The organism is Rhodobacteraceae bacterium LMO-JJ12, from assembly GCA_021555075.1.
Taxonomy (GTDB): Bacteria; Pseudomonadota; Alphaproteobacteria; order Rhodobacterales; family Rhodobacteraceae; genus JAKGBX01.
In genome coordinates this window covers 340,324-397,994 of sequence record JAKGBX010000003.1, presented here as the reverse complement: position 1 = coordinate 397,994, position 57,671 = coordinate 340,324, and the positions used below count along the sequence as shown (strand labels likewise).

Here is a 57,671-nt window from a genome sequence, read left to right as displayed (position 1 = left end):
CTCATTTTGTGCGCTTTTCGCGCTCTGATACGAAGGATATAGCGCGCCCGTCAGGGCACACTTGCAGTCAAGAATGGTCATCAGCGAGAACAGGTCACGCCTCCAACCTAATCTTACCCTCTTAGAAAATGGCCGCCGGCAACCACGTCGCAAGCACCGGGAAAACCCAGATCAACAACACCCCGATCGCCTGCAAACCAATGAACGGAACCACGCCTGCATAGATGTGACCAGTGGTCACTTCCTTGGGCGCCGCCCCGCGCAGATAGAAAAGCGAGAAGCCGAACGGCGGCGTCAGGAAACTGGTTTGCAGGTTGATCGCGATAAGAATGCCAAGCCAGATCGGATCATGCCCCATCAAGATCAACGTCGGCGTGACCAAAGGCAAGACGATCACCGAGATTTCCACAAAATCGAGAAAGAACCCGAGAAAGAAGATGAAAATCATGCAAAACAGCAGCGCGCCATTGGCCCCGCCCGGCATGTTTGACAGCAACGTCGCCACCCGCTCTTCGCCCCCCAAGCCGATGAAAACCAGCGAGAATATACCCGCCGCCAGGATCGTGGCAAAGATCATCGAGGTCATGGTCAGCGTCGAACTCACCGCTTCATGTACGACCTTCTCGCGAAACGCCGCACGCAGGGCCAGCATAATGGCAATCGCCCCCACCAGAACCATGATGGCGTAAGCGGCCCCGCCCAGATACGAGGCAAGCCCCAGATCATCACGTTGCAAACGAACCGGAAAAAGACCCGCCAGAATGCCAACTGACACCAGCGCCCCCGTCCCGATCAGGATCAGCTTGGGGTTTATGCCAAGGCGCACGCCCGTCATCAAAAGCGCGCCCACGGCACCAACAGACGCAGCCTCGGTCGGGGTGGCAATACCACCCAGAATAGCGCCCAGAACCGCAAAGATGAGCAGAACCGGCGGCACAATCGCCCGGATCACCTCGCCGCGATCCGGCTTGGCCATATCCGCAGGGGCCGGTGGCATATCGTCGGGGCGCAAGACCCCGCGAAGCAAAACATAAATCAGATAAAGCGCAACCAGAAGCAATCCCGGCACCAACGCAGCAGCAAAGAACTGCCCTACCGACAGCGCCTCAACCGAAAACTTGCCCTGTTCGTATTGCGCCTGTTGATAAGCATTCGACATCACATCGGCCAGGATAATCAAAAGCGTCGAAGGCGGTATGATCTGCCCCAGCGTCCCGGCCGTGCAAACGATGCCCGACGCTACACGCGGGTTATACCCGGCGCGCAACATGGTCGGCAGCGCGATCATGCCCATCGCAACCACCGTTGCCCCGACAATCCCGGTCGAAGCCGCCAAAAGCGCGCCCACCAGAATAACCGATATTCCCAGCCCGCCACGCAATTGGCCAAACAAGCGCCCCATCGTGTCGAGCAATTCTTCCGCGATGCGGCTTTTCTCCAGAACCGCCCCCATCAGCACAAAGAGCGGAATAGCGATCAGCACCTGATTGCTGATCAACCCAAACACCCGCTGACTCATGGCGCCCAAAAGCGTGATATCCATCACGCCCAGCATCCACCCCAGATAGGCAAAGAAAATGCCGATCCCGGCGATGCTGAACGACACGGGAAACCCTAGCAGGATTGCCGCCATCAACGCGCCAAACATGATCAGATCAAGATATTCGCTCATTGCGCGGCCCTCCGGGACAAAAGCCCGATCAACTGAGAGAGCGATTGCAGAATGACAAGAATGCAGAAGGCCGGAATAAGCGTTTTCAGCAAGAATACCGCCTCAATCCCGCCAACTGACAACGGCCCTTCAAGAATTTTCCACGAGTTTCGAACCGACGGCCATGACCAGTAGAGCAGCGCCGCCATCGACGGCAGCAGAAAGAAAACATGCCCGAAAATGTCGATGCGCCGCTGTGCTGCGGCGCTGACCTTGGCGTAAAACACATCCACCCGGACGTGCTTATCCACCAACAGCGTATAGCCCGCCCCAAGCATGAAAAGTGTGGCGTGCAGATAAAGAACACTTTCCTGCGCCGCGATAGAATTGACCCCGAAAACATAGCGACCGACCACGATGAAGAACTGGATCAGAACCATCAGCAACGCCAGCCAGCGCACCAGATTCGCCGTGGTTGTGTTGACCCCGTCGATCACTCTCGCAATTCGGTCCATCTATCTCTCCCCGATTGATCAGTAACAGACGCGCGAGGTCCCCCGCGCGTCTGATTGTCTTTAGTACCCCATAACGCTCGCGCGGGCATTCATCTGCCCGTTGTCGGCATAGGTCATGTAACCGCCAACGCTATCGCGGTACGCGATAAAGCTCTCGGTGATTTGCTTCACCAATGGGTCGTCGTTCTGGCGCAACTCGTCAATCACTTCGCCAGCGGCCTTGCCCATTGCGGTGATGACATCCTCGGGGAACATCTTGACCATAACGCCATGCTCTTCGACCATCGTCTTGAGCGAAAGCGCATGTTTGGTCGTGTATTCCGTCCAAACCGGGTTGTAGAGACTTTCGCAGGCATAGCTGACCGCTTGCTTGAGATCATCCGGCAACTCGTTATAGACATCACCGTTGACGCCGCATTCTTCTGCCGACGACGGCTCGCCCACGCCGGGCCAATAGTAGTTCTTGGCAACCTGATAATAACCAAGCGCGCTATCCGTCCACGGGCCAATAAATTCACCCGCATCCAGCGCCCCGGTCTGCAATGCCTGGAACATCGCCGGGCCACTCATGGCTTCCGCCGCCATGCCCAGCTTGCTGGCCATTTCCGAGGCAAGCCCGGTGGTGCGGAACTTCATACCCTTCAGGTCTTCTGCCGAGTTGATCTCGTTGCGGAACCACCCACCCCACTGCGGGCCAGAGTTGCCACACAGGAACGGCTTGATACCAAACCGGCCATACATCTCGTCATAAAGCGCCTGACCACCACCGTGATAAAGCCAGCCAAACTGCTCGTCCGCGCGCAGACCAAAAGGCTGCGACCCAAAGAGCAGGATACCCTTGGATTTGCTGCCCCAATAGGCCGGAACCGCATGATAAAGCTCGGCAGTGCCTTCGCTCACGGCATCAAACGCGCCCGGTCCGGGAACCAACTCGCCCGAAGCATAGAGTTTGACCTCGATACGCCCGCCCGAAAGCGTGGTGATCCGGTCTGCAAGGTTCTGCGCCGCAACACCCGGCCCAGGCAAGTTCTTGGGCCATGCAGTAACCATTTTCCACTGGCGCTTGTCTTGCGCAATAGCCGGGCTGGCCAGAGCTGTCGCCGCCGCGCCCAGCGCGCCCGCCTTCAAAAATTTACGTCTCTCCATTGGTCTCTCCTTTTTATGAACCTTGTTATCCAAGTATTGCGGGCAGGTTCAGCCCGTTCTCTCGCGCACAATCGCGCGCAATTTCATAACCAGCATCGGCATGACGCCAGACACCGGACGCAGGGTCGTTCCACAACACCCGCTCAAGCCGCTTGGCCGCCTCGGGCGTGCCGTCAGCACAGATCACGACACCGGCATGCTGGCTGAATCCCATGCCAACGCCGCCCCCATGGTGGATACTGACCCAAGTGGCCCCCGACGCGGTATTGACCAGCGCATTCAGCAACGGCCAATCCGACACGGCGTCCGAACCATCGCGCATCGATTCCGTTTCACGGTTTGGCGACGCAACCGAGCCGCTATCAAGATGATCGCGTCCAATCACGATCGGCGCTTTCAATTCACCACTGGCAACCATCTCGTTAAACGCCAACCCCGCGCGATGGCGATCCCCAAGCCCGATCCACGCAATACGTGCAGGCAGACCCTGAAACGCGATGCGATCACGCGCCATATCAAGCCAGTTGTGCAGATGCGTGTTCTCGGGGAACAATTCTTTCATCTTCTGGTCGGTCTTGTAGATATCTTCCGGGTCACCGCTCAGCGCGACCCAGCGAAACGGCCCAATCCCACGACAAAACAGCGGCCGAATATAAGCCGGCACAAAGCCGGGGAAGGCAAACGCATCCTCCAACCCTTCTTCAAGCGCCATCTGACGGATATTGTTGCCATAATCGACCGTCGGCACACCGGCATTATGGAAATCGACCATCGCGGCCACTTGTACTTTCATGCTGGCGCGGGCCGCCTTTTCAACCGCTTTCGGGTCGCTCTCGCGTTTGGCTTTCCACTCGGCCATGGTCCAACCCTGCGGCAGATAGCCATTGATCGGGTCATGCGCGCTGGTCTGATCGGTCACGATATCGGGGCGCACACCGCGCTTGTAGAGTTCGGGAAACACATCCGCGGCATTGCCCAGTAGCGCGACAGATTTCGCCTCACCCGCCGCCGTCCAGCGCTCGATCATCTCCAGCGCTTCATCAAGGCTGTCGGTCTTCTCATCGACATAACGCGTGCGCAGCCGGAAATCGATGCTGTCGGGGTTACACTCCACCGCCAAACAGCAGGCCCCGGCCATCACCGCCGCCAAAGGCTGCGCGCCGCCCATGCCACCAAGCCCACCGGTCAAGATCCACTTGCCCTTAAGGTCGCCATCGTAATGCTGACGCCCGGCCTCGGCAAAGGTTTCATAAGTACCCTGCACGATCCCTTGCGAGCCGATATAAATCCACGATCCGGCGGTCATCTGGCCATACATCGCCAGACCTTTCTTATCGAGCTCGTTGAAGTGATCCCAATTGGCCCAATGCGGCACCAGGTTCGAGTTGGCAATCAACACGCGCGGCGCATCCGTGTGGGTTTTGACCACGGCAACCGGCTTGCCCGATTGCACGACCAGCGTCTCATCCGCCTCCAGCCGTTTGAGCGTATCAACAATCAGATCGAAATCTTTCCACGTCCGCGCGGCGCGGCCAATGCCACCATAAACCACCAATTCATGCGGGTTCTCGGCCACATCCGGATGCAGGTTGTTCATCAACATCCTAAGCGGCGCTTCGGTCATCCAGCTTTTCGCGTTCAATTCGGGGCCGGTGGGGGGATAAATATCTCGGGTGTTCTTGCGCGGATCGCTCATTGGGGCCTCCAGTGTGTAATAATTGCGGGGGATGACAGCACAATCAGGCATCGCACTGCGCGGCGAACCCGCACAAACCAATCCGATGCATCTGCCATCGGGGCAACCTTAGCGTCGTGAAATGTATAGGTATCTGACATGGGTTGCCCTACGTAAAGATCGTGCTTATCATTAATATGTAGCTACTTAAAAAGTCAATGGAATCGTCCCCATGAAAATTATCAATGCCAGACAGACGCTTACCGCCAACGGATGGCAAGAAGATTTGCAGATTTGCATCGATAAAAACGGCCGAATCGTAAAAATTGGGCAACCCACGTCTACCCCGACAGCATCCGTCGACATGCTTTTGCCCGCACCCACCAACCTGCACAGTCATGCGTTCCAACGCGCCATGTCTGGCCTGACCGAAGCGCGCGGCCCCGATCCAAGCGACAGTTTCTGGACTTGGCGGCAGTTGATGTATCGCTATCTTGACCGGCTCACACCCGACCATGTTCAGGCCATTGCCGAGATGGTCTTCATGGAAATGCTCGAAGCGGGCTATGCCAGCGTCGCCGAATTCCACTACCTGCATCACGATATCGCGGGCGCGCAATACGCCAACCCTGCCGAGATGTCCGCGCGCATCATGGCCGCCGCGCAAAACACCGGCATCGGCCTCACTCTGCTTCCCGTGCTTTACCAATTTGGCGGCTGCGATCAACGCCCACTGGTGGGTGGCCAACAACGCTTTGGCTGCACCCCGGATCAGTTTCTGCGCCTTCACAGCGACGCCGCCGCAATCGTCGCCCAAGGCCCGTCTGACTATCGCACCGGCGTTGCCCCCCATTCCCTTCGCGCCGTCGACAAAGTTGGGCTCGACGCGGCCCTGACACTCGCCAACGGCAACCCGATCCATATGCATCTGGCCGAACAGGTTGCCGAAGTGGAAGAACTCATCGCTCACACTGGCGCACGCCCCACCGAATGGCTGCTCGACAACTATAAGGTCGATGAAAACTGGTGCCTGATCCACTGCACCCAGATGACCGAGGACGAAACCACCCGCCTCGCCCGCTCCGGCGCTGTGGCGGGCCTTTGCCCGATAACCGAATCCAGCCTTGGGGATGGCATATTCAACGGCACGCAATATCTGACGGAAGGCGGCGCAATCGGCATGGGCTCTGATTCAAACGTCCACATCGCCTTGTTCGAAGAACTGCGCACTCTGGAATATTCTCAACGTCTGCGTGACCGCTCGCGCGCGGCCTTGGCGACGGCGCAAAAATCCACTGGCCGGGTGCTATTCGAAGAAGCCACCAAAGGCAGCGCGCAGGCCGCTGGGCGCGACGCAGGTCAGATTGCCCAAGGTGCTTGGGGCGATCTCATCGGCATAAACACCGACAACCCATGGATTTGCAACCGTCACGGCGACGTCGCATTGGATAGCCTGATCTTTGGCGGCCACGGCCACGCCTGCGTCACAGATGTTTGGAGCGCAGGCCGCCACGTGATAACCGACGGTCGCCATTCCGCTCGTGAAGGTATAATGGAGGCCTTCCAATCCACTGTTCAACAATTGGGGCAAGACATTTGACGCAAGAGCTGCGCCATTCCTGGACCGACATCCGAGACCGCATTCATGCGCGTATTCTCGACCGCACCTATCGCCCCGGCGACAAGCTGCCACGCGACGAAGACATCGCACAAGAACTCGGCTGCGCGCGCAGCACGGTGCAACGCGCCATGCGCGATCTCTCAGACGCCGGAATTGTCGAACGCAAACGCAAGGGCGGAACCCAGGTTCGCGCCGACCCGGTCACCCGCGCGACGCTCGACATTCCCATAACCCGCAAGGAAGTCGAAAACCGCGGCGGCGTCTATGGCTATCAACTCTTACACGTGGCAACCGAAGAAACCCCGCCATCGGTCGTCGCAACATTCACGCTCCGTCAGCCACGCAAAATGCTGCACGTCGAGGCGCTACACCTCGCCGATCAACGCCCCTACATTCTCGAAGATCGCTGGATCTGCCTCGAAACATCGCCGGAAATCCTCAACGTGGATCTCGGCGTGCAAAGCGCAAACGAATGGCTGGTGCGCAACAAACCCTACAACCGCTGTGACATGCGTTTTTATGCGATCGAAGCAGACAGCAAAGTTGCCCGCCAAATTGACGCGCCAAAGGGTGCTGCCCTGTTTGTGGTCGAACGAACAACCTGGATCGAAAATGCCCCAATCACCACGGTGCGCTCGGTAACCCGCCCCGGCTATCAACTTCTGGCACGATCCGAATAAACTACCGGAACCGACCTGCCAAACGGCATCACCAAACTACTCTCAGGCAAGCAACCCGCGCGCAATGATTGTGCGTTGAATTTCCGATGACCCCTCGTAAATTCGAAATATCCGCAAATCGCGCAGATAGCGTTCCAACGGGAAATCGCGGGTGTATCCATAGCCCCCGTGAATCTGCAATGCCCTGTCCGCAATCCGCCAGGCCGCCTCGGTGGCATAGAGTTTGGCAAAGGCGGATTCGCTTGAATACCGCTCACCTGTGCCGCGTTTGACCGCCGCCTGCATCGACAATGCCCGCGCCGCCGCCAGTTCGGTGGCGCAATCAGCCAGCATGAATTGCAGCCCCTGAAATTCGGCAATCGGATGCCCGCCAACCTTGCGCTCCTTGGCGTAGGAAATTGCCGCTTTCAATGCCGCATCCGCAATGCCCGTGGCCTGCGCCGCAACCTCGATCCGTCCGTTATCGAGCACCTTCATCGCCGTGCGAAAGCCGCTGCCCTCTGCGCCAAGCCGGTTTGCCTCCGGCACCCAGCAATCAAAGCTGACGCCAAACACATGCCCGCCCTTCAGACCCATGGTGCGCTCATTCGGCGCAATATCAACGCCTTCGGTGGTTTTGGGTTCAACCACAAAGGCACTAACGCCGCGTGCCCCGCCCTCGCGATCGGTCTTGGCGTAAACCACAATGAAATCCGCCGCCCCGGCATTCGAGATAAAGCACTTCGCGCCCCTAATGCGATAGCCATCGCCTTCGCGCACAGCATAGCTCGCCATATCCGCCGGGTTCGAACCCGCCTGTGGCTCGGTCAACGCAAACGCGCCCAGCGTTTTGCCCGCCGCCGCATCCGGCAAAAACCGCGCTTTCAACTGATCATCTGCGCCCAGCAAGATCGAATCCGTCGCCAAAAAATGCGCCGTCAACATCGACGCAGTTGATCCGCACGCCCCGGCAATCGCCTCAACCGCCGCGTAAAGCGCAGGACCGGACAAGCCGACACCCCCCATATCCTCGGGCAGGTTCATGCCCAGCAATCCCATCTCGGCCATCGCGGGCAAGTGCAGGGTGGCAAATATCGCCTCCTCATCAAGCCGTGCCGCCTCAGGCGCCAACACCTCGGCAGAAAACCGTTCGATCTGGTCAGTTACCGCGCGTTCGTCTTCACCTATGGGATAGCTCATCGGGTCTCTCCTTTGGCCAATCCGGCCAGAATTACTTCCGCATCTGCATTCAATCCCGGCGCGGCCTTGCGACCACCGCGCCGCGCGCCGCTGAAATGCACCGGCTGTTCCGGCACGTTCAAACGCCCCAAATCAGGATGCACCACCTCTGACGACAAGCCGCGCTCAACCGCTTGCGCTGACCCCCAGGCCTGCGCCACCGATTGAATCTCCGACGCCGGAATTCCGGCCTCCGACAGCCGCGCAACAACCTCCGCCACACACCGCTCGCCCGCCCAAACCTCAATCCGTTCGGCAAGTGCGGGTTCATTTTCACGCCGCAACGGGTCTGTGGCAAACCTCGGATCACCCACCAAGTCGGGCTGTCCAATCACCTCGCAGAACGTAGCAAACAACCGGTCATTTAAAACCGCCACCGCGAAATGCCCATCCATCGCCGGATAAGTGCCAAACGGTGCCGAAAGCGAATGGCGGTTGCCAGTGCGCGTCGGGGTATCACCGCCCATCAACGTGCGACACGCCAACACCGGCATCATTGAGGTCAACGCATCAAACAGCGCCACATCCACATGCCGCCCCTTGCCGGTCCGCTCTCGATCAAACAACGCCACCATCGTGCCCCAGGCCGCAAATAATCCACCCGCTACATCGCCCAGCGCTTCACCGATCATGGTCGGCGATCCGCCGGGCTCTCCGGTCGCATCCATCAGACCACTCATTGCCTGAATGATAATGTCATACGCGGGTTTGGCCGCGTTGCTCCCGGTCTGCCCGAAACCCGAAACCGACACATAGACCAGACCCGGAAACTCGTCGCACAGCGCATTGACCCCGAGGCCCAGCTTGTCCATCACTCCGGGCCGAAAATTCTCAACCAACACATCTGTATCGCGCAGCAACGCCTTGATGGTGGCAATATCGCGCTCAGACTTCAGGTTCAAAACGATTGAGCGCTTGCCCCGGTTCATCGCCTGAAACAATAGGCTCTCGCCCTGCTCGAAAGGGCCAATATGGCGATAATCATCGCCATGGGCGGCTTCCACCTTGATCACATCCGCCCCAAGATCAGCCATCAATGCGGTGCAATAGGGCCCAGCCAGAACCCGCGTGAAATCCAGAACGCGCACGCCTTCAAGCGGTTTGGCTGTCGTGGCCGTTGACGAATGTTGCATTGAACCTCCAGTTTGATTGGCTGGAGTTTAACGGGATCTATGCTATAATCCGAAACATCGATTTATCATATAGCCATAAATGAAACCTATACCCATAACCCTTCGCCAGATTGACTACGTCATTGCCACCGCCGATGGTGGCAGCACAGCCGCCGCCGCGCGGGCCTTGAACGTCTCGCAACCATCGGTGTCGCTGGCGATTGCAAAGGTCGAGGATCATCTCGGCCAACCTCTGTTTGCCCGCACCGTCGGCCAAGGCTTGATTCCAACCGCCTTCGGGCGCCAGAAGCTGGGTGAGTTCCGCGCCCTTCGCACCCAGGCCCGGCAGGTTCTCAATACCACGACCGACGAACCGACAATCCTGAATCTCGGTGTCTTTTCAACGCTTGGCCCGCTCTACGCGCCCTCTCTGGTGCGCCGGTTTCAAGACGACCATCCAAACACCGGCATTCACCTCTTCGAAGCAAATCTTGAAACCTTGTCGGACTGGCTCGAAACCGGGCAAATTGATGTGGCACTAACCTATGAGTTTGGCTTGCCATCAAATCTCGACATCACACCGCTCGCCGATGTGCGCCCCTATGGCCTTCTTCCCGGCGGCCATCCTCTGGCCGGTCGCAAAGCCGTCAGCATGGCAGAATTGCTGCGTGACCCGCTGATCCTGATGAACCTGCCGCACAGTCGCGCGTATTTCCTGACACTGGCACAAATGCACGGGATCAACCCAAAGATCGCCTATGAAACAGGCTCGGTCGAAATGCTCCGCTCGATGGTCGCCAACGGCTTGGGCGTCGGACTCTTGGCGACCGACATTCCTCACGACACCGCCTATGATGGCCAACCCGTCATCCGCATGCCGCTCGAGGGGAATCTTGCACCGCACCGCATCGCCCTGGTCAGATCAGGACGATTGCGAACAACCGCCCTGCAAGAGTTGTTCTGCCACTATGCCGTTCAGTTCTTTGCGTCCTGACCCGCCCTGAAATCCATCCTCCCGTTCTTGTCCAAACCGACCCGGTGAACAAAACAATACCCCGCCAAGTCTAAATACTTCGTAAATTTCGCCCACCCGGCTTGAAAGACCACGCCTCAGATGATCCCCTGCGCTCACGGAGGTCTCGCGAAAGGCAAAATGATGACCGGGCCGCACCAACCAACAGACCCTTCTCCCCGCCAACGCACAAATGCGCGCATCATCGCGCCGGTGGCCACCCAATTGCGCATCGCGGGCGCGCTGTCGGTCCTCTCCGGGCTGATCTGGCCGTTGCAGGCGGCGGCATTGGCCTGGGCCGTTTCGGGCTGGGTTTCGGGGGACATGGGGCGCACCGCCCCCGCCGCACTCCTCTTCGTCCTGGGCGGGCTCTTGCGCGCGCTTCTCATCCACCGCTCCGGGCGCTATCTTTTTGATGCCGCAGACCTGACAATCGCGCGCGAACGCAGCGTATTGATCGCCCGCGAAGCCCGCGCACGCACCAGCCTCGGCTCAGCGGAAATCGCGGCACTTCTGGTTCAAAAACTGCCGCTGCTTCAGCCATGGATCACCCGCTACCATGTGGCGATGCTCCGGGTCGCAATCCTGCCACTTGTCCTGCTCGCCCTAACGTTCTGGTTTTCTTGGGCCGCTGGGCTGGTTTTGCTGGTTGCCGGGCCGCTGATCCCGGTTTTCATGGCCCTGGTCGGCATGGCAGCAGAGGAAGCCTCGCGCCGTCAGATGGTCGAAATCGGGGCGATGAATGCCATGCTGATGGACCGCTTGTCAGCCATGCTCGACATCCGGCTTCTCGGCGCCTCCGACCGTGCAACAGCCGATTTTGACGCCCGCGCCGAGGGGTTGCGCCTGCGAACTATGGCCGTGCTGCGCGTGGCCTTTCTATCTTCGACCGTGCTGGAACTCTTTAGCGCCATCGGCGTGGCGATGGTCGCGGTATTTGTCGGCTTCACGCTTCTGGGGGAAATTCAGTTTGGAAGCTGGGGCACCCCCCTCGGCCTTGGCCAGGGGCTTTTCTTGTTGCTGATCGCGCCGGACTATTTCCAACCCTTCCGCGATTTGGCCGCCGCATGGCACGATCGCGCGGCCGGTTTATCGGTCGTCGAAGAACTCGACGCGCTCGACGCCGCCGACCGCCTGCCCTTCCTCGGACTGGCCGCTTCGAGTCCCCCCTTGCAAGGCCCCCTGACGCTTGTACTGGCAAGTGCCACAGTCAAGCTTTCCACCCAGAACCTGCCGCTCCCGGATCTGCAATTTCACGCTGGTCAATCCCTCGCCCTGACCGGTCCAAGCGGCGTGGGCAAAAGCACCGCCCTTGCCGCCATTGCCGGTCTGCTCCCGCTCGCTCAGGGGCGCATTTCGGTCTGTGGCATCACGCTTAACGACGCTACCGCCGATGCCTGGCGCGCCCGCGTCACCCTGATCCCGCAGGCCCCGCATTTCCCCGATCAGACCCTGCGCCATTGGCTCGATCCCCAAAACACCGGCACCGATCCCTTGCCCGCCCTGAAACTGGCCGAGGCCGAGCAGATCGTGAAACGCTTGCCCGACGGGCTTGATGCCCGCCTTGGCGAGACCGGTGGCGGCGTATCCGGGGGCGAGGCCCGCCGCCTTCTTATCGCACGCGCAATTCTCAGCGGGCGCGAGCTGATCCTTGCCGATGAGCCAACGGCAGACCTCGACCCCGACACCGCCGCTCTCGTCATCCGCTCGCTGACCCGGCTGAAACAACAGGGCCACAGCCTCATCGTTGCAACCCATGATCCCGCGCTTGCCGCCGCGATGGAACGAACCGTCGAGATGCAGCCATGAAGGTGCTTTTGCCTATCCTCCGCCTGCTCATAACAGCAGCCCCCTGGGCAATGGCACGCGGCGCCGCGCTTTCCGTCATCGTTTTGCTGATGGGCGCGGCACTGCTTGGGCTGTCGGGTTGGTTCATCACCGCAACGGGCATGGCGGGCCTCGCCGGTATCGGCATCGCATTTGATGTCTTTCGCCCTTCCGCTGGGGTGCGGTTTCTGGCACTCGGGCGCACCGCCGCGCGGTATGGCGAACGCTTGTTGACCCATGATGCGACGCTGCGCGCCCTCGCGGCGCTCCGCGTCACCCTGCTATCCCGTCAGGTCAAACTGGGCGCGCGCGACCTTGCACGCCTGCGCAGCGAGGCCACCCTGACGCGGATCGTTTCGGATGTGGATGCGCTTGACGGGGTGGTTCTGCGCCTCCTGCTGCCCGGCCTTGCGGCGCTCCTCACCCATGCAATCGTATTCCTGTCGCTTGGCTGGCTCACGGATTGGCCTATCGCATGGGCTGTGCTGGCCGGATATGTGCCGCTGGCGGCGCTTGTTCTCTGGCGCTTGGCGCGCCGCACCGTCCTGCCCTCCGACAAGGCCGAGACCCAGGCCCAGAGCTTGCGGCGCGGCATGATCGACATGATCCGCAACCGACAGGCGCTGATCCTGCAAGCGGGCCTCGGTTCGCGCGAGGCGGATCTTTCCGACATCGACACAGCCGCACGCCAATCGGCGCGCACCCTCGATCAAGCCGAGCGTACCGCCACCGCCGCGCTCTCGATTCTGGTCGCGCTGACGACCGGGCTTGCGCTCTTCATCGGCGGGGCGCTGGTCGCACACGGCGCGCTCTCCCCGGCGCTTGGCGCGATCGGCATCTTCGTCGCGCTGGCGCTTGCCGAAACCCTGCCACCGCTTGCCCGTGGACTGGCCGAATACGGCAAGATGACCGGCGCGGCCCGCCGAATTGGCGCCGATTCAGAACCCCAGTCAGGCACAAATCCCAGACATGACACCGGCCTGCCCGGCGCACCGGTGCTCACCATCCGCCAACCCGGCCTCACCCTCGATCTTTCACCCGGCAAAGCCGTTGCCCTGACCGGCCCAAGCGGCAGCGGCAAGACCAGCCTTTTGATGCAGATCGCCGGATTGGCCGCAAGCGATGGCATAGCGATCTTCGGGCGCCCTCCCGGCGACTGGACAGAAGCTGCGCTGCGCGAAATCGTCACCATGGTTCCGCAACGCAGCGCCTTGATTACAGGCACAATTCGCGAAAACCTCGCACTGGCCAGCGATGCCAGCGATGCCGCGATGTGGCACGCGCTCGATGCCATCTCCCTCAGCGACGAAATCCGCGAACGCGGCGGTCTCGATGCTCAACTGGGCGAAGCGGGCGCAGGTCTTTCGGGCGGACAGGCCCGCCGCCTGACACTGGCGCGCGCCATCCTGAAACAACCGCGCCTTTTGCTGCTGGACGAACCGACCGAGGGGTTGGATGCGCCCACCGCAGACCGCGTTCTGACGGGCCTTCGCGACGCCTTGCCAAATGCGGCGCTACTTGCGACTCTCCACCGCAGTGCGGATCACGCCATATTTGATGTATCTCAAAGTCAGAATATATAATCGCTCTAAAGTATCAGGCAGGCGTCTGAAAAAACCACGACACACCGCCTACCCGCAATAAGGAGACACCAGAAATGGAGTTAGACGTCGTCGAGCTGTCACGCCTGCAATTTGCGATGACGGCCATGTTTCATTTCCTCTTCGTCCCCCTGACGCTGGGCCTATCGGTCCTCGTGGCGATCATGGAAACCGTCTATGTCATGACAAGCCGACCAATCTGGCGACAGATGACCAAATTCTGGGGCATGCTCTTTGGCATCAACTTTGCTATTGGCGTCGCCACCGGCATCACCATGGAATTTCAGTTCGGCATGAACTGGTCCTATTTCAGCCACTACGTCGGTGACATCTTCGGCGCACCGCTCGCACTCGAAGGGCTGATGGCCTTCTTTCTTGAAGCGACGTTCGTCGGCCTGTTCTTCTTTGGCTGGGACAAACTCAGCAAAGTGGGTCACCTGACCGTGACTTGGCTTGTTGCCATCGGATCAAATTTCTCGGCCCTGTGGATTCTGATCGCCAATGGCTGGATGCAAAACCCGGTCGGTGCCGCATTCAACCCCGACACGATGCGCATGGAAATGACCAGCTTTTTCGAGGTCATGTTCAACGAGGTCGCACAGGCGAAATTCGTCCACACCGTCTCGGCGGGCTATGTCACCGCCTCGATCTTCGTGCTCGGGGTCTCGGCCTGGTATCTGCTCAAGGGGCGCCACGTCGAATTGGCGCGCCGCTCAATCACCGTGGCCGCCTCCTTCGGGCTGGCCTCGGCCCTTTCGGTCGTGGTTCTGGGGGATGAATCAGGCTATTCCGCCACCCACAGCCAACGCATGAAGCTCGCCGCGATGGAGGGCATGTGGGAAACCCACCCCGCCCCCGCCTCCTTCACCCTGGTCGGCATACCCGATCAAGAAGCGCGCGAGACGAAATATGCCCTGCATATCCCCTATGTCATGGGCATCATCGGCACCCGTTCACTAACTACTGACATCATCGGTATTGACGATCTGATCGCCGAATCCGAAAAGCGCATCCGCTCGGGCATTCTCGCATACGACGCACTCATGACCATCCGCGCCGAGCGCGACACCGCAAGCCAGCAAGTGCGCGAAATGTTCGAGGCGCGCGGCGGCGATCTGGGTTATGCCTTCCTGCTCAAACGCTATGTCGATGACCCGCGCGACGCCACCGAAGAACAAATCCTTCAGGCCGCCAATGACACCCTGCCAAAGGTTTGGCCGCTGTTCTGGGCCTTCCGCCTGATGGTCGCCCTCGGCTTCAGCTTCATTGCCGTGATGGCCTATTTCTTCTGGCGTTCCAGCTTTCGGGGTCAAGACTATCCACGCTGGGCACTCTGGGGCGCCGTCGCGATCATCCCCACGCCATGGATCGCCGCAGAACTCGGCTGGTTCGTCGCCGAATACGGTCGCCAGCCCTGGACGGTCGATGGCGTGCTCCCCACGGCTCTCTCGGTCAGCCACCTGTCGGTTGCCGATCTCTTGCTGACACTGGCGGGCTTTTTCATCTTCTACACCGTGCTCTTCATCGTCGAGATGGGGTTGATGCTTAAATACATCCGCAAAGGCCCCTTCGAGGATGTCGAAGAAACCGAAATCTGGACCGCTCGCCACGAACACCGCCTGCGCACCCATGACGGCGATGTTCCCTTTGCCAAAACACCAGCGGAGTAAAAGCCATGATCCTGCATGAATTCATCAGCTACGATATCCTGCGCGTGATCTGGTGGGGACTTATGGGCGTGCTTCTGATCGGTTTCGCGCTCACTGACGGGTTTGATATGGGTGTCGGCGCACTGCTGCCCTTCGTTGCCAAAACCGACACGGAACGCCGGGTTGCCATAAATACCATCGGCCCGGTCTGGGAAGGTAATCAGGTTTGGTTCATCCTCGGCGGCGGTGCGATCTTCGCCGCCTGGCCACCGCTCTATGCGGTCAGCTTCTCGGGCTTTTATCTTGCGATGTTCGTCATCCTCGCGGCGCTCATCGTGCGTCCCGTGGCATTTAAATACCGCTCCAAACGCGACGACAAGCGCTGGCGCACGACATGGGATTGGGCGCTGTTTGCGGGCGGCGCGGTACCCGCGCTGATCTTCGGCGTGGCGGTCGGCAACGTGCTGCAAGGCGTGCCATTTGAACTCACCCCCGACCTATTCGCGCGCTATGAGGGCGCGTTCTACGCCAAATTTGCAGGCCTGCTGAACCCCTTCGCCCTACTTGCCGGACTGGTCTCTCTGGCCATGCTCGTCACCCACGGCGCGGCGTGGCTATCCTTCAAGGCCGAAGGCAACGTGGCGGCGCGGGCGCGCACCATCGGCACGGTTTCCGGCCTTGTGACCATCGCGGGCTACATCGCGGCGGGTCTCTGGCTCGCCTTCGGCATCCAGGGCTATGCACTAATCTCCGAAGTCGTGGCCAACGGCCCGTCCAACCCGCTCTATTCCGAAGTGGCACGCACCGACAGTTGGTTTGCTGCATATGGCGCACGCCCGTGGATCGCGCTAGCGCCGGTCCTTGGCCTTCTGGGCATGGTCATGGCGGTGCTCGGCCTGCGCGCCGGGCGCGAAGGCACCACCCTCTTGTGGTCCAAACTCGGCATCTTCGGCGCAATCTCATCGGTGGGGCTGACAATGTTCCCGTTCATCCTGCCCTCGTCGATTGATCCGCGCTCTTCGCTGACAGTCTGGGACAGTTCATCGTCGCATCTGACCCTCTTCGTCATGCTGGTTGCAACCGTGATCTTCATGCCGATCATTCTGGCCTACACCGCTTGGGTTTACAAAGTGCTCTGGGGCAAAGTCACCGAAGACGATGTGACCGACTCAAGCTCGGCCTATTAAGACGCCCAAAAAGAAAGGAAAACGATATGTGGTATTTTGCTTGGCTTCTCGGCCTGCCTCTCGCAGCAATGTTCGCCGTCGTAAACGCAATGTGGCTTGAGATGCAGCGCGACCGCGCCCTCTCCGAACAAGACGAGTCCTAAGCGGGGCCGGTCGGTCAGACCTCTCCCCACTCACCGGCGACCCGACGCCCCTTCAGGCTCAGGAAGCCTCAAGGCACAGCCTGCCCGTCGCCCTCCGTCGCCTTCAAAGTGACACGCCGCGCGGGCGGCACGCCGCGCACCAGTTCGATGCGCTTATGCGGCGCAACGACTCCCGCCCGCCGCAGCGCCTCATCCACAAGACTGTAAACCTCATCGCGGCAATCAATGTCGCGATCAAACCGCGACAGCCAATAGCGCAGCGCATAGGTGATACCGCGCTCCTCATAAGCCTGAACGCGCACATCCGGCGCCGGGTCTTGCTGGATCAGTTTGGCACTCAGCATCGCGTCCAGCATCACCTTGCGGGCCTGGTTTATTGCCATGGTGTGATCGAGCGTGATTTCGACCTGCGCACGGTATTGCGGCCTGGGCGCGGAATAGTTGGTGATCCGCTGCCGCGCGATCTGGCTGTTAGGCAGGATCATATAGGTGGATGCGGGGGCCAAAATCCGCGTGGTACGCCAGCCGATCTCGATCACCTTGCCGCGCGCCAGCCCGTCAATATCGATCCAGTCGCCAATGCGAAACGGCCCCTCGACCCCAAGCGCTATCCCCGACAGCGTGTCGGCCACGACGTTACGAATGGCAAACCCCAGCATGGCAAGGATCAGCCCCGACCCGGCCAGCGCCCCCACCGCGCCCTGCCCCATGAACAGAGCGACCGACGCCGCGAACGCAAGCAGAAACAGCAGCCCCGCAATCAGGTCGTTCAACAATCTCGGATAAGGCCGACGTCGCCCCGCAGTCTGATCCAGCACCAGCGCCAGAACCCGGCTGACAAGCCACGCCGCCGCAAAATAGGTCAGCGACGTAATCACAAGAAACAGCATTTCGCCATCTCCGACATAAGCGGCAAGCTCGGCCTGAGAAAGCAGCAGCCCAAGACTGAGCCCCATCAGAAGGACCGGCCACAATACGCGCGTTGCATGTTGTCTTGCAGTCATAGCGATGCTCCACGGAGATTGCGCAGCAACCGCGTCTTGCGCGGACGCGCGCCATTGCACGAGGGGCAAGCGCCAACATGCCCCTTCGGAATTGTCCGGTCGCAGCGGCGGCAGATTATGTCGATAAGGTGTTTCGCGCGCTCGATCGGCTCATGGCACAGCGGGCAGCGCAGATAGGCGGCGCGCGGCAATAGCTCGCGGCAACGCACACAGGTGGCGCGTATGGCGTTTCGAAACATCGGTTCACTCCCGGGAGAAATGATTGGCGGAATCTCAGGGTTGCACTTGCACAAGAGAGAGAGCCCGCCCCGATGTTTTTCACATCATAAGCGCGCGCTCTCTCTTACAGCGGTCTCGGTGGGCGGGGTCAGCCTGCCTCGGCGGACTGACCCTCATGCATCGTCATCCGAGTCAGATGCCTGCTCTACCCGGATCACGCACAGCGTCCGACGCTGGTTGTCGCGCGTATCCCAATAGAAACTGGCCCCCTCGGTCAGCCCCAGAAGCGCCACGCCAATCGGCGTCATCAACGAAATGCGCTGCTTTGCAATGTCGGCATCCTCAGGAAAGACCAGCGTCACCGATTTTTCCAGCCCCGTCGTTTCATCGCGATAGGTCACAGTGCTGCCGATCGTCACCACATCCTTGGGCATCTTCGCAGGCGCAACGACCCGCGCCCGGCTGATTTCATCCATCAGTCGGTCGGCCAGAACGGGATTGCGCTGCATGGCGCCTTCGGCAAGCCCTTCGATATGCGCAAGATCATCGGCATTGATGACGATTTTCGGCGCGCGCTTGCGGCGTGGTTTGGCAGATTGGGTCATAGGTGTCTCCATTGGACAAACTCCTTGAATATTTGGTTAAGAAAAGGCGCAACAGGGTGGCCGTGGCCCGGATCACCCTACGCCCTGAAACGGCCGTCTCAGACCGAGCGCACAACCCCGAGAACCATCAGCGATACAATCGCCCCGTCCTCGCATAAGAGCGGTGCGCGCTGCCCCACTCGCATCCCGATCAGCGTGGCCCCCAGAAGCGATGCCACCGGGATGATCCCGCCAGCAGCCTCCAACCGCGCCCGATGCACCAACAGGCCACACTGCTGTGGCCCGCCCGCAATCGAATAGGTCACCTGGCTGCCGCCACGCACCACATCGTCGTCCGGCTCGCCTCCCGATGATGCCGACGCGCGGATCTTTCGCTCCAGAACGCGCGACAAGAACGGCGGTCTGACCGCTTCACAATTGCGCAAATGCCCTTCGAGTTGGCGTCGATCCGCATCGCTTACAATCGCAAGCACGCTCGCCCGCGCCTTGGCGCCGACAAAACGGGTTTCAGATTTAGATGGATCGCAATGTTGCAAGCTGGTCACGAATTCCCCTCCGACGACGGATCGTCACAAATTCAATTCAAGGTGATGAGGAGACCCCGGGAAGTATGACAGGCGCGCCTGCGCCTAAACCGCCCGGGGAAAGGGGCGGTTCAGCAGTATAAATCGGAAATGATCTGCATGTACCATCATGCTTCAAGACTTAGGGACGCGCCCGGCAATAGTCAATTGCCCGGTGTCAGCAAGCGCGCAACCACCCGCCAACGTGGCACCATACGTGGCACAAATGGCCCATATTGGGCGCTTTCGTGCCGAAAGGTCGCAGGCCCTCGCAAACCGATTGAAAGCCCACTGACCAAGACCCATATGCGGCGTATGATGATGATCAGCTTCCATAAGAGGTTCCTGCTTACGGCAGGAAAACTACTGAACCGCCGCTAGCCCCGGGCGGGGCAGGCACCTGTGCCGGTTCGCGTCCCCGGGGGCCCTCCTGATCTCTCATCAGATCATCGTTTACCGACATCGAAACACGCGGCTTTCAGGCCGGGGCTAGGTGCGCAATCGTGCCGCGCAACACCCCCGACGTCGCAACATCGACAACCCCAAACCTGGAGGATGACATGAATCCTTTGCTGACACACCGAAACAACCTCTCCTATTTCGCCCGCCAAAGCTCCCCCCGCGACAGCGCCAGAAATCCCCAAGGCGGCGTCATCCGCAACGGGATGCGCGCACTCATCCGTAACTGGAAACGGCGCAAGATGATTGCGGCACTCCAGGCGCTGGACGACAGGCTGCTGCGCGACATCGGCATCACCCGCTCTGAGATCAACGACGTGGTCGACAGCTTCGATGATCGCGAACTTGCGATGGCACCGATGGTTCCCGCCGCACAAACATCGGCCCCGGCCCATCAGCACAGCTATCAGAAAGCAGCATGAAACTAGGTCGCGCCACCTGACTTTGGTGGCGCGACCCCAGCCAACACCATTCGGGATAGGTCTCACTCAGAGGTTCACCCCGAAATGCTTCAGCGGATAAATCCGCTGACCCATTGCACGTTGAGGAGCCAGCCAGATGATGATTTGTGACGCCGATTTCGACGACCTGTTTCCCCCGAAAACCCGGCCTGCCCCGCGCCGCGCCGCGACACCCTCACCAACGGCGCATGACCGGACCGAACGCGCGCAGCTGCAAACCAGTGGCGAAAAAACACTCCGCACCACAGAGCAAGCCAGAGCAGCCAAGGCCCACCCATCGCCCCACGGCCCAAGATTGCCCAACCCGGCGCACGCGGGTATCATGGCCGCGATGATGCCCGCCATGGCCGCCTATGGTGCAATCTTCAACGCTTATGAAAGTGCCAGTAAAAAGACAAAAAACGGCTGACCCCGGCAGGCGGCATCCCGCTTCAAACGGTCACGCAACGGCGCCGCGGTAATCGCGCCCGGTTGAGGAAGGAGTGGCAATGGCCATCAAGAGCGTTCTAGCGGCAATCGGCCATTTCCCACAGGACGAAGCAGTGCTCGCACGCGCCCTTGAAATCGCGGCTCTGCATCGCGCGGGCCTCGTTATCGTGCATGTCATTGACCTGCCCGAACCCTATCGCGCCCCGGGCGATCACGACACGCTTCACGGTCAGGCCGCCTTTGCCGCCCACGACAGGATTGAAGCCGCCCTCGCTGGGCATGAGTCGGATACCCCCGATATCGTCATTCGCATCGTATCGGGCACACCCGCGCTGGAACTGATCGAAATTTGCGATGTCCTGCGCCCCGATCTGATTGTCATGCGCGCCCATCAGAAAACCGGCTTCACCGACAGGTTTCTCGGCTCCACGACCGACCGGGTAATTGCCTCTGGCATCACGCCGGTGCTGGTGGTCAAACAGCCGCGCGCACGCGACTATGGCAATGTTCTCGTGGCAACCGATGGCTCTGATGATGCTCCCGGAACGCTTGCATACGTTGCCGAATTGCTGCCCGGCGCCGCCTTGCATCTGACCCAGGCGGTCGAAATCACTCTCCAGCTTGAAGAAGCCATGCTGCGTATCGGATTGGGTCAGACGGGGCTGAATGCGCGTCGCAAGGAACTGGCCAACAAGGCCGAAGCGCATATGCGCGTTCTTGCCAACACCCTAACGCCCCCTCCCTCAATCCGGGTGCTGCGCGGTAATCCCTCGACCGAGATCGCCCGCGCCACCCGCGAACCCGATATCGACCTGCTCGCTCTCGGGCCGGGGCGCACCGGCCTGATCCGGCGCGCCTTCATCGGCAGCGTCACGCGGCGCTTGCTGCGCGACGCCCATTGCGACGTGCTGATCCACCACCCGCAACAGACCGCGCACCAAAGCGTATCAAAATAAAAGTCGCTCACCCGTTCACCCCGAAACACTACCATTGATGTATTGCGCTGCGTGTGTGCCTAACCCCGTCGCAGGGACAAGCGATAACGCCTTGCGGGACATGCCTCACCGCCTCCACCATACCCGACCGTATGTTCAAAAACGATTGCGACGGCAACGATTTCCCACATGTCGCCCCGCGCAATATGCGCATACTCACTCATGGCCCGAATCAACCTCGAACAGCTTCAAACCTTCATGGCCGTCGTGCGCCTCGGCGGGGTGCGCCGCGCCGCGCATGGGCTGAACCTCACCCAGCCCGCTGTCACCGCGCGTATCAAGAACCTCGAACAATCGCTGTCCTGCGCGTTGTTCGAGCGCACCCCCAACGGCATGAAGCTGACCAAACGCGGCGAGCTTCTGATGGCCCACACCGAAAAATTCGAACACCTTTCCGAACTGATCGAAAAAGACGTGGTCGATCCTGCGGGCATTGATGGCCGCCTGCGTCTCGGCGTCTCTGAAACCATCGCCCAATGCTGGCTGCCCGAACTGGTCTCGCAACTGCATGCGCTCTACCCAAAGCTTGAAATCGGCTTCAACGTCGATATCTCCAGCAACCTGCGCGCAGGTCTCTTCAACCGCGAGATTGATCTGGCGATCCTGCTCGGCCCGATCTCTGACTATTCGGTGAATAATATCGAATTGCCGGGTTTCGATCTGGCTTGGTATGCCGCCGCCAAAAGCGCCTCGGGTCTGCCGCCAAGCGACGATCTCACCCGCCCCGTGATGACCTATGCCCGCAACACCCGCCCCTACCGCGAATTGCGCGAAATGCTGCTCGAACGCGTCGGCCCGGACGTATCGCTCTTTCCGTCCTCCTCGCTCTCGGCCAGCTTCCGGCTGGTCGAGGCCGATCTCGGTGTCGCGGTCCTGCCCCGCGCGCTGGGACAGGAATTGGTCGATCAAGAAAAGATTCGCGAGTTCGACCCCGGCTGGGTGCCCGGCCCACTTTTGTTTTCTGCCTCATATCTGGGCAAACCCAAGAGCCATATGGTCGAAACAGCAGCACGCACCGCCTATGACGTCGCTGTGGCCTACTCAAGCGATAAAAAGATTTGATCGGTTAAGAGAAAAAATTTCAATTTGATTCTATAGCGACTCCCAGCGATCCTACCCCCCTGCGGAGGGAACGAATTGCGCGATCTTTACGACAACCTAAAAAACAGCGATCCACGAACCGTTCGCGCGGCAATCCGCGCGGGCCAGTATGGTTCGCACACCGCCGGCCTTGGCCGGGGCTATCTTCAGGCCAATCTGGCCATCATGCCCGAAGAATTCGCGCTCGACTTCATGCGCTTTTGTCAGCGCAACCCCAAGCCATGCCCGCTTACCGGCGTATCCGACACCGGCAATCCGGCGATGTTCACCATGGGGCGTGATATCGACATTCGCACCGATGTTCCCAACTATAACATCTACCGCGATGGCAAACTGGATACGGTGGTTTCAGATATCACCGACATATGGCGCGATGATTTCGTGGTCTTCGCTCTAGGCTGCTCATTCACCTTCGAGCACGCGCTGCAACAGGCCGGTATCGCGATCTGGCACATCGACCACAACACCACCGTGCCGATGTTTCGCTCCAACATCGACACCGTCCCGGCGGGTCCGTTCTCGGGCAAGACCGTAGTGTCGATGCGTGCAATTCCAGAAAACCGCGTCGAAGAAGTCGCCGCAATCTCGCGTCGCTTCCCGCTGGCCCATGGTGCGCCTCTCTATTGGGGCGACCCCGCAGCCATCGGCATCAAGGATATCGCGCGCCCAGATTGGGGCGATCCCGCGCCGGTCGGTCCGGGCGAAGTACCGGTGTTCTGGGCCTGCGGGGTGACGCCCCAAGTGGCCATCGAGGCCGCAAGCCTGCCCCTCTGCATCACGCACAAACCCGGTCACATGCTGATCACCGATATTCCTGAAAACGCGGAAAACCCGGTGATGCGCTTTGACCAAACCCAAACCACAAACAATATCCAACAAGGAGAAACCCGATGAAAACCACTCTCAGCATTCTTGCGGCATCCGTCGCCCTCGCGACACCCGCCATCGCCCAGGACCTTTCGGTCGTGGGGAGCTGGTCCGGCCTGCCGCTGCACAAGGAATACGAAGCTCCCTTCTGGGGCGAAACGCTTCCCGCCGCCTCAGATGGCAAGATCACCGTCAACCTGACCACTCACAATCAGATGAACCTCGGTGTCGGCGACGTGTTCCGTCTGCTCGGCGATGGCGTCTATGATGTGGGCATGACCGTGTCCGACTATGCCGTGGCCGACGCGCCCGAGCTTGAGGGCCTCGACGTACCGCTCATCGCGATTACCGCAGATGAAGCGCGCAAAATGGTCGATGCCGCCCGCCCAATGGTGGCCGATATCTTCCGCGACCGGTTCAACAGCCACGTGCTCGCCATCGCGCCCTACCCGCCTCAAATCGTGTTCTGCAACGCCGAAGTGGCCACGCTTGACGACCTCAAAGGCAAGAAGGTGCGCGCTTCGGGCCGCATGACCGCCAAGTTCCTCGAAGCCCTCGGCGCCGAAGGGGTCAACGTCGCCTTTTCCGAAGTCCCCGGTGCCTTGCAAAAAGGTGTGGTTGATTGCGCCGTCACAGGGGCCGGTTCGGGCTATTCCGCCGGCTGGTGGGAGGTGTCGACCCATCTTCTGCCAATCCCGCTGGGGGGCTGGGATCCGGTCGTGACCGCCGTAAACCTCGACAAGTGGAACAGCCTTGACGCTGACACCCAGGCCCTCATCACCAGCCAGGTTGCCGAGAACTTTGAAACCCCCGCATGGGCCACCGCACAAGGCGCGCTGGTCAATGACATCGCCTGCCTGACCGGCAATGGCGAATGCACCTCTGGCGAAACGCATTCGATGACCCTCGTCGAAGTCTCCGACGCCGATTTCGCCCACGCCCGTGACGTGCTGGTCAATCAGGTTCTGCCCGAATGGGCCGAGCGCGCCGGAACCGATTGGGCCAAACGCTGGAACGACTCGGTCGGTACCGCCGTCGGTGTGACCATCGCGCTGGACTAAAGCGTTTCAGAACTTCGTTGAAACACAAGGATCGAGATACGCGCACAAGCGACACGCAAAAGAGCGCGTATCTCGATCCCCCTTCAACCTGAAACGCCCCCACGCGCCCAAACATTGCGCGCGCCAAGAATATTTCGCGCAAACCACAATCACAAATTTTGCGCGAAACCCCGACATCAGGCTATCATCGCCCTGCGCCCCGCATCATCCCTGAGAGGATTTCGATGGAACAGACCATGTTGACCACGCTGAGACGGCTCAATCACTGGGCCGCAATCGCCATCGGGATCATGCTGCTCATCTGCGCCGCCGTCGTTCTGACCGATATCATCCTGCGCCAACTGGGAACCTCCCTGGGCGGCACCGATGAAATCAGCGGTTATGTCATGGCCATCGCCACCTCCTGGGGCATGGCATACACCCTGCTCGAACTGGGTCATGTGCGCATTGACCTGATGCGCGGGCGTGTCGGGCGCAAGGGGCGCGCCGCCTTTGATCTCTTTTCCATGCTGGTACTGTCAGGCACCATCACCCTGATCGCCGTCAAATCCTGGCCCGTTCTGGCCCGCTCCCTTGCCAATTCCTCACGCGCCAACACGCCGCTTGAAACCCCGCTGGCACTGGTGCAAGCGCCTTGGTTCGCCGGTTGGATCTGGTTTGCCATCGTCGCATGGCTCACCTTCATCGCCGCGCTGATGCTGGTGCTCAAGGGCGAGTTCAATCAATCAGAAGCCGCCATCGGCGCCTTTGGCGAAGAGGAGAGCCTGCGATGATCGCCTTTGTCTCCATTGGCCTTCTCGGCCTTCTCGCCTTGTCGATCCCGGTGGGCATCGTGCTCTTCCTGCTCGGTTTCGGGATCGATGCTTTCTTCAGCTCCTTTCCGCTGGTCCGTGGCCTTGGCAATCTGGTCTGGTCCACCTCCAACAACGCCACCCTGATCGCCATCCCCTTCTTCGTCCTCCTGGGCGAAGTTCTGGTGCGCTCAGGCGTGGCCACGCGCACCTACGCCGCGCTTGATCGCTGGGTAAGCTGGCTTCCCGGCGGGCTGGTTCACGCAAATATCGCCACCGCCACGATGTTCTCGGCCACCTCCGGCTCCTCCGTGGCCACCGCCGCAACTGTGGCCACCGTCGCCATGCCACAGGCCGAAAAGCTCGGTTATGACCCCAAGCTTTTCTCGGGCGCCATCGCCGCAGGTGGCACGCTTGGCATCATGATTCCGCCCTCGATCAACCTGATCGTCTATGGCTTCCTCACACAAACCTCGATTCCGCGCCTCTTCCTCGCGGGCCTTGTTCCCGGCATCGCGCTCGCCGTCGGCTTTATGGTCATCACCATGATCATCTGCCTGATCTGGCCCTCCTTGGGCGGGGCGCGCCGGGTCTTTCCCTTCCCCGAAATGCTGCGCGCTCTGGTGCAACTCATCCCGATCATCCTGCTTTTCACGATTATCATCGGCACCATCTACAAAGGCTGGGCTACCCCCACCGAGGCCGCCGCCGTCGGCGTCGCCGGGGCCATCGTCATCGCCGCACTTTTCGGCGGGGTCAGTTTCAAGATGTTCGCCGAGAGCATCCTCGGCACGGTAAAAATCACCTCGATGATCATGCTCGTCGTGATCGGTGCATCTTTCCTCAACTTCACCCTCGCCTCTGCCGGATTGGGGCGCGAACTTGAAAGCTTCCTTGACGGTCTCGGCCTCTCACCCCTGATGTTCATCCTCGTCGTGGTCTGCATCTACATCGTGCTCGGGTTTTTCATCGAAACCCTGTCGCTGATGGTCGTGACAATCCCGATCATCGTACCGCTTGTGGTCGAACAGGGCTATGATCCGATCTGGTTTGGCATCCTGATGATTGTGCTGATCGAAATGGCGCTGATCACCCCGCCCGTGGGTCTCAACCTCTACGTCGTCCAGGGCGCGCGCAAATCCGGCAAGATGAGCGACGTCATGCTTGGCACCATCCCCTACGTGATCGCCATGCTGGCCATGGTCGCCGCCCTCATCGCCTTCCCACAGATCGCCCTGATGCTGCCAAACGCCCTGCAATAGTGATGCAACAGACACCTTCCACATCCACCCCAAGCTGGCCACAGATTCGCACCGCAGGCTTTGATGGCTTCCTAATCAGCTTCGCGGACAGCTTGAGCGAACCCGCCAACCGCGCGGCACTTTCGTTTCGCGACGCGGTGGAACGTGCCGGTTGGGCGGGGGTCGAGGAAACCTCGACCTCGCTCGTCTCGACCTACCTGCGCTTTGATCCGCATTGGCGCGACCACGCCCAGATGCGCCGCGACATTGACGCGCTTCTCGCCGAACACGACTGGTTCGCCGAACCGCTGCCCTCGGGGCGCAAGCTCTGGCGAGTTCCCACCGTCTATGGCACCGACATGGCCCCCCAGCTCGAAGAAGCCGCCAAAGCCGCTGGCCTCTCACCAGCCGACGCCATACGCCAGATTTCCGAAACCCGCGTGCGGGTCCAGACCATCGGATTCGCCCCCGGCATGCCATATCTGGGCGAACTGCCCAGCGCGTGGGACATCCCGCGCCAGACCGCGCTGAGCGACAAGGTACCGGCGGGCGGGCTTTGCGTTGCAATCCGCCAGTTGGTCCTGTTCCCGATGGCCACCCCCACCGGTTGGCGCCATATCGGTCAGACTGCTTTCCGCCTGTTTCGCTCCGACACGGATCAACCCTTCGTGCTGCGTCCCGGCGACGAGGTCATCTTCACCCCCACGCAGCCCGAAACCCTGAACACAATGCAGAACGACCCCAACGGTGGCGCCACCTGCGAGAGCCTCAAATGAGCCGCGCACTCAAAGTGATCCGCGCGGGAGTCGGCATGACGATTCAGGACATGGGCCGCCTCGGCTACCTCGCCTTTGGTCTATCGCGCGGCGGCGCGGCCGACCGGCTGGCGCTCGTCGAAGGGGCGGCGCTGCTCGGGCAAGACGACACGAACGCCGCGATCGAGATGCCCGGAATCGGCGGCGAGTTCGAGGCCTCCGAGGACACCCGCATCGCCCTCACCGGAGCGCCGATGCGCGCCAGCATCGACGGCGCGCGCCTCGCCTGGAACGCCTGCCACCTCCTGCCCAAAGGCGCCCGCCTCTCCATCGGCGCCGCCGAATCCGGCACCTATGGCTATCTGCATCTCGGTGGCGGGGTGCAAACGCCCAAGCTCCTTGGCGCGCGCTCCGCCCACCTCGCCGCAGGTATCGGCGCACCAATCCAGACGGGCGACAACCTTCCCATCGGCCCCGATCCTCATCCGAATGAAACCAACCTGCGCCTTCCCTCGGACAATCGCTTCGAGGGCGGAACCATCCGCATCGTTCCCAGCCTGCAAACCGATTTCTTCGCGCCCGCCGAACTCACCCGCTTCCAAGCCACCACCTTCACCCGCGACACCCGCGGCAACCGCATGGGCGTGCGCCTTCTGTCCGATGGCGAAGGGTTTCACACCGAGGCAGGGCTCAGCATCCTCTCCGAAGTCATCGTCCCCGGCGACATCCAGATCACCGGCGACGGCTCTCCTTTCGTGCTGCTCTCAGAATGCCAGACAACCGGTGGCTATCCCCGCATCGGCTCGGTCCTGCCCACCGACCTGCCCCGCGTCGCCCAGGCCCGCCCCGGCACCGCCCTGCGCTTTGAATTCGTCACCCTCGAAGACGCCGTCGCCCTTGATCTGCGCGAAGGCGAACGCCGAAAATCCCTGCGCCGCAACGTCGAGCCGCTGGTGCGCGATCCCCGCGACATCCCCGACCTGCTCTCCTATCAACTGATCGGCGGTGTCACCGCCGGACACGACCCCGACACTCCCCAATAAAGGCCCCGCCATGCAATTTGAAACCGATACCGGACCCGCCGATTTCCCCATAGATCACCTGATCGTCGCCGGCTGGACTGGGCGCGACGCCGCCGCTGTTCAACACCATATAGACGAACTCGCCGCCCTCGGCGTCCCCGCCCCCTCAAAGGTGCCGCTGTTCTACCGCGTCGCCAACTCGCTGCTCACTCAAAACGGCGAAATTGAGGTTCTGGGCGACGCCAGCTCCGGCGAAGCCGAACCGCTGCTCGTGCGCCGGAATGGTGAATACTGGCTCGGCCTCGCCTCCGATCACACCGACCGCGCGCTCGAAGCCCATTCCGTCGCCGCCTCGAAACAGATCTGCGCCAAACCCTGCGCCAACACGCTCTGGCGCTGGGACAGCGTCGCCGAGCACCTCGATGACCTGCGCATTCAATCCTGGATCTGGGAAGACAACGACTGGAAGCTCTATCAGGACGGCAAGCTGGCCCAAATCCGCCCTCTCACCGAACTGATAAAATCCTCCGGCTTGGGCGATAACACCGCCATGCTTTGTGGCACCTTCGCCGCCATCGGCGGAGTGCGCCCAGCGGCCAAATTCCGCGCCGCCCTGATCGACGACGCCACCGGGCGCGAGATCACGCTTCACTACGAAACCACCTACCTGCCCGAAATCAGCTAACACAGGCGCAGAACTCTTTCCCGGCAACTCAACCGGCCAACGGCGCGGCGCAATGGAACTTCGCGGCGCGCTGTCCGTTGTCCTGTTGAACGCAACGCCAGGAAAAAGGAGATCGTCTTGTCCGCTCCCGACACCAACAACCGCACCCAAACGCGCCGCCACCGGCCCGTTCTCTTTGGCATCGCCGCCGCTATGGTCGCCGCCATCCTCGTCATTCTGATTAGCTCGGGTTTCGAAGATGAGCCCATTACTGAGCCCTCCGAAAATGACAGTGTAACCAGTCCCGGTGACCCCGCGCTCGCCCCCGCAGACCCCGACGCTCCTTGGCTCGGCGATCCCGACCAAACTGCACCCCGTGCAGACACCGAGGCCGAGACCCAAGCCCCCGCCACAGACAATTGACCCCAAGGAGCATTCCGATGACCAAGAAACACGGCCCCTCGATCAAGGACAACGAAACCTACGAGGCACTGCGCGACAAAGGGTATGGCAAGTCCAAGTCCGCCGCCATCGCCAACGCTCAGGCCAGCGAAGATCAGCACCCCTCGCGCAAGGGCGGCAAAGCTCCACCCTATGAAGAGTGGACCAAGGATGAGCTGCTCGAACGCGCCCGCGAACTCGACATCGCGTGCCGTTCCACAATGAACAAAGACGAACTGATCGACGCTCTGCGCACCTGATCGCGAAAGCCGTCGCTACGACCATCAAGAAGCGCGGCGCGCCCCTAGCCCGCCGCCGCCAGCGCAGCAATTGCTGCGCCATTGACCCAGAGCGCCAACGCCACAAGCACCACCCCTGCCAACGCCAACGCAAGATCATGTGCGCGATCCCACGCCCCCGTTGCACGCGACAGCCAGATCACCACCGGATAGACCAACAGCATCGCCACCCCCTGCCCGATCAACGCACCTATCAGCCCGGCCATTTCCAGCCCGACAAGCAAGCACAGCACCATCATCGCCGCCTTGCTCGCCGCCAGCACGAAAAACCGCTTGGAATCCCCCGCCGCCAACGCCGCCTGATCATAGGTCAGCGCGATGATTTGCGGAATTTGCGCGCAAGCAATGATCACAGTCACCGCCCCCGCCAACGCATAGCGCGGATCATAGAGCAGATCGACAATCCACACCCCGCCCAGCGCCAGAATAGCCAACAGCACCAGCAACGCACCCGACACCACAAACCGCATCCGCCGCAGCCTGGCAAAATTCGCCGCGCTCTCCCCCGGCGGCCATTCGCGGTAAATCGGAATCAGGATCCGGCGCACCAGCACCCCCCCCATCAACAGCGGGAATGACGCCAGAAAAAAGCCGATGTTATAAACCCCGAACTGATCCAGCGCGAGATACTTGCCAATCAACAACTTGTCCGCCTGACTCAGAACGAACCCCGCCACCGTGCTCAGGAAAATCCACTTGCCGAAATTGATCAGCTCATGCGCCGCCGCCTTCTCCCAGCGAAACCGATTAGCCGTGCCCGGCAGGAACAGATTATAGGAAATTAGCTGAACGATCGCGCCGATAACGCCCGAAATCACCAGCGCCCAGACCGATTGCAATAGCCACGCCAACGTCACCGCTGCCACGATCCCTACAATTTGATTAAAAATGTCCAGACTGGTGACCCGCCCCAGCCGCAAATGCCGGTTCGCCTGATCCAGCCGCGTCGGGTTGAACCCGGTAATGATCAGCGTCAGCGCCGACACCGGCAGCATCAACGCCAATTCAGGTGCCTCGTAGATCCAGCTCACCGGCCACGCAATCACACAGGCCACGGCGAACAGGCTAACCCCCCTCATCACCTGAATCGTCCATGCGGTGTTGAGAAAATCCTCGTCGTCGCCGCGCTCCGATTGCATGATCGCGGGCGTCACACCCACGTCCGAAAACATGTTGAGCCCCATCAGAAACACGGTGATCAACGCCATCAGCCCGAACGCCTCGGGAAACAAGAGCCGCGTCAGGATCAGGTTTGACGCCAGCCTCAGCACCTGACCGGTGCCAAACCCCAAAATGGTCAGCCCGGCACTGCGCAGCGCGCGCGCGAGCACGCTCTCGCCGCCGAAAATGCGAGCGGCCGCACTCATCTTCCCCGGCTCCAACTGCCGTCATGGCGACCAAAGCGCACCCTCAGAGCCACCCCGGCATAGACCGCAAACCCCAGCGGATTGCGCAACGCCAGACCCAGCTTGCCAAGAACGCCAAGCCTGGGCTTGTCATCATTCGCCATCAATTGCGGGAATTTCTGTCGCACCTCGCGCACCCCCGCATCCTGACGCGCCCGCACCCGCACCAGATTGTCGAACCCTTCGACAATCGGCCAGGTATAACGTGCCCCCACACCCACCCGTTCCTGCGGTGTGAAAAGCAATCGCACAAAGGTATCGTCCGAAATGATATCGGGCCACCTGCGCCAACGTTTCCTGCCCTCCTCGTTCACCGCGAAAAACCCACAGCCCGGCACACCATGGGTCATGAATGGCACACGTCCGTAGATACTTGCATAACGACGACTAATGACACTCTTGGGCCGCGCTATTTGCACTTGCCCGCTGACATAGGCCGCCCGGCGCACCCGAAGCGCGCGCCCGACCTGGTCCAGCAATGGTTTTGAGACCACCACATCGGCATCAAGATAGGCCCGCGCGCCAAATTTGGCCGCCTTATCACCAGCGTTGAGCGCGCCCATCTTACCCGCCGCGGCCATGTCAAGCACCTTGAAGTCCCAGCCCATCGCACGAAACGCGCCTGCATAGGACTGGGCCCGGGCCGCCGTGTCATCCATGCAGCCATTCGCCACCACAATCACCTCAAGCGGCATCGGCAAGGGCAACGAGCCCGAACCCGCGCCCGGCTTGGGGTCGCTGGCCAACACCGCCTCAAGACAGCGCCCGATCAATCCGGCTTCATTGGAGGCCGGAATGATGACACTCAGCCCCGGCATGAAAAAACCCCCGTCGCGCCAGCCTTGCCCTTTACCACCTTCCCGGTGCAGGGTCTCTTTACTACCTGAAATGCTTCAATCATCTGCCCCAACTCAATGCCCACAAACCGAAAGCGCCACCCGTGACAGACCAAAAATCCGTTCCAGGCTCGATCGGAATCCTGATACCGCAATTCCCCGGTCAGACCCATATCTTCTTTTGGCGCGAGATCCTTGAACTCGAAAACTTGGGCGTGAATGTGGCATTGTTCAGCACCCGCCCGCCACCGCCCGGCCTGATCGCGCATGACTGGTCCGAGGCGGCAATCGCGCGCACCACCTATCTTGGCGACACCTCGCCGCTCAACGCGGCCCTGGGGCTTGCACGCCTGCCCCTGCGCGATCTGAAAGACGATCTGCGGGCCGGTGGCGCGGCACTGCTCAAGGATGTGCTGATCTCTCTGCCTGCCGCGCGCCGCCTTGTCGCGTCATGCCGTGCGCGCGGCATCCCCCATGTCCACGCCCATTCCTGCGGCCGCGCCGCGCTGATATGCGCCCTCGCCAACCGGATCTGGGGCCTCTCCTATTCGCTGACGCTGCACGGCCCGCTCTCTGACTATGGCCCCGGTCAGGGCTTCAAGTGGCGCCACGCGGATTTCGCCACTGTGATCACCCGCAAACTCACCCGCGAGGCCGAAGCCGCGCTCGGCACCGACCTTCCTTCGCGGATCTATCTGCAACCCATGGGGGTCGATACCGACGTCTTGCAGCGCACAACGCCCTACGCGCCCCGGTCCGCCGATGGCCCGCTCAGGTTATTTTCCTGCGGGCGGCTCAATGTGGTCAAGGGCCATCAGGATCTTCTGGAGGCGCTGCGCCTGCTGCGCGATCGCGGCATCGACGCCCGTCTGGAAATTGCCGGGCAGGACGACGCAGGCGGCAGCGGCTTTCATACCGAACTGGCCGCCGACATCCAAAGGCTCGACCTGGAAGACCATGCAACCCTGCTTGGTGCGGTCGACAGCGACACAGTGCGCGGCCGCCTTGAAGCGGCACATCTCTTCGTGCTGGCCTCCTGGCACGAACCGCTCGGCGTGGCCTATATGGAAGCGATGGCAATGGGCGTGCCGACCATCGGCACCGATGCGGGCGGCGTGCCCGAGTTGATCACATCGGGGCGCGACGGGCTTTTGGTGCCGCCCAAACGCCCGGACCTTCTGGCCGACGCGATCGCCGCACTGGGCGACGACCCAACGCGGTGTCACGCCTTGTCCCAGGCTGGACGGGCGCGGATTGTTGAGGGGTTTTCCTCGGCGCTCGGCGCGGCGACATTGCTGCGTGGAATAACCCGGGGCTGAGGCGGTGCGCGACCTAACCGTATAGCACGACTTCAGGGATTGCGCCGCCTGACGGCGTCGCGGGGGGCCGCGCTCCGCTCGGCCAAGATAGCACAACCGACGAGGGCTGAATTGCCGATGACGCGGCGGTTTCAGCGTCGGATTTGGATATTTTTGGCAAGATGAAGGACAGGGTCGGACAAGAACTTGAACCGCGCCCGCCTCTTACTCGGGCAGCTCCAACCGGTAGATCTTGTCGGGTTCAGCCTCAAAGCCCAGCCGCTCGATCCGGCGCAGCCTGATTTCTGCAGCTCCGCGCGTGGCCAGCAGGCGGCCGTCCTGCATCGCAAAGCTGTATTGCGCGCGGGTGCCGGGCAGCAGTGCGACATCATCCCCCTGGCCGCCATCAAGGAAATCGCTCCCCCCGTAGCTGATCAATCGGTCGTCGCCGTCGCCACCCAGCAGAATGTCTTCCTCGGCCGTGCCGTGCAGCACCTCGCCCGCAGGTCCGGCGCGGCGCATCACCCCATGCAGGAACGTGCCGGGCACGCGGCCCATATCCGGTTTCGGCGCAATTGCGTTATCGCCCATCAACGCACGCCAGCGCGAATTGTCGTCCTGCAGATGCCTGAGCGCGCCCCAACTGCCGAATTGCGTCGGGCGGGCGACATCGACGAAAGCGTTAAAGAGCTGTCCGCCCACGCTGCGCCACCCAGCAAGTTCCTCGCGATAAAGCGCTGCCATATCCTCGGAATAGCTGAAGGCGCGGAAGAAATCGGTCAAGGCTTCATCATTGCTCGCCCCGCCGTGGCCCACGACGTGGCTCCCCCCCTCATACATGATCAGCGCCAGCCCGTGACGTTTGGCGACCTTCGCGTGGTAAGGCCAGAGCGTGTTCATCAGCTCGTTGAGCGAGCCATCGCGAATTGCCTGCGCCGCCTTGGGGATCGCGAGGTCGAACCGGCTCGGCGCGATCGCCGCCTCCAGCGCGCGGCGCTGCAGGCCCTGCGCTTTTGCGCTCTGCTCTGCCGCTGCCCGGCTTTCGTCGATCCAGCGGCGCGTATCTGCCAGCCGCCCTTCCTCGCCATCGCCCAGCTCGAAGCCGAAATAGCCCGACACCGCATAGGCATCGAAATGCGCCGCCGGCGAGAGCCCGGCGCTGCCCGCTTCCGCCAGCCACAGCGGCGCGTCAAGCAGCGGCTCTTCCAGCCCCAGCCAGCCGGTGTGCACCGCCACCACCCGCACCAGCCGCGCCGCATCCTCGCCCGCGAATACCCCGCCCCATGCCCGCATCACCTGTGCCGCGCGCATCCCTGCGAACTGCATCCAGGCATCATCGCCCGCCTTGCTGCCCCAACGCGCGCGCGCCTGCTCGGCCAGCCATCCCGCCTGGGGAAATCCATAATTCCAGACCTCGTTGGAATATTCGACATAGGTGTTGAGCCGCGGATCAAGTCGCGCCAGAACCATTTCGGCAAAGTGCTCGGAATAGGCGTCATCGGCGCCGTGGGGCATGCAAAACCACGGATCGGCGCCAACCAGATTGGCCAGTTCGATCATCACCTCAACCGGCACACCGCGCCATGCATAAGAGAAATCGCCCCATCGCGGCCGCCCTTCCCAGCTTGTCACCGGTGAGCCATTGGTCAGCATCCAATCCATGAAACGCAGCACACGCAGATCAGCGATGCGCGCGGTCCAGTCCGGGTTGAACACCAGGCCGAGCTCGTGCAGCACGATCTGATCCTCGCGCACCACCTCGATTTCGCGAATAGGCTCGCCCACCCCGCGCGGGTCAGTCTGCTGAATGGTCAGCGCCACCTCGCCGGGGCCGGGGGTATAGTCAAACCAGGCCTCGTTCGCGCCGTCAACAAGGCGCAGGTTGCGCAGGCGCCCGCCGATCCTGAGCCGCCCTTCGCCCTTCCAGCGCACGCGATAGCGCCCGGCCATCGCCTGAGCACCCTCGTCCTGATCGGTCAGGATGAAGCTCTCGATCCGGTCGACCCCGGGCGGCAGGCGCAAGGGCCAACCATCCTTGTCGAGATATCCCTCGCTTGCCAGCCGTTCAGCGTCCCAGGCGCCCCAGCGTTCGCCCTCATGCCCGAGCCAGGGCCGCCCTGTCTTCATGATGTTGATGAAGGGCTGCTGGGTGGTCCAATCGGCAATGCCGTTCAGTCCCATGGCAAGCGAGGGATCGGCAACACCCACGGCAACGCCGGACGGGCGTGTCGGATCAGGCTCTGACGTGGCTGTCGGGGTCACGACCGGGGTTGTCGGCGGCTGCGGGGCTGCCGCACTGTCTTGCTCTCCCAGCTTCTCATAGATCGTTCGTGCCACCTGCGGATAGGACTGACGCAGCTCGGGCGCGATGTTATCAGGCAGATCGAACGTCGGTGCCGGTTCGCCGTAAAGCACCGAATAAGTGACCATCCCCGCCAGCAGGTAAAGCGTTGGCGTGCCATGCGGATCGGCGTCAACATAAAGCGCTTCGGGGTCAATTCCGGCGAGGGGGCCGTCACTGAACAACTCCGAAAGGATGCTTGCCACCGGGATCAGGCGGATCTGCGCCTCTGGCCGGGCCTGTTGGGCCGCCCCCGTGAACGCTACATACCAGTCGTGATATTCCCCACGATTGAACGCGTTGTAGCGGCGAAACTGACGCGCCGATGGCGGAAATCCGGCGCTCATCTCGGCCCAGCCCTCATAGAGGTAGATCGGCGCGACGCCATGCGCATCGATAATCCGTTCCAGCGCCGACAGCGGCGAAGCGCCATCGGGGTTGTCGCCGTCATAGGGCGCATCAGGGGCCTGATACTGGATGAAATTCGCCGGGTTGATCACAATTGCCTCCCAGCCTGCGGCGGCAAAATCGGTGCGGTCGCGATCCCACACGCCCGGCACCTCCCGGAACGACCAATTGGCCAGCGGCTTGCCGGGGCGCGCGAAATCGCGCAGGAACCCCCATTGCCCATCGGCACCAAACCGGTGCCCTGCGGCCTGCGCCATCCGTGCCAACCAATGTGGCACCGTGGTCTCGTCGGTGTCGCTGAGATGATGGATCAGCGAATTGCCGAAGAAATAGACCTTGCGCTCATCCGCCTGCACCGGGGCCTGAGCCAGCAAGATACCCCACAAAACCAAACAAAACACACGCAGCATGACACTCTCCCACAGGGTCACCTGGCCCCTCGGCCAAGACTGTTGCGCCTTTGGCGAATTCTTGCAAGGTTGATTGCAACCGCGTTCACCCTAGTGCGCGGGAATTGTTGAGTTTTCGCCTATGCGGCGCAAGAAAGAGAACGCCATGGATCCCGATTCGAACGTCTCTGCGGACGTGCCCGATTGGTCGCGTGAGAAGGTGCAGCGGGTCTGGGATCCCGGTCGCAAACTCTTGCGCTCGATCCGACGCTACCAGGCGGCGAAAGCGCGTGCTGGACTGCTCGGGCGTTTTGGCGCGCGTTACTGGGTCGCAGTGCATTGGTTCTGGTCACTGATGACACAGAGCGAAATCCACCTCAATTGCGAGATCGGCGGCGGATTGCGGCTGACCCATCCGACCGGAATCATCATCCATCCAGGTTCCAGGATCGGGGTGAATTGCATGATCTTCCATCAGGTCACATTGGCCGGTCCGGTGGTGCTCGGCGGGCATGTGGATGTCGGCGCGGGCGCCAAGCTGATCGGGCCGCTCAGCGTTGGCGATCACGCCCGCATCGGCGCCAATGCGGTGGTCACCCGCGACGTGCCTGCGGGTGCCACGGTGGCGGGCATTCCAGCCAAGGTGATCGAGAGCTGAAACCGCTTGCACCGCCGGCGGCGTCACCCGATCCAAGGTCTTGCGCCGCCTGCGGCGTCGCGGGGGGCCTCGCTGCGCTCGGCCCTCGATAGTACAACCGTTAGTATCTGAATCGGCTATTGTGCCGTAGGTGTCAGCGTCGGATTTGGATATTTGAGGCAAGATGAAGAACAGGCGAGTTGACGGCGGCCTGCGCTTTTCATCTTTCACCAAATGCTCATTTCCAGGCTCAAAATCTTCCACCCAAAGCGGTTTTCCGCCCCCAAGCCCCCCTTTGGCGAAAGGGGTGGGTGGGTGGGCTTTCGTCAAAGGGGGCGGGCGCATCGCCTGCGACAACCTCCCGGCCCTAGCCGAACGGTGCGGGTTTGGCGCGCTGGCCAAGCACCCAGTCATAGACATCCGCTATCTGCTCGGCCTTGCGCGCCCAAGTAAACGCATCGCTCACCCTCGCGCGACCGGTAGCAGACAGCATGCCCAACGCAGCCCGATCCGTAGCACAGCCTTCAAGTGCCGCGCGAAATCCGGCGATGATCTCCTGACGCGATCCAAGGGGCACCTTCAATCCGACCTGAGCATCCACCAATTCGCCCGGCCCGGCATAGTCGACAATAAGCGGCACCACCCCCAGCGCCATCGCTTCAAGCACCACGCCACCGCCGAACTCGCGCACCGATGGGAAGCTCAGCACATGGCAGTTTGCCAGCACCGCCTGCACTTTTTCATGCGCCAGCCAGCCGTGAAAGGTCACGGCGTCTGCCACCCCTTCGGACATGGCAAAAGATTTCAACCCTTCAAGCATAGGCCCGTCGCCGACCATCTCGATGCGCATCCGCCCTGCCCTGAGCAACGGCAATGCCGCCTCAAGCAGCATGTCCGGGCCCTTGTAAGGCACCATCCGCCCGACAAACCCGGTCCGCAACACATCACCCTCGGGCGCCGCCACGCGCGAAAACCGTGTTGGATCAATCGCATTTTCCGGGATGTAGACGCATTTGTCCTGCCAGCGCTGCGGCACTTCGCTCGCGGTATGGCGCGAGCCCACAATAATCGCCGCCGCATGGCGCAACGTGGCGCGCCGCCCGGGCAACGCCTTATAGGCCGCGCGCAGATAAGACAGCCACTCGCGCTCGCGCCGCCGCTCTGCCTCAAACCCCTTGGGCCATGGCACACCGCCATTCAAAGGCCCGAGAACAAACGGCACGCCCGCCCGCGCACAGCGCTTGGCCAGCGGCGAGGCAATCGTCGGCGACAGCGGCGTCACCCGATGCACCACATCAAACGCCCCGCCCGCGATCTCTTCGCCAAACCGCCGCCAGACAAGCCACTCGAAATAAGGATAACTCAGCGCCGACACCGCCTGCAAAGCGGTCCAGCCCTTGCCCTCACCGCCGCGCAGTCTCTCCCCCAGCTTCCACATCGGCCGCGCCAGCGCCTCGCTGTCGATGGCGGTGAAATCGCGCCCTTCGACCTCGCCGGCACGCAAGAACGCGTCGCGGTTGCGCACATGGGTGACGATATGCACCTCGGCCACCTGGCGCAAAGCCGTGGCCAGCGACCAGCCAATCAGCGGCACCGAAACCCACTCAGGGTTGGCCGCCTCGGCAATCACCAGAACCCGCGGTTTGCCACCTGCGCTCACATCAAGCTCCTCAAGCTGCGCCGCTGTCGCGTCCTGTGCGGCATCTGCCCTTCAACATAGCCCAACGCCATGCCCGAGATCAGAAAGGTCAGTGTGGTGATCGTCGCATTGGGCAGAAGATCAAACAGATTAAACGCCAATATCAGCGCCAGAGGCCCCATCCATGGCGACACCTCGTCTTCCCCTCCCAGTCCCCGGCTGCGCCCCGCCAAAAGGAACAATGGCCAGGCCAAAAGCCCGAATTCGGCGATGAACCCGACCCAACCAAACACCCCGATAGTGATGATCCAGCGCCCGTCGGTCACGGTCAGAATACGCCCCGACACCGGGTCAAGGATATGGTTGCGCCCCCAGCTTCCCCAACCGAATACCGGCTTTTCACGCGCCCGCTCCATCAACACTTCTTCGTTGTCAAAACGAAAATCAAGCGACGCGGCGCGGTCGCGATCCAGCGACGCCGCCTGCTCAACCAGCCAATCCGACGGCACCAGATCAAGCCCCTTCATCGCTGGATACGCCAGCGCCAGCGCCGCCACCAACGCCGCCATCCGAAATTGCGTCCGGCTCCCTGCAAGCAGAACCAGCGGCACAAGTGCCAGCGAATAGGCCAGCGAGGCCACCGATTTGCACAAGACCAGCACCAGCCACATATAGCCGGTCGCGAAAAAGGCGAAGGACTTCACCCGCCCCTGACTGCCCCGCCAGAGCGCCGCCGCCGCCACCACCACCATCAGCGCAAAAAACGCCACCCATAGCCCATGATAGAGAAACACAATGGGCCGGAAGCCGCCAAACCGCACCGTCTGTTCAAACACATGCTGGAAATAGCCGTAAATCCAGATATTAAGCTGCGGGCTCAGCCGGATCTCGATCAGCATCAGCAGAGAATAAACCAGCCCCAGCACCAGCAACGCCATCAGCAAATCACGCTGATCCTGACGCCGCGCCAGAAAATTCTGCGCCAGCACGAAGGGCAGCAAGAGCATCGCCTGTTGCACCATAAGCGCGAAGGCCTCAAGCAGCCGCAGCGCGGGCAGTCCGACGCGCCCGAAAAACACCGGCTCGCCGTTGGTCAAAACCGTGGCCAGCGGGCTGAGCACAAACACCAGCATCAAGATCCGCACCACGTTCGAGCGCGGAAAAATCCGCAACTCGCGCCCCCGCGTGAAAAACACGATGAGAAAGGCGACCACCGGCGGCAGCGTCTGCTTTGAAAGCGGCGGCATCAGCGGAAAGTCAAACACCGCTGGCGGTGGTGGCAGGAAAAGATAAGCCAGCAACAGCGACCAGATGATCGCCCGCCCGACATCAAGCTTGCGAAACAACATGATCGAGACCAGAGGCCATCCGGCCAACACGAGATATGCGAGAGTATTGGGCATGGTCTGCGGTGCTGCTCCGGAAAGGATTGCCAGGATGAAACTCTGGGCCGGATTGCTGAAACTGAGGGTCGGACCCGACCCTCTCTATCGCGGTTCTTGGTCAGGATGAAACCTGAACTCGAATTCGAAAGCCGTGCGTTGCCCGTTCGTTCAAGGCGCTTCGACCTCGTCTTGAATTTAACAATATGTCGCAAGACCTTATCAAACGTTTTCCTCTCTGTCGTCACGACCATTCGCCAATTGTCACGGAATGGTCCACAATCCCCCCGATTTCTGCCCACTGACACCGCTTGAATGACACCGAAACCCGCCCAACCTCGCTTTTGCCCAAGGCCTTGCCAATGACCGCTTTGAAGATTGCCTATCTCTGCGACATCTCGCCAAAGCATAAACAGCCCTATTCCGGCGGCAATGCGCGGATTTTCAAGGCGCTGTCCGAGCGTGCTGATGTCACCTTGCTGCCACGCCACTGGGGCCGTGTCGAACTCCTGCGTCAGGCGATTTATGGCCTCCCGGATGGCATGCAACTGCGTATCAGGTGGCGCGCGCACCTTGCCCTTGCCCGTATTATCGCCGCCCCGGTCAACCGCGCCCTGCGCGAAGGTGGCTTCGATGTGGTCTTTGGCGCCTATTCCTTTCAATCGCTGTCGCGGGTCCTCCCACCGCCCGGCTGTCTCAAGGTCTACTCCTCAGACGCCACACCAAGCGTCTACAAACGCTCAGAAATCGGCGACATATACCGCTCGCCGCTGCTCACACGCCTGTTGCTCGACCCGATAAGCCTGCGCGCCGAACACCGTGTGATGAATTCACTCGACCTGATGATCTGCCCGTCGCAATGGCTCAAACGCGAGGCCGATGCGCTCTATGACCTGCCCCCCAACCTAGCGCATGTCATTCCCTGGGGTGCCAATGTCGATGATCCCGGCCTGGCCCCGCCACCGCCCGCTCCCAGCATCGATACGCCGCTCGATCTGCTGATCATCGGGCGCGACTGGTTTGCCAAAGGCGGCCCCGAGGCGTTCGAGACGATGAACATCCTGCGCGCGCGCGGGGTCGATGCCCGCCTCACCGTGATCGGCTGCACCCCGCCCGAGTTTCACATCAACGAATATGTCACGGCGCTCGGCGCGCTCGACAAATCCAAGCCTGACGAGGCCGCACGCCTGGACTCTGCCCTGCGCTCGGCACATTTCCTCATGCAGCCCAGCGTCGAAAGCTATGGTTTTGCCTTTTGCGAGGCGGCAGCCTATGGCTTGCCATCGCTGTGTCGCAATATCGGCGGCGTACCGGTGCGCGATGGCATCACCGGTCACCCCCTGCCCGCCAACGCAGAACCCACCGATTTCGCCGATGTCGCGATGCGCTATTTGTCCGATTCCAAGCGCTATTTCGCCCTGCGCGCCTCGGCCCGCGCCGACTACGAGGCCCGGCTCAATTGGCCCGCGTGGGCAGATGCCACAATCGCTCTGATGCATGAAAAGCTGGCGCAATCCCGGTAGAGCAGGCCTCCCGCTCACCATCCATTGAAACGTCTTAATACCCCGTCGCGCGCAGCACGACCGTCACGGTCCGCGCCATCACCCGCAGATCGGTCCCAAGCGACATCCCCCGGAAATACGCGTTGTCGTAAAACGCCCGCTCAGCAAAGCTGGTCTCGTTGCGATCACTGACCTGCCAGAACCCGGTGATCCCCGGGCGCATTTCGTAATAGGCCGCGCCGGGATAAAGCTCGCGCTGATCCACCATCATCGGGCGCGGCCCGACAAGCGACATCTGGCCCAGCAGAACGTTGAAAAGCTGGGGCAACTCATCCAGCGATGTCTTGCGGATAAAACTGCCAAATAGGGTGATGCGCGGATCGCTTTTCAGCTTCTGATTCAGATCCCATTCGACCCGTGCCTCTTCGTTGCGCTCCAGATAGGAATCAAGGATCTCATCGGCCCCCGCCACCATCGAGCGCAGCTTGAACATGTGAAACACCCGGCCCTTTCGGCCCAGCCGCTTTTGCACATAAATCGGCGAGCGCCCGTCAAGCGCGATAATCGCCATCAGCGGCACAAGAATTGCCACCGTCGGCACCAGCGCCACCAGCACAAGCACAACGTCAAGCAACCGCTTGACCCAGCGGCGATACGCCCCTGTCCCGCGGCGCAGCGGTTTGTCGTTGTCGATCAGGCCTTGCAGCCTGCCGACATCAAATCGAGGCACAATACGTTCGTTCACAACACAATCCCCAAGCGAAAACGCAGACACCGACAAAAAGCTTTTGAATCACGCCCTAGATCACGCCTGTCGCGGCGCTGGCCGTAATCCCGCATGACCCAGAATTACAGCAGGGCCATTTTTAGCACTTCGTCGTCGCATGCGTCCCCCAGACATCACACGTTCGATCTGGCGCAAGCCCCGGCCCGTCAACAGCCCCACAAGACGGGTTCGGATCTGTCTGTCTCGCAGCAGTTCGAATGCGTCGAAAATAGGGCGGCAGGCCCCCACACGTCAAACCTTGTCTTTACGCCACTCAACTTTAAGGAGAGTCATCTTTCATCGAAACCCTCCAAACACCCCACCCCCGACGGCGCAAAAACCGGTGAAACCGCCGCCTGTTCACCGCCGCTCTCTCGGCGCGCAAACCGGTCACGATTTATTTGTCGGCTGAACAGTCTGATCCGTGTCCTTCATCCAAATCTGACGCTTTGCCAACAATTCGGCTCCGCCCTCTCATGTGGCCTTCCTCCTTCACTTGTAGCGTGTTGAGAAACAATTCAAGCGGTGCCTCGCGGCTTGCAGCGGCTCACGAAACAATAACGCCGCTTTTTTCGGCAAAACCCGCTGAAAACACGTGATTTTTACTTCGCCCCGCAATTCACGACCTGACGAAAACCGCGCAAAATTCCCCCTCGATCCGGCCGCTTCCGGCCGTCGAAACCGACCTTTTGCCCGCCATCGCCCATTGCCCTTGCCGCCTGTTCACATCCCGTTTACACCCGGATGCAACACCTCCCCAAGCGCTCCCCAGGCAACACGCTGAAAGCGAGTATGCAGACCAAAATATCTCAACCACCGCCTCCTCCAACGCCCGTTCAACCGCGTTTCATCCCCCGTTGCACCGAATTTTTAGGCAAATTTCTCGCCAATTTGCCCCGAATCAGCCGCACATTCACCAGTTGCAACCAAACGCTCCGGCGCGGCGCCGTGCCAATGCCACCCGCAGGGCTGAAAACGTACCCAAAACAGAGCCGCAACAGGGTTTCCATAAGGCCAGATATCAGTCTCTATAAGACCAGCTTACTCTCGACAGCAAACCTACTGCTCTGCGCAACTATCATTTGGTAATTGGACGCAGACTTGCGTAATGTAATCTCATATGCAGCTATCGCGATACAATATTAGGACAACGAGGCAATTAGATGACAGAAAGCAAACTGGCCGCGCGCCCTTCTCCCAAGGTTTCCGACGAGATACGGCAAACGACCTGTTACATGTGCGCCTGTCGTTGCGGCATCAATGTGCACCTCGAAAACGGTCGGGTAAAATACATTGAGGGCAACCGCGATCATCCCGTCAACAAGGGCGTGCTCTGCGCCAAAGGCTCGGCCGGGATCATGCAGCATTACGCCCCCTCGCGCCTCAACGCGCCGATGAAACGCTCCGGCCCACGCGGCTCGGGCGAGTTTGAGGAAATAAGCTGGGACGAGGCCTATGCCATCGCCACATCCTGGCTCAAACCGCTCCGCGACACCGCCCCGGAAAAGCTCGCCTTCTTCACCGGCCGCGATCAATCTCAAAGCTTCACATCCTTTTGGGCACAGGCCTTCGGCACCCCCAATTACGCCGCACACGGCGGCTTTTGCTCGGTCAACATGGCGGCGGCGGGCATCTACACAATGGGTGGCGCCTTCTGGGAGTTCGGTCAGCCCGACTGGGAGCGCACCAAGCTTTTCATGATTTTCGGCGTGGCCGAAGATCACGATTCCAACCCGATCAAGATCGGAATCGGCAAGATGAAGGCCAATGGCGGCAAGATCATTGGCGTGAACCCGATCCGCTCGGGCTATAACGCCGTGGCCGACGACTGGATCGGCATCACCCCCGGCACTGATGGCCTCTTTATCCTTGCGATGATCCACGAATTGCTCAAAGCCGGGAAAGTCGACCTTAACTATCTCACCCGCTACACCAATGCCGGTTTCCTAGTGAACACCGACCAAACCAACCCCGATTTCGGCCTCTTTTTGCGCGACTCCGACGGCAAGGCGCTGATCATCGACCGCACCAACGGCAAACCGGTGCCTTTTGATGCGCCGGGCGTCAAACCCGATCTCGCGGGTCATATCCGCCGCGCTGGCGTCACCTACAAACCCGCCTTTCAACTCTTGGCCGAAAAATACCTCGACCCGCAATACGCCCCTGAAAACGCTGCCGAAAAATGCGGCCTCACGGCTGAAAAAATCCGCGCAACCGCCGCTGAACTGGCCCGCGTCGCCTTTGACGAGGAGATCACCCTCGATATCCCTTGGACCGACTGGAAGGGCGAAAAGCACGAGAAAATGACCGGCCGCCCGGTCTCTTTCCACGCCATGCGCGGCATCAGCGCCCATTCCAACGGCTTTCAAACCTGCCGCGCGCTGCACATCCTGCAAATCCTCCTGGGCAGCGTCGAAGTCCCCGGCGGCTTCCGCTTCAAACCGCCCTACCCCAAACCGCCCGAAAGTCACCCAAAACCCCACGCAGGTGCGCAGCCCGGCAAGCCGCTCGACGGCCCGCACTTGGGCTATCCCTTGGGTCCCGAACACCTTCTGATCAACGAGGATGGCAGCGCCAAGCGCATCGACAAGGCCTTTACGTGGGAAAACCCGTTCTCGGCGCATGGCCTCATGCACATGGTCATTTCCAACGCCCACGCGGGCGACCCCTATAAGATCGACACGCTGTTCATGTATATGGCCAACATGGCGTGGAATTCTTCCATGAACACCAGCCAAGTCATCAAGATGCTGACCGACAAGGATGAAAACGGCGAATACGTCATCCCGCACTTCATCTATTCTGATGCCTACAGCTCGGAAACCGTCGCCTACGCTGATCTCATCCTACCCGACACCACCTATCTGGAGCGTCACGATTGCATCTCCCTTCTCGATCGCCCGATCTGCGAAGCCGAAGCCGCCGCCGACTCCATACGCTGGCCCGTGGTTGAACCCGACCGCGACGTCAAAGGCTTCCAATCCGCCCTCTGTGATCTCGGCGCACGTCTCGGCCTGCCCGGTTTCGTCAACGATGACGGCTCCCAGAAATTCGACGATTATGCCGACTATATCGTCAGTCACGAACGCCGTCCTGGCGTCGGCCCTCTTGCAGGTTTCCGTGGCCCCAATGGCGACAAGAACGGGCGCGGCGAACCCAACCCGAAACAGCTTGAGAAATACATCGAAAACGGCGGCTTCTGGATCAATCACATCCCCGAAAACGCCCAATTCATGAAGCCGTGGAACCAGCATTATCAGGATTGGGCCGTCGAAATCGGCATCTTCGATGCCCCCGCGCCTTATGTCTTCAACCTCTACTTGGAGCCGATGCGCAAGATGCAGCGCGCCGCCGAAGGTCATGGCGATATCCAACCGCCCGACCACCTGCGCGATCAACTCAAAGCCACGATGACGCCCCTGCCCGAATGGTATGAACCCATCGAAGAAGGCATGGTCGACAAAGACGACTACCCGCTGCACGCCCTGACCCAGCGCCCAATGCACATGTATCATTCGTGGGGGTCGCAAAACGCGTGGCTGCGTCAGATCACCGGCGTCAATAAACTCTTCATTCCCGGCTCGGTGTGGGACGAAAAAGGCTTCACCGAAGACGACAATTGGGCCTATGTCAGCTCGACCCACGGGCGCATCAAATGTCAGGTCGCCCGCATGGATGCCTTAAATGAAAACACCGTCTGGACATGGAACGCCATCGGCAAGAAGCGCGGCGCTTGGGCGCTGAGCGAAGACGCACAGGAAAACACCAAAGGCTTCCTGCTCAACCACCTCATCAACGAACTTCTCCCACCCAAGGGCGATGGCCGCCGCTGGGCCAACTCCGATCCCGTCACCGGGCAAGCGGCATGGTTCGACCTGCGCGTGCGTATAGAAAAAGCCCCCCCCGGCGGCCCTTCTGAGCCCGCCCACACGGCTTCGAAATCCCCAGTCGGCCAAGGCCCCAAAGACATCGCATACGGCGAGGAATTCTAATGACAACCCTACCCACCTCCACCGAGAAGAAACTCGGCCTCGCCATTGATCTTGATACCTGCGTGGGCTGCCACGCCTGCGTCGTAAGCTGCAAGGAATGGAACACCTCAAACTACGGCGCGCCCCTCTCCGACATCGACGCCTACGGCGCCGAACCACACGGCACTTTCCTCAACCGCGTCCACACGTTCGAAGCCCAACCCGAGAGCGGCTGCTCGCAAACCGTCCACTTCCCCAAATCTTGCCTGCATTGCGAAGACGCCCCCTGCGTCACCGTCTGCCCCACCGGGGCCAGCTATAAACGCACCGAAGACGGCATCGTTTTGGTGAATGAGGATGATTGCATGGGCTGCGGCCTCTGCGCCTGGGCGTGTCCTTATGGCGCGCGCGAACTCGACCTGCTGGCCGGCGTGATGAAAAAATGCACCCTCTGCGTTGATCGCATCTACAACGAAAACATCCCCGAAGAAGACCGCGAACCCGCCTGCGTGCGCACCTGCCCCGCCGGTGCGCGCCACTTCGGCGACTTCGCTGACCCTGACTCAAACGTTTCGCGCCTCGTGGCCGAGCGGGGCGGCATTGACCTCATGCCCGAACAAGGCACCAAACCCGTCAATAAATACCTGCCCCCCCGGCCCAAGGACACGCCCTCCTCCGCCCGGCTCGAAGAACCCCACAAAGAACCCAAAGGCTTCCTCGCCTGGCTCGACAAAGCACTGGAGGCTCTCTGACATGCACCCGGCTCCCTCCGTCATTATCTTCACCGCTTTCTCCGGCTTGGGCTTCGGCCTTCTCGCATGGCTCGGCATCGGCCTGCCGCCAGTCACCGGCTGGGTCGCCTTCGCATTCTACGTGCTGGGCTATGGCATGGCCGTCGGCGGCTTGCTCGCGTCCGTCTTCCACCTCGGCAACAAGAAAAACGCGATCAAGGCGTTCTCGCAATGGCGCTCATCCTGGCTCAGCCGCGAAGGCGTCATGGCCGTGCTCGCGCTACTCACCCTGGCACCCTATGCCTTCGCTCAGGTGTTCTTTGACACCATGATCCGCCCCTTGGGTATCCTCGGCGCGATTTTCTGCGTGATCACCGTCTTCACCACCTCGATGATCTATACCCAGCTCAAATCGGTGCCGCGTTGGAACACCCCGCTCACGCCTGCGCTCTTCCTGGCATTCTCTCTCGGCGGCAGCGCACTCTTCGTCGATCTGCCCCGCACCACAGCCGCCCTCCTCACACTCCTCGGCGTGCTGCAAGTGATGGTATGGATCAAGGGCGATGCCAAAGGCCAAACTGGCGACAGCACCATCGAAAGCGCCACCGGTCTCGGGCGTATCGGCAAGACCCGCCTGCTGGAACCGCCTCATTCGGGCCAGAACTACCTGCTCAACGAAATGGCCTACACGGTCGCGCGCAAACACGCTCTGAAACTGCGCTTCATCGCGCTGATCTTCGCCGTCATTGTGCCGGTCATCCTGCTGCTGACCCTGCCACTCACCCATTTCATCGGCTTTCTGGCCGTGCTCTCACACCTCATCGGCCTCTTTGCCGCGCGCTGGCTGTTCTTTGCCGAAGCCGCCCATGTGGTGCGCCTCTATTATGGCAAGTAACCCCACCAACACCTGACCCCGAAAGACCGCCATGAAGAAAGTCATCCTCAGCCGCCTGCAAACCATCCCCGTCGCCGGGGTGCATCCCGATCTCGTAATGTCGGGCATGATCGTCGAAGGCGAGGTTTCCGTGACGGACGGCAAAGTCATCATCCCCGTGCATGTCCCCGACGACTTCTCGGGCGATCTCGCCGCACTGCAATCGGCGATCGAGGCCAAGATCGAACCGGTCGAAGGTGTCAAAAACCTGCTCGTCGTCCTCACGGCCGAGCGCGCCGCGCCCAAAGCCCCCGAACCGCCCCGCCTCAAGAAACGCCCCACTGAGCCCAAAGGCGACGACGACAAACGCCCCGCCATGGCGCCCATTCCCGGCATCAAGACAATCCTCGCCATAGCCTCAGGCAAAGGCGGCGTCGGCAAATCCACCTGCGCCACCAACATCGCACTCGGACTGTCGCAACTCGGCCTCAAGGTCGGGCTTCTGGATGCCGATATCTACGGCCCCTCTGCCCCCAAACTGATGGGCATCCAAGAACAACCCCGCATTGAAGGCGACCGGGTGTTCCCGATTGAGAAATACGGCATCAAGGTCATGTCGATGGGCTTCTTCATGGAGGAAGAAAACCCCGTCATCTGGCGCGGTCCCATGGTGGTCTCGGCGCTGATGCAATTCACCCGCGAGGTCGACTGGGCCGGCGATTGGGGCAGCCTTGATGTTCTGGTCCTCGACATGCCGCCGGGCACTGGTGATGCGCAACTCACCATGGCCCAACAAACCCCGCTCACCGGCGCGGTGATCGTCTCCACCCCTCAGGATCTCGCCCTGATTGACGCGCGCAAAGGGCTCAACATGTTCAAGAACGTTGATGTCCCGATCCTCGGCATCATCGAAAACATGAGCACCTTCATCTGCCCGCATTGCTCCAAGACCAGCGACATTTTCGGCCACGGCGGCGCCGAGGAAGACGCCCGCCGTCTCGGCGTTCCCTTTCTTGGCGCCATCCCGCTGCATATGGACATCCGCGAACATTCCGACGCTGGCACGCCCGTCGTGGTCTCCCAACCCGACAGCCCCCACACAAAGGTCTACAAATCCATCGCCCTCAAACTCGCCACCCGCCTCTTCCCCGAAGACGACCCGGACTAGGCCACGGCCCACCCGCCCCTTCATCTTGCCAGAAATATCCCGGGGAGCACGAGGGGCTGGCCCCTCGTTCCCGCCCGTGTCGCGCGCACCAACGCACGCAGGATTAGGTTAATCCCGCGTCAATTTTTTCGAAACCGCCTGTCATACACCTGTCAGCCGGAAGTCAGCCGCCGGTCACCCCCCCGATTCGCATAATCGCAATGGCGTTAACCCGTCGGCACGCTCCGGTAACACTCAGCTAAAATGCACCCCGACTCAGATCATCCGCTCCATGATCTTCATGCCGATAAATCCGCCGATGACGATGGCGACAAAGGTCAGAAGCGATCCCAGTGCCAGCGTCGAAAACCCGGTCACCGCCTGCCCGATGGTACATCCCAGCGCCATCACCCCGCCAAACCCCATCAGCATCGCCCCCCCAAGATTGCGCAGCGTATCGGCCGGGTCCGAGAAGGTGGCGAGGTGGAATTTCCGCTGGAAAACCGCCATCAAGAACGCCCCCAAAAGCGCGCCCGCCGTGGTGGTCACGGCAAAGCTCGGCACCTTGTCGGCGGTAAACCGCATGAAATAGTCGATGCTGTCCCCCGCCGGGCGCACATAGCTCAGCGACGCCAGCATCGGGTTGTCGGCAAACTCGTCAAAGGTCATCGCCGTCAACAGCCACCCGGCAATCACACAAAGCCCGATACCGACCCCCGCCACCAGATTGACAGGCGAGTGGCGAAAGCTCCGATCGGCAAAACAATAAATCAAAAGCGCCCCGGCAATCACCACCACGCTCAGCCACGTGGCGGTTTCCGCCGCCATGCCGGTCAGACCGGAAAGGATTGTATTTATTCGATTATCAGCAAGCCCGGCGCTCCCCATGTCAAAACTCGTCGCATCGACAAATGCCACCCGGCTCTCGGCCAGAACCCCGCCGATGGTCATATAGGCGGTGGCGCCGATCATCCACAACACGATCAGCGCGCGCAGATCGCCCGCCCCCGCCCGCACCAGGTTCTTGGAGACACAGCCGCCGGAAAAAACCATGCCGATCCCGAAAATCAGACCACCCAGAATATGACCGCCCCACATCAATTGCGAAGTCACATAGAGGCTGCTGCTCATGTCGGCGATGCCGCTGCGCTCTATCCACAGCACCCCGATCATCGCCACCGCCACCGCCAGCAGCCAGGCGCGAAACCGTCTCCAGTCGCCAAAATTGGCAATGTCCGAAAGCGACCCCATGGTGCAGAAGTTGGTGCGCGCCACAATCGCGCCGAACACCACCCCGATCAGTAACCCACCCCAGCCAACGTAAAACGCAGCATTCTCTACCGCGGCCTCTTTCCACGCCTCGATCATCGTCCCTCCCCTCAAGTGTCTTTTGTTCGCGCAGACCTGAGCGCCCGCCAACCTAATCAAAAATTAGCATATATGATTGAACCTTACCGAACGAAAAATGTCGCACCCGACACCCGTGCGCCCCTCAAGCGCAGATTTCATCCCGGCGCCGCGCAATAAAGCGCGTGCAGCGTCTGCAAGATAGCGATCGCCTCATCGCTGTCGATGCGATAGATCACCGATTGCGCATCGCGCCGGTGCGCCACGATGCGTTCGCCGCGCAGCACCGCCAGTTGTTGCGAAACCGTCGATTGCCCCAGCCCCGTGGCAACCTGCAATTCCTGAACCGAGCGTTCGCCTTCCAGAAGATTGCACAGGATCATCAGCCGCTTCTCGTTCGACATCACCCGCAAAAGCTGGCTGGCCCTGCCGGAGTTTTTTTCAAGAACACTCAGATCCATCGAATATCCCCCGCCTCTAGCGCATACCTCCTCTGGTACAGGGCGCACAGTTCGACAAACAAGCATAATTCCCCATTTTGGTGGCAGAACGGCGCAAGATTGACTCGATTTTCTCCCCGCATATTGTAATATTCAAATATTGGAACCTTTTTGGGAGACCCGGTGGATGAAGGATAGCAACGATCTGGAGAATGCCAAGAGCATGTCGATCATCGTCACCAAGGGGTCGTTGGATTGGGCCTACCCGCCCTTCATCCTCGCCACCACTGCGGCTGCGATGGATGTCGACGTAACCATGTTCTTCACTTTCTACGGTCTGCCGCTCCTGAAAAAAGAGCTGAACATGAAATTCACCACGTTGGGCAATGCCGCCATGGAGATGCCGATGATGGGCGCGCACATGCCGATGCCCAACCTCATGGGCATGATGCCCGGCGCTGGCGCTCTGGCCGGCACGATGATGAAAAACCTGATGAAAAAGAAGGGCGTCGCCTCAATCGAGGACCTGCGCGAAGCCGCGATCGATCTCGATATTCGCATGATCGGCTGTCAGATGACACTGGATCTGTTTGAGTATAAACGCGAAGACATGATCGACGAAATGGAAATCGGCGGCGCCGCCACCTATATGGAAAACGCGCTGAAATCCGATATCAACCTATTCATCTGAACGCTGAAAAACCAAGGATTTAGGGAGGAGAGAAACCACATGGCCGATCAACTGTTGGACGCGAAAGGGCTGAACTGCCCGCTGCCGATCTTGAAAGCAAAGAAAGCCCTCAAAGGCATGAGCGCCGGTGAAATATTGGAAATCCAGGCCACCGATCCTGGCTCGGTCGCCGATTTTGCCGCCTTCTGCAATCAGACCGGCAACCAGCTTCTGAGCCAGTCAAACGAAGGCGATGTCTACAAGTTCGAGATCAAACGCGCCTGATCCAAAGCGCGCGTTTCACTGTATGACAGGCTATGAAAGCCCCGCCCAGATCCCGGCGGGGCTTTTGCCTATCCGCGCCCAAGCCCTTCATCTTGCTCAAAATATCCCCCCCCGGAGGGTCCCGCAGCAGCCTCGCGCGCAATCGCTCAAAACTCGCAAACCCTCCCCTTGCATCGTCCCACAAAACTCAAAAACGCGGCAACCCAAGGCACCTGCGCGGTGTTGCGCAGATGGATGAACCCGGCCACGGTATTGCCCATCACAATCGCGTCACGCGCGCCATCGGTGCCATGCCCACGTGTGATCTTTCGCGCAAAAGTCAGCCCCTCGGGCAGCCCGTCCAGCGACGCATAGTGAAACTCATGTGCACGGATTTCCCGCCCCGCACTCCCCCAGGGATTGGCCGCCGTGCAGTCATAGCGCACATAGCCGCGCCCCTGCGGACGCGCATGCATCTTCGCACGCCCCGGAATGAAGCTAACCATCTCATAACTGTCCGCGCCCCAATCGATCCCCTCGCAAAGATACATCAAGCCGCCACATTCCGCATAGCACGGCAAGCCCGCCTCCAGCGCCGCTTTCAGCGATCTGCGCATGCTCACATTCGCCGCCAACTCCCCGGCCCGCATCTCGGGAAACCCGCCACCGATGAACAGCCCGTCAATATCCGGCAGTTCCTCCTCCCGCGTCATATCAATCGGCACCAAAACGGCCCCCGCCGCCTCGAACGCCTCCAGATCGTCAGGGTAATAAAATCCAAAAGCCGCATCGCGCGCATAACCGATCCTAAGCCCCTCTCCCGGCTTCTCGACAGGTCTTACATGCGGCGCACCCTCGAAATCAGGTGCCCCATTCGCCAGTTTTCGCACCCGCTCCAGATCAACCGACCCGCCCACGATTTCGCCAATCCGCGCCACGATGGCATCGCGTTCGTCGGTCTCGCTGGGCGGCGTCAGCCCCAGATGCCGCTCGCCAATCTCAAGCCCCGCATTGCGCCAGACCGACCCCAGAACCGGCAGACCCGAATAGGTTTCAACGGCGCGCACCAACTTGGCCTCATGGCGTGCGCCCCCCACCTTGTTCAGGATCACACCGGCGATATTTACCTCTTCATCAAAGGCGCGATAGCCCAGCAAGAGCGGCGCAATCCCCCGGCTCATCCCCAACGTGTCGATCACCAGAACCACGGGCAAACTCAGCAGTTTGGCCAGCGCCGCATTGGCGTCCGAGCCATCCGGCTCCACCCCGTCATAAAGCCCCTTGTTGGCCTCTACTAACGACAGACCTCCCGATCTTTCGCAGAAAAATCGCGTGATTTCCTCCGGCTCCATCGCATTGAAATCAAGGTTGTAACAAGCCCGCCCGCTCGCCGCCGCGAGCCACATCGGGTCGATATAGTCCGGCCCCTTCTTGAAGGTCGAAATATCCACTCCGCCCGCGCGGAACGCTGCCGAAAGCCCCATCGACACCACCGTCTTGCCCGATGACTTGTGCGCCGCCGAGATCATGAAGCGCGGGGCGTGGGTCATGTCTGATAGGGCAGAAAGCCATTGTCGCGTGCCTGCCAAAGCGCGCCCGCCGCCGCTTCGGCCTCCTCAATCGACCCCGCCTTGCCCATCGTGCGCAGCGTTATCGCAATCGTGCCGATGATCGTCGCCGTGGCATAGGCGTCATCCACGTCGCCGCGCCAAACATCCACCAACCGCTCCAGCGCCATTTGGTCATCCGGCGGCTGATGCCCCTCGGGTAGACGCTGCGGCCATGTCTCGACCAGCGGTTCCGCGTTGCCGTGCGTCCTCCAAACCTGCGTCGGCTTATTGGGCCGCCGCTCCACCTCACCGCCCTCGCCGCGAAACACCGCCATGTTTTCGATCCCCATCAGGCGCGCCGCACCCGCGTGAATATCCATGAAGCCACGATGGAAGATCCCCTGCATCACCGTGGGCGCATCAAACGGGTTCAGCATGCGCGAAAACGAATGCACCGGCGAGCGCAGACCAAAAACCGGCCGCAAATCAATCAGATGGCGCAGCGTCGGGCTCATCACTTCCAGCGGCACATAGGCAAATTTGCGCGCCTCGATATGCTCACCTGCCTCGACCAGAGATGCCGCCGCCGGAAAGCCCAAGCTCTCCAACACCTCGCGAGTATAGAGCCGCCCCGGCGTATGCCCTTCCGTGCCATGCAGACAAACCGAATAACCCGCATTCACCAGCGCGAGTACCGACAGCACAAACCAAGGCAGCTGGATCCGCTTGCCCGCGTAAGAGGACCAGTCGATATCGACCTCTGGCATCTCCTTGGGCAAATCGAACGTCTGCCGCGCCCCGATGGCAAAGCCCGCGATCTCTTCGGGCGCTTCCTCCTTGAGCCGCAAGAGCATCAGAAACGCCCCGATCTGCTCGGGCAGCGCCTGCCCACTCAACAGCATTTCCATCGCCTCTTCGCTTTCTTCAAGCGTCAGGTGGCGTTGCTTGGTCTTGCCGCGGCCCAGAATGGCGACGAATTTGGAAAACGGATGTGGGGCTTGTGCGTTCATGGTAGCCTCTCTTGGCCTGGATCAGTTGCCGGGCACATTGGCATCCCTCAAGTTGGTCGGCAATATGCGCAAGACTTTTGCCGCCACCCCCACGATCACAAGCGCCAGCGCCACACCGCCCAGCCCCAGCAAAACTTCTGGCCATTTCGGCGCATAGCTGGCCACCTCTCCATCGTAAAAGCTACTGGAAACCTCATATCCCGGCAGCATCTCCAGCGGATAAAGCTGCCCGCCCACCACGATCACATAGACCTGCGCCAGCCCGCCAATGATAACAAGGATCGACGCCCAGATCGGTTCTGATTTCGCCTCGCGGATATATGGCAGATAGATCAGCGCAATCGGCAGCAGCCCACCAATCACCACCTGCCCCAGCCAGAATGCCCAGGTCACATGGCCACCTTCCAACAGGATGAAACGCTCAAACCCGGCATGTTCGGCGGCATAGAGCGCCGTCAAATGCTGCACGGCGGTAAAATACAAAACCACCATGGCAAACAGCGCAAGAAGCTGACCCAGCCGATGCATCAGCACTGCGCCAATCGCCCGCCCGGTCAGCCTGAACAGCGCCACCAGCACAAGAATGAACACCGCCAGCCCAAAGCTGAAGGACATCGCAATAAACAGCGGTGCCATGATCGCCGCATCATACCCCGGTCGCGCCACCAGCCAGCCAAAGATCGAGCCGGTCCCGGTGGTCAGCGCCAGCCGCCACAGGAAAGCAACCGTCCCCGCAACCCGCACATATCTGTAGTCCAGGCGGCTCATCTGCACGGCAAGGTAAACCGCCACCACCACCAGAAAGCCGGTATAAAGATAGATATTCCAGGCAAAGATCGACTTGAAATTATAGGTGGTCATCGCCACCAGCAACCGGTCAGGCCGCCCCAGATCAAGCACCAGAACCGCCAGCCCCCCGATCAGCAGAGACATCGCCAGCACCGCAGATAGGCGCGCAATCGGCTTATATGGTGCTTTGCCAAACACGCTGGCAATCGACGCCGCATTCAAAGCCCCCGACGCCGCCACAATGAGAAAAATGGCAAACACATGCGGCAGGCCCCAAACCACCTGATTGGTCATACCGGTGGCGATATGCCCATAGTGTTCGACATATAACACCGCCGCCCCCGCCGACACGATGAACGCCATCAGCAACAACGCCACACCCCAAACCGCCCTCGTGGCCTTGATTTCGCGATAAATCGTGCGCTCTGTCATCGCCTTACCCCTGTCCAAGCTGCGTGTAACGAACCCCGGGATTCAGATCGAGATCGGGGCGCAACGCACTTGAAGGGAACGCCGCCAGACGCTTGGCAATCTCGCTTGTCGGATCTTTCAGATCGCCGAAAATGATCGCCTCATGCCCCGCCGCCGCACAGGCCTCGACGCAAGCAGGCGTGCCGCCCTTATCCACGCGATGCACACAAAGCGTACAGCTTTCCACCGTGCCCTGCCCGCGCGGCGCGTGGCTCTTCTGGTTGATCACCGGCTCATGCACGAAACTACGCGCCTTGAACGGACACGCCATCATGCAATAGCGGCAACCGATACAGGTATGTTTATCGACCAGCACGATCCCGTCCGCCCGCTTCATGCTCGCCCCCGTCGGGCAAACATCGACACAGGGCGGTTCCTCGCAATGCTGGCACATCATCGGCATGTTCGCCTGATGCCCGGTCGCCTTGCTGGTCAACGTCAGCTTGCGGATCCATTGCGCATCGGTTTCCGGGCTGTCGCCGCCGCCCCAGCCGTTTTCTTCCGAACACGCGCTCACACAGGCGCTGCAATCGTCCTTGCATTTGCTCACGTCGATCAACAGGCCCCAGCGTTTGCCCGCGTCCGCACCCGCCGCCTCGGCTGACGATCCGCCAAACGCCATCAGCGTCACACCCGGTGCCAATGTCGCAGTGGCCACGGCTGCACCGCTGCGCAACAAATCGCGCCGTGTCATCTCGGCCCGGTTCATCGCCTGTTGCGCAGGGGGTTGCCGGGCGTCTTTCGGCATCTGAAACTTCATTCGCCCAAGCCCCCGCTCTTGCCCGCGAACCGCTTGAGATACCCCTCAACCGCCCCGATATCACCCTGCGGAGGCGGCATCATCGCCTGATCGCGCCCCGATATCGCATGCTCATCCACCCCATCAGGGGTCGAGCGGTGGCACGTGAAACAATCAACCTTAACAGCCACATAATCATGGCACACCCGACAGAAATGCTTGTCGCTGTCATAGGTTACTGGCGTTCCCTGATCGTCGCTGACCGCATGACACTCAAAACACCCCTTCAGGCTCGCCTCGATCTCGCGCTCGCCCCGGCGCAGCGTCAGGTCGCGATCATGGCGCATCATCTCCATGTGGTTCCTGCGCCAGAAACCGTTGCCCTCGGCATGCGCCTCGCCCACGCCCTTGGGAATATCGGGCAACAGCGATGCACGACCCTCGGCAACGGCGCCCCCGGCCAGCATCATCAGAAGCCCGAAAAGAACGGCAGTCCGTATCATGCCTACTCCCCAAGCCCCATCTTGATATAGCCCGACGGGCAGACATCGGCGCAGATGTGGCAGCCGATACAGGCGTTGTAATCGGTATAGACATAGCGCCCGACCGTGCGGTCGGCCTTGGGCACGCGATGCACCGCGTCCTGCGGGCAATAGATCACACAGTTGTCGCACTCCAGGCACATGCCGCACGACATACAGCGTTCACCCTCCTTTTGCGCCTGCTCCTCGGAAAAGCCGATGATGCGTTCCTCAAAGTTGCCCAGAACGGCATCGCCCTCGATATGCACCTCTTCGCGCAACTCGCGTTTCACATAGCCGAAATGCCCCTTGAAAAGCTCACTATGCGGGATGATCTGGTTGCTGCCACGATCCTCGTAATTGTGTATCGCGAAATTCGCGGTATTGGTGCCGCGCGTCTGGCTGTGGTCATAGGCTTCCGGCTGTTTGCCGCGCTGGTGCAACTCTTCCATCAGGTTGAAATGATGCACGTCCACTTTCGGGCGTTTGGCCACTTCGCCATCATCCAGAAAATCGGTGATGATCTCGG

53 protein-coding genes (1 of these 53 running past the window's edge) are annotated in these 57,671 nt (G+C 60.9%); 30 read left to right on the top strand and 23 right to left on the bottom strand.

Annotated elements, in window-relative coordinates; all coding sequences use genetic code 11:
• Nucleotides 1-121: 121 nt before the first annotated feature.
• From LZG00_18155 to LZG00_18140, 4 genes are read right to left on the bottom strand one after another with little or no spacing between them, the layout of a single operon-like run.
• Nucleotides 122-1,672, bottom strand: a complete 1,551-nt coding sequence (locus LZG00_18155) for a TRAP transporter large permease subunit (protein MCF3595912.1) — start codon at nt 1,670-1,672, stop codon at nt 122-124.
• Nucleotides 1,669-2,166, bottom strand: coding sequence for a TRAP transporter small permease subunit (locus LZG00_18150; GenBank protein ID MCF3595911.1), 498 nt, complete (start codon nt 2,164-2,166; stop codon nt 1,669-1,671). The genes LZG00_18155 and LZG00_18150 overlap by 4 nt, the downstream gene beginning before the upstream one ends.
• Nucleotides 2,167-2,226: 60 nt before the next feature.
• Entirely contained in the window at nt 2,227-3,312 is a 1,086-nt protein-coding gene (locus LZG00_18145) for a TRAP transporter substrate-binding protein (protein ID MCF3595910.1), read from the bottom strand.
• A gap of 25 nt (nt 3,313-3,337) precedes the next feature.
• On the bottom strand, nt 3,338-5,008 hold the full coding sequence (locus tag LZG00_18140; GenBank protein ID MCF3595909.1) for a urocanate hydratase: 1,671 nt from the start codon (nt 5,006-5,008) through the stop codon (nt 3,338-3,340).
• Nucleotides 5,009-5,219: 211 nt separating this feature from the next.
• Here LZG00_18140 and LZG00_18135 point away from each other — a divergent pair, with 211 nt between their 5' ends.
• The gene (locus tag LZG00_18135; GenBank protein MCF3595908.1) at nt 5,220-6,587 is read left to right on the top strand and encodes a formimidoylglutamate deiminase; all 1,368 of its coding nucleotides are present in this window, start codon (nt 5,220-5,222) and stop codon (nt 6,585-6,587) included.
• Entirely contained in the window at nt 6,584-7,288 is a 705-nt protein-coding gene (locus tag LZG00_18130) for a GntR family transcriptional regulator (GenBank protein MCF3595907.1), read from the top strand. Before LZG00_18135 ends, LZG00_18130 begins: the two co-directional genes overlap by 4 nt.
• Before the next feature lie 42 nt (nt 7,289-7,330).
• Here the strand turns inward: LZG00_18130 and LZG00_18125 are convergent, their stop codons facing one another.
• Together LZG00_18125 and LZG00_18120 are read right to left on the bottom strand one after the other, a co-directional pair.
• Entirely contained in the window at nt 7,331-8,467 is a 1,137-nt protein-coding gene (locus tag LZG00_18125) for an acyl-CoA dehydrogenase family protein (protein ID MCF3595906.1), read from the bottom strand.
• A complete protein-coding gene (locus LZG00_18120) occupies nt 8,464-9,639 on the bottom strand; it encodes a CoA transferase (GenBank protein MCF3595905.1) in 1,176 nt (391 codons plus the stop codon). The genes LZG00_18125 and LZG00_18120 overlap by 4 nt, the downstream gene beginning before the upstream one ends.
• 79 nt (nt 9,640-9,718) lie before the next feature.
• On the opposite strand from LZG00_18120, the gene LZG00_18115 reads away from it, so the two are divergent.
• The 6 genes from LZG00_18115 (at nt 9,719) to cydX (ending at nt 17,037) form a co-directional block, all read left to right on the top strand.
• Nucleotides 9,719-10,612, top strand: coding sequence for a LysR family transcriptional regulator (locus tag LZG00_18115; GenBank protein MCF3595904.1), 894 nt, complete (start codon nt 9,719-9,721; stop codon nt 10,610-10,612).
• Nucleotides 10,613-10,774: 162 nt separating this feature from the next.
• Nucleotides 10,775-12,439, top strand: a complete 1,665-nt coding sequence (locus LZG00_18110; GenBank protein MCF3595903.1) for an ATP-binding cassette domain-containing protein — start codon at nt 10,775-10,777, stop codon at nt 12,437-12,439.
• Nucleotides 12,436-14,040, top strand: coding sequence for an ATP-binding cassette domain-containing protein (locus LZG00_18105; protein MCF3595902.1), 1,605 nt, complete (start codon nt 12,436-12,438; stop codon nt 14,038-14,040). The genes LZG00_18110 and LZG00_18105 overlap by 4 nt, the downstream gene beginning before the upstream one ends.
• Before the next feature lie 74 nt (nt 14,041-14,114).
• Nucleotides 14,115-15,728 carry a cytochrome ubiquinol oxidase subunit I gene (locus LZG00_18100; GenBank protein ID MCF3595901.1) on the top strand — a complete coding sequence of 538 codons (1,614 nt, stop codon included), beginning with the start codon at nt 14,115-14,117 and terminating at the stop codon, nt 15,726-15,728.
• Nucleotides 15,729-15,733: 5 nt separating this feature from the next.
• Nucleotides 15,734-16,894, top strand: a complete 1,161-nt coding sequence (cydB, locus tag LZG00_18095) for a cytochrome d ubiquinol oxidase subunit II (protein ID MCF3595900.1) — start codon at nt 15,734-15,736, stop codon at nt 16,892-16,894.
• Between the two features lie 26 nt (nt 16,895-16,920).
• Nucleotides 16,921-17,037, top strand: a complete 117-nt coding sequence (gene cydX / locus LZG00_18090) for a cytochrome bd-I oxidase subunit CydX (protein ID MCF3595899.1) — start codon at nt 16,921-16,923, stop codon at nt 17,035-17,037.
• A 68-nt stretch (nt 17,038-17,105) separates the two neighbouring features.
• Here cydX and LZG00_18085 read toward each other — a convergent pair whose 3' ends face one another.
• The 3 genes from LZG00_18085 to LZG00_18075 form a co-directional block, all read right to left on the bottom strand.
• The gene (locus tag LZG00_18085; protein ID MCF3595898.1) at nt 17,106-18,041 is read right to left on the bottom strand and encodes a mechanosensitive ion channel family protein; all 936 of its coding nucleotides are present in this window, start codon (nt 18,039-18,041) and stop codon (nt 17,106-17,108) included.
• Between the two features lie 392 nt (nt 18,042-18,433).
• Nucleotides 18,434-18,865 (bottom strand): nucleoside diphosphate kinase regulator, encoded by a 432-nt coding sequence (gene rnk / locus LZG00_18080; GenBank protein MCF3595897.1) that lies wholly within the window; start codon nt 18,863-18,865, stop codon nt 18,434-18,436.
• 98 nt (nt 18,866-18,963) lie between these two features.
• Nucleotides 18,964-19,410, bottom strand: coding sequence for a hypothetical protein (locus LZG00_18075; protein MCF3595896.1), 447 nt, complete (start codon nt 19,408-19,410; stop codon nt 18,964-18,966).
• 578 nt (nt 19,411-19,988) lie between these two features.
• Between LZG00_18075 and LZG00_18070 the strand changes: the two genes are divergently transcribed.
• From LZG00_18070 to LZG00_18010, 13 genes are all read left to right on the top strand, one after another.
• Nucleotides 19,989-20,309: a DUF1127 domain-containing protein gene (locus tag LZG00_18070; protein ID MCF3595895.1), complete on the top strand. Its 321-nt coding sequence runs from the start codon at nt 19,989-19,991 to the stop codon at nt 20,307-20,309.
• A gap of 136 nt (nt 20,310-20,445) precedes the next feature.
• The gene (locus LZG00_18065; protein MCF3595894.1) at nt 20,446-20,757 is read left to right on the top strand and encodes a hypothetical protein; all 312 of its coding nucleotides are present in this window, start codon (nt 20,446-20,448) and stop codon (nt 20,755-20,757) included.
• Between the two features lie 79 nt (nt 20,758-20,836).
• Complete coding sequence (locus LZG00_18060) at nt 20,837-21,733, top strand: universal stress protein (GenBank protein MCF3595893.1); 897 nt, start codon at nt 20,837-20,839, stop codon at nt 21,731-21,733.
• Nucleotides 21,734-21,934: 201 nt separating this feature from the next.
• Entirely contained in the window at nt 21,935-22,834 is a 900-nt protein-coding gene (locus LZG00_18055; protein ID MCF3595892.1) for a LysR family transcriptional regulator, read from the top strand.
• 75 nt (nt 22,835-22,909) lie between these two features.
• Nucleotides 22,910-23,767 (top strand): putative hydro-lyase, encoded by an 858-nt coding sequence (locus LZG00_18050; GenBank protein MCF3595891.1) that lies wholly within the window; start codon nt 22,910-22,912, stop codon nt 23,765-23,767.
• Nucleotides 23,764-24,801: a TRAP transporter substrate-binding protein gene (locus LZG00_18045; GenBank protein ID MCF3595890.1), complete on the top strand. Its 1,038-nt coding sequence runs from the start codon at nt 23,764-23,766 to the stop codon at nt 24,799-24,801. Before LZG00_18050 ends, LZG00_18045 begins: the two co-directional genes overlap by 4 nt.
• A 224-nt stretch (nt 24,802-25,025) precedes the next feature.
• Complete coding sequence (locus LZG00_18040) at nt 25,026-25,574, top strand: TRAP transporter small permease (GenBank protein MCF3595889.1); 549 nt, start codon at nt 25,026-25,028, stop codon at nt 25,572-25,574.
• A complete protein-coding gene (locus tag LZG00_18035; protein MCF3595888.1) occupies nt 25,571-26,854 on the top strand; it encodes a TRAP transporter large permease in 1,284 nt (427 codons plus the stop codon). The genes LZG00_18040 and LZG00_18035 overlap by 4 nt, the downstream gene beginning before the upstream one ends.
• A 2-nt stretch (nt 26,855-26,856) precedes the next feature.
• Nucleotides 26,857-27,609, top strand: a complete 753-nt coding sequence (locus LZG00_18030; GenBank protein ID MCF3595887.1) for an allophanate hydrolase subunit 1 — start codon at nt 26,857-26,859, stop codon at nt 27,607-27,609.
• Nucleotides 27,606-28,631 carry a biotin-dependent carboxyltransferase family protein gene (locus LZG00_18025; GenBank protein ID MCF3595886.1) on the top strand — a complete coding sequence of 342 codons (1,026 nt, stop codon included), beginning with the start codon at nt 27,606-27,608 and terminating at the stop codon, nt 28,629-28,631. The genes LZG00_18030 and LZG00_18025 overlap by 4 nt, the downstream gene beginning before the upstream one ends.
• 10 nt (nt 28,632-28,641) lie before the next feature.
• On the top strand, nt 28,642-29,295 hold the full coding sequence (locus LZG00_18020; GenBank protein ID MCF3595885.1) for a DUF2848 domain-containing protein: 654 nt from the start codon (nt 28,642-28,644) through the stop codon (nt 29,293-29,295).
• A gap of 117 nt (nt 29,296-29,412) precedes the next feature.
• Nucleotides 29,413-29,697, top strand: a complete 285-nt coding sequence (locus tag LZG00_18015) for a hypothetical protein (protein ID MCF3595884.1) — start codon at nt 29,413-29,415, stop codon at nt 29,695-29,697.
• Nucleotides 29,698-29,714: 17 nt separating this feature from the next.
• A complete protein-coding gene (locus LZG00_18010; GenBank protein MCF3595883.1) occupies nt 29,715-29,975 on the top strand; it encodes a Rho termination factor in 261 nt (86 codons plus the stop codon).
• A 44-nt stretch (nt 29,976-30,019) separates the two neighbouring features.
• On the opposite strand, the gene LZG00_18005 is transcribed toward LZG00_18010, so the two are convergent.
• Both LZG00_18005 and LZG00_18000 read right to left on the bottom strand, forming a co-directional pair.
• Entirely contained in the window at nt 30,020-31,381 is a 1,362-nt protein-coding gene (locus LZG00_18005; GenBank protein MCF3595882.1) for an oligosaccharide flippase family protein, read from the bottom strand.
• A complete protein-coding gene (locus LZG00_18000) occupies nt 31,378-32,238 on the bottom strand; it encodes a glycosyltransferase family 2 protein (GenBank protein MCF3595881.1) in 861 nt (286 codons plus the stop codon). The genes LZG00_18005 and LZG00_18000 overlap by 4 nt, the downstream gene beginning before the upstream one ends.
• A 122-nt stretch (nt 32,239-32,360) precedes the next feature.
• Here LZG00_18000 and LZG00_17995 point away from each other — a divergent pair, with 122 nt between their 5' ends.
• A complete protein-coding gene (locus LZG00_17995) occupies nt 32,361-33,575 on the top strand; it encodes a glycosyltransferase (GenBank protein MCF3595880.1) in 1,215 nt (404 codons plus the stop codon).
• Between the two features lie 204 nt (nt 33,576-33,779).
• On the opposite strand, the gene LZG00_17990 is transcribed toward LZG00_17995, so the two are convergent.
• On the bottom strand, nt 33,780-36,713 hold the full coding sequence (locus LZG00_17990; GenBank protein ID MCF3595879.1) for a calcium-binding protein: 2,934 nt from the start codon (nt 36,711-36,713) through the stop codon (nt 33,780-33,782).
• Nucleotides 36,714-36,858: 145 nt separating this feature from the next.
• On the opposite strand from LZG00_17990, the gene LZG00_17985 reads away from it, so the two are divergent.
• Complete coding sequence (locus tag LZG00_17985) at nt 36,859-37,350, top strand: serine acetyltransferase (protein MCF3595878.1); 492 nt, start codon at nt 36,859-36,861, stop codon at nt 37,348-37,350.
• Between the two features lie 346 nt (nt 37,351-37,696).
• Here LZG00_17985 and LZG00_17980 read toward each other — a convergent pair whose 3' ends face one another.
• Together LZG00_17980 and LZG00_17975 are read right to left on the bottom strand one after the other, a co-directional pair.
• Nucleotides 37,697-38,989, bottom strand: a complete 1,293-nt coding sequence (locus LZG00_17980) for a glycosyltransferase family 4 protein (protein ID MCF3595877.1) — start codon at nt 38,987-38,989, stop codon at nt 37,697-37,699.
• A complete protein-coding gene (locus tag LZG00_17975) occupies nt 38,986-40,371 on the bottom strand; it encodes a hypothetical protein (GenBank protein MCF3595876.1) in 1,386 nt (461 codons plus the stop codon). The genes LZG00_17980 and LZG00_17975 overlap by 4 nt, the downstream gene beginning before the upstream one ends.
• A 341-nt stretch (nt 40,372-40,712) precedes the next feature.
• Here LZG00_17975 and LZG00_17970 point away from each other — a divergent pair, with 341 nt between their 5' ends.
• Nucleotides 40,713-41,873: a glycosyltransferase family 4 protein gene (locus LZG00_17970; GenBank protein MCF3595875.1), complete on the top strand. Its 1,161-nt coding sequence runs from the start codon at nt 40,713-40,715 to the stop codon at nt 41,871-41,873.
• 34 nt (nt 41,874-41,907) lie between these two features.
• Here LZG00_17970 and LZG00_17965 read toward each other — a convergent pair whose 3' ends face one another.
• On the bottom strand, nt 41,908-42,549 hold the full coding sequence (locus tag LZG00_17965) for a sugar transferase (protein MCF3595874.1): 642 nt from the start codon (nt 42,547-42,549) through the stop codon (nt 41,908-41,910).
• A 1,232-nt stretch (nt 42,550-43,781) separates the two neighbouring features.
• Here LZG00_17965 and LZG00_17960 point away from each other — a divergent pair.
• The 4 genes from LZG00_17960 to LZG00_17945 are packed head-to-tail and all read left to right on the top strand — an operon-like array spanning nt 43,782 to nt 49,362.
• Nucleotides 43,782-46,610, top strand: coding sequence for a molybdopterin oxidoreductase family protein (locus LZG00_17960; protein MCF3595873.1), 2,829 nt, complete (start codon nt 43,782-43,784; stop codon nt 46,608-46,610).
• The gene (locus tag LZG00_17955) at nt 46,610-47,341 is read left to right on the top strand and encodes a 4Fe-4S dicluster domain-containing protein (protein MCF3595872.1); all 732 of its coding nucleotides are present in this window, start codon (nt 46,610-46,612) and stop codon (nt 47,339-47,341) included. The genes LZG00_17960 and LZG00_17955 overlap by 1 nt, the downstream gene beginning before the upstream one ends.
• Before the next feature lies 1 nt (nt 47,342).
• Entirely contained in the window at nt 47,343-48,215 is an 873-nt protein-coding gene (locus LZG00_17950; protein MCF3595871.1) for a dimethyl sulfoxide reductase anchor subunit, read from the top strand.
• 31 nt (nt 48,216-48,246) lie between these two features.
• Nucleotides 48,247-49,362, top strand: a complete 1,116-nt coding sequence (locus LZG00_17945) for a P-loop NTPase (GenBank protein ID MCF3595870.1) — start codon at nt 48,247-48,249, stop codon at nt 49,360-49,362.
• A gap of 255 nt (nt 49,363-49,617) precedes the next feature.
• Here the strand turns inward: LZG00_17945 and LZG00_17940 are convergent, their stop codons facing one another.
• Entirely contained in the window at nt 49,618-50,709 is a 1,092-nt protein-coding gene (locus LZG00_17940; protein ID MCF3595869.1) for a YeeE/YedE family protein, read from the bottom strand.
• Nucleotides 50,710-50,846: 137 nt separating this feature from the next.
• Nucleotides 50,847-51,149: a metalloregulator ArsR/SmtB family transcription factor gene (locus LZG00_17935; GenBank protein ID MCF3595868.1), complete on the bottom strand. Its 303-nt coding sequence runs from the start codon at nt 51,147-51,149 to the stop codon at nt 50,847-50,849.
• A 166-nt stretch (nt 51,150-51,315) separates the two neighbouring features.
• On the opposite strand from LZG00_17935, the gene LZG00_17930 reads away from it, so the two are divergent.
• Both LZG00_17930 and LZG00_17925 read left to right on the top strand, forming a co-directional pair.
• The gene (locus LZG00_17930; protein ID MCF3595867.1) at nt 51,316-51,819 is read left to right on the top strand and encodes a DsrE/DsrF/DrsH-like family protein; all 504 of its coding nucleotides are present in this window, start codon (nt 51,316-51,318) and stop codon (nt 51,817-51,819) included.
• Nucleotides 51,820-51,858: 39 nt separating this feature from the next.
• A complete protein-coding gene (locus tag LZG00_17925; protein ID MCF3595866.1) occupies nt 51,859-52,083 on the top strand; it encodes a sulfurtransferase TusA family protein in 225 nt (74 codons plus the stop codon).
• Between the two features lie 146 nt (nt 52,084-52,229).
• On the opposite strand, the gene LZG00_17920 is transcribed toward LZG00_17925, so the two are convergent.
• The 6 genes from LZG00_17920 to LZG00_17895 all read right to left on the bottom strand — a co-directional run.
• Nucleotides 52,230-53,612, bottom strand: coding sequence for a cobyrinate a,c-diamide synthase (locus tag LZG00_17920; protein MCF3595865.1), 1,383 nt, complete (start codon nt 53,610-53,612; stop codon nt 52,230-52,232).
• Nucleotides 53,609-54,622 (bottom strand): glycosyl transferase family protein, encoded by a 1,014-nt coding sequence (locus tag LZG00_17915; protein ID MCF3595864.1) that lies wholly within the window; start codon nt 54,620-54,622, stop codon nt 53,609-53,611. The genes LZG00_17920 and LZG00_17915 overlap by 4 nt, the downstream gene beginning before the upstream one ends.
• Nucleotides 54,623-54,643: 21 nt before the next feature.
• Entirely contained in the window at nt 54,644-55,843 is a 1,200-nt protein-coding gene (gene nrfD / locus LZG00_17910) for a polysulfide reductase NrfD (protein MCF3595863.1), read from the bottom strand.
• A 4-nt stretch (nt 55,844-55,847) separates the two neighbouring features.
• Nucleotides 55,848-56,576: a 4Fe-4S dicluster domain-containing protein gene (locus tag LZG00_17905; protein MCF3595862.1), complete on the bottom strand. Its 729-nt coding sequence runs from the start codon at nt 56,574-56,576 to the stop codon at nt 55,848-55,850.
• 62 nt (nt 56,577-56,638) lie between these two features.
• A complete protein-coding gene (locus LZG00_17900) occupies nt 56,639-57,124 on the bottom strand; it encodes a hypothetical protein (protein MCF3595861.1) in 486 nt (161 codons plus the stop codon).
• Nucleotides 57,125-57,126: 2 nt separating this feature from the next.
• On the bottom strand, nt 57,127-57,671 hold the 3' portion of the coding sequence (locus LZG00_17895; GenBank protein ID MCF3595860.1) for an NAD(P)-binding protein. The gene runs 1,405 nt beyond the window's last position; 545 of the gene's 1,950 nt are visible here — the last part of the coding sequence; its start codon lies off the right edge, out of view — the gene reads right to left on this strand; it ends in the stop codon at nt 57,127-57,129.

What these genes read in the sequence shown, in the direction of transcription:
- LZG00_18155 (MCF3595912.1), bottom strand. Translation starts at nt 1,672, where the DNA reads ATGAGCGAATATCTTGATCTGATCATGTTTGGCGCGTTGATGGCGGCA.
- LZG00_18150 (MCF3595911.1), bottom strand. Translation starts at nt 2,166, where the DNA reads ATGGACCGAATTGCGAGAGTGATCGACGGGGTCAACACAACCACGGCG.
- LZG00_18145 (MCF3595910.1), bottom strand. Translation starts at nt 3,312, where the DNA reads ATGGAGAGACGTAAATTTTTGAAGGCGGGCGCGCTGGGCGCGGCGGCG.
- LZG00_18140 (MCF3595909.1), bottom strand. Translation starts at nt 5,008, where the DNA reads ATGAGCGATCCGCGCAAGAACACCCGAGATATTTATCCCCCCACCGGC.
- LZG00_18135 (MCF3595908.1), top strand. Translation starts at nt 5,220, where the DNA reads ATGAAAATTATCAATGCCAGACAGACGCTTACCGCCAACGGATGGCAA.
- LZG00_18125 (MCF3595906.1), bottom strand. Translation starts at nt 8,467, where the DNA reads ATGAGCTATCCCATAGGTGAAGACGAACGCGCGGTAACTGACCAGATC.
- LZG00_18120 (MCF3595905.1), bottom strand. Translation starts at nt 9,639, where the DNA reads ATGCAACATTCGTCAACGGCCACGACAGCCAAACCGCTTGAAGGCGTG.
- LZG00_18115 (MCF3595904.1), top strand. Translation starts at nt 9,719, where the DNA reads ATGAAACCTATACCCATAACCCTTCGCCAGATTGACTACGTCATTGCC.
- LZG00_18110 (MCF3595903.1), top strand. Translation starts at nt 10,775, where the DNA reads ATGACCGGGCCGCACCAACCAACAGACCCTTCTCCCCGCCAACGCACA.
- LZG00_18105 (MCF3595902.1), top strand. Translation starts at nt 12,436, where the DNA reads ATGAAGGTGCTTTTGCCTATCCTCCGCCTGCTCATAACAGCAGCCCCC.
- LZG00_18100 (MCF3595901.1), top strand. Translation starts at nt 14,115, where the DNA reads ATGGAGTTAGACGTCGTCGAGCTGTCACGCCTGCAATTTGCGATGACG.
- cydB (MCF3595900.1), top strand. Translation starts at nt 15,734, where the DNA reads ATGATCCTGCATGAATTCATCAGCTACGATATCCTGCGCGTGATCTGG.
- cydX (MCF3595899.1), top strand. Translation starts at nt 16,921, where the DNA reads ATGTGGTATTTTGCTTGGCTTCTCGGCCTGCCTCTCGCAGCAATGTTC.
- LZG00_18085 (MCF3595898.1), bottom strand. Translation starts at nt 18,041, where the DNA reads ATGACTGCAAGACAACATGCAACGCGCGTATTGTGGCCGGTCCTTCTG.
- rnk (MCF3595897.1), bottom strand. Translation starts at nt 18,865, where the DNA reads ATGACCCAATCTGCCAAACCACGCCGCAAGCGCGCGCCGAAAATCGTC.
- LZG00_18070 (MCF3595895.1), top strand. Translation starts at nt 19,989, where the DNA reads ATGAATCCTTTGCTGACACACCGAAACAACCTCTCCTATTTCGCCCGC.
- LZG00_18065 (MCF3595894.1), top strand. Translation starts at nt 20,446, where the DNA reads ATGATGATTTGTGACGCCGATTTCGACGACCTGTTTCCCCCGAAAACC.
- LZG00_18060 (MCF3595893.1), top strand. Translation starts at nt 20,837, where the DNA reads ATGGCCATCAAGAGCGTTCTAGCGGCAATCGGCCATTTCCCACAGGAC.
- LZG00_18055 (MCF3595892.1), top strand. Translation starts at nt 21,935, where the DNA reads ATGGCCCGAATCAACCTCGAACAGCTTCAAACCTTCATGGCCGTCGTG.
- LZG00_18045 (MCF3595890.1), top strand. Translation starts at nt 23,764, where the DNA reads ATGAAAACCACTCTCAGCATTCTTGCGGCATCCGTCGCCCTCGCGACA.
- LZG00_18040 (MCF3595889.1), top strand. Translation starts at nt 25,026, where the DNA reads ATGGAACAGACCATGTTGACCACGCTGAGACGGCTCAATCACTGGGCC.
- LZG00_18035 (MCF3595888.1), top strand. Translation starts at nt 25,571, where the DNA reads ATGATCGCCTTTGTCTCCATTGGCCTTCTCGGCCTTCTCGCCTTGTCG.
- LZG00_18030 (MCF3595887.1), top strand. Translation starts at nt 26,857, where the DNA reads ATGCAACAGACACCTTCCACATCCACCCCAAGCTGGCCACAGATTCGC.
- LZG00_18025 (MCF3595886.1), top strand. Translation starts at nt 27,606, where the DNA reads ATGAGCCGCGCACTCAAAGTGATCCGCGCGGGAGTCGGCATGACGATT.
- LZG00_18020 (MCF3595885.1), top strand. Translation starts at nt 28,642, where the DNA reads ATGCAATTTGAAACCGATACCGGACCCGCCGATTTCCCCATAGATCAC.
- LZG00_18010 (MCF3595883.1), top strand. Translation starts at nt 29,715, where the DNA reads ATGACCAAGAAACACGGCCCCTCGATCAAGGACAACGAAACCTACGAG.
- LZG00_18005 (MCF3595882.1), bottom strand. Translation starts at nt 31,381, where the DNA reads ATGAGTGCGGCCGCTCGCATTTTCGGCGGCGAGAGCGTGCTCGCGCGC.
- LZG00_18000 (MCF3595881.1), bottom strand. Translation starts at nt 32,238, where the DNA reads ATGCCGGGGCTGAGTGTCATCATTCCGGCCTCCAATGAAGCCGGATTG.
- LZG00_17990 (MCF3595879.1), bottom strand. Translation starts at nt 36,713, where the DNA reads ATGCTGCGTGTGTTTTGTTTGGTTTTGTGGGGTATCTTGCTGGCTCAG.
- LZG00_17985 (MCF3595878.1), top strand. Translation starts at nt 36,859, where the DNA reads ATGGATCCCGATTCGAACGTCTCTGCGGACGTGCCCGATTGGTCGCGT.
- LZG00_17975 (MCF3595876.1), bottom strand. Translation starts at nt 40,371, where the DNA reads ATGCCCAATACTCTCGCATATCTCGTGTTGGCCGGATGGCCTCTGGTC.
- LZG00_17970 (MCF3595875.1), top strand. Translation starts at nt 40,713, where the DNA reads ATGACCGCTTTGAAGATTGCCTATCTCTGCGACATCTCGCCAAAGCAT.
- LZG00_17960 (MCF3595873.1), top strand. Translation starts at nt 43,782, where the DNA reads ATGACAGAAAGCAAACTGGCCGCGCGCCCTTCTCCCAAGGTTTCCGAC.
- LZG00_17955 (MCF3595872.1), top strand. Translation starts at nt 46,610, where the DNA reads ATGACAACCCTACCCACCTCCACCGAGAAGAAACTCGGCCTCGCCATT.
- LZG00_17950 (MCF3595871.1), top strand. Translation starts at nt 47,343, where the DNA reads ATGCACCCGGCTCCCTCCGTCATTATCTTCACCGCTTTCTCCGGCTTG.
- LZG00_17945 (MCF3595870.1), top strand. Translation starts at nt 48,247, where the DNA reads ATGAAGAAAGTCATCCTCAGCCGCCTGCAAACCATCCCCGTCGCCGGG.
- LZG00_17940 (MCF3595869.1), bottom strand. Translation starts at nt 50,709, where the DNA reads ATGATCGAGGCGTGGAAAGAGGCCGCGGTAGAGAATGCTGCGTTTTAC.
- LZG00_17935 (MCF3595868.1), bottom strand. Translation starts at nt 51,149, where the DNA reads ATGGATCTGAGTGTTCTTGAAAAAAACTCCGGCAGGGCCAGCCAGCTT.
- LZG00_17930 (MCF3595867.1), top strand. Translation starts at nt 51,316, where the DNA reads ATGAAGGATAGCAACGATCTGGAGAATGCCAAGAGCATGTCGATCATC.
- LZG00_17925 (MCF3595866.1), top strand. Translation starts at nt 51,859, where the DNA reads ATGGCCGATCAACTGTTGGACGCGAAAGGGCTGAACTGCCCGCTGCCG.
- LZG00_17920 (MCF3595865.1), bottom strand. Translation starts at nt 53,612, where the DNA reads ATGACCCACGCCCCGCGCTTCATGATCTCGGCGGCGCACAAGTCATCG.
- LZG00_17915 (MCF3595864.1), bottom strand. Translation starts at nt 54,622, where the DNA reads ATGAACGCACAAGCCCCACATCCGTTTTCCAAATTCGTCGCCATTCTG.
- nrfD (MCF3595863.1), bottom strand. Translation starts at nt 55,843, where the DNA reads ATGACAGAGCGCACGATTTATCGCGAAATCAAGGCCACGAGGGCGGTT.
- LZG00_17905 (MCF3595862.1), bottom strand. Translation starts at nt 56,576, where the DNA reads ATGACACGGCGCGATTTGTTGCGCAGCGGTGCAGCCGTGGCCACTGCG.
- LZG00_17900 (MCF3595861.1), bottom strand. Translation starts at nt 57,124, where the DNA reads ATGATACGGACTGCCGTTCTTTTCGGGCTTCTGATGATGCTGGCCGGG.